The sequence below is a fragment of the Azohydromonas lata genome, from assembly GCF_034427735.1.
Taxonomy (GTDB): domain Bacteria; phylum Pseudomonadota; class Gammaproteobacteria; order Burkholderiales; family Burkholderiaceae_C; genus Azohydromonas; species Azohydromonas lata.
This window is the reverse complement of sequence record NZ_JAXOJX010000021.1, coordinates 1-55,781: the sequence shown is the minus strand read 5'-3', so window position 1 is coordinate 55,781 and position 55,781 is coordinate 1. Positions and strand designations below refer to the sequence as shown.

Here is a 55,781-nt window from a genome sequence, read left to right as displayed (position 1 = left end):
GGCTGTACGCGATGGAGCTGCTCATCAACGAGCTGATGAAGTGCGGTGCCTCGCGCGGCTCGATGGAGGCCAAGGTCTTCGGCGGCGGCGCGGTGCTGGGCAACATGACCACGCTCAACGTCGGCGAGCGCAACACGCGCTTCGTCCTGGACTATCTCAAGACCGAGCGCATTCCCGTGATCAGCCAGGACGTGCTGGACGTGTACCCGCGCAAGGTCTGCTTCGAGCCCGACAGCGGGCGCGCCATGGTCAAGCGCCTGGCGAGCAACGCGGTGGGCGAGCAGGTGCTGGCGCAGGAGCGCGCCGCGGCGGCCAAGGCGGTGCCCAGCGACGCCGGCTCCATAGAACTCTTCTGACAGGGACGAAACAACATGGCAGCAATTCGCGTGGTGGTGGTGGACGACTCGGCGCTGGTGCGCTCGCTGCTCAAGGCCGTCATCGACCGCCAACCCGACATGCAGTGCGTGGGCGCCGCGGCGGACCCCTTCGCTGCACGCGAGCTCATACGCGAGGTGTCGCCGGACGTGGTGACGCTGGACATCGAGATGCCGCGCATGGACGGGCTGGAGTTCCTGTCGCGGCTGATGAAGCTGCGGCCCACGCCGGTGGTGATGGTGTCCACGCTGACCGAGCGTGGCGCCGAGGCGACGATGCGCGCGCTGGAGCTGGGCGCGGTGGACTTCGTGAGCAAGCCGCGCTTGGGCGTGGCCGAGGGCCTGAGCCAGCTCTCCGACGAGATCTGCGACAAGATCCGCGCCGCCGCGCGCTCGCGCATCCACCGCCGGCTGCAGCCCGCGGTGCAGGCGGCGCCCGGTGCCGCCGCGGCGCCCGCTCCGAGCGCGGCGCCGTCGCGCCCGCTGGGCCGGCTGTCCACGGAAAAGCTCATTTTCATCGGCGCCTCCACCGGCGGCACCGAGGCCACGCGCGAGGTGCTGGTGAGCCTGCCGCCGGACTCGCCGGCGGTGCTGATCACGCAGCACATGCCGCCGGGCTTCACCAAGAGCTACGCGGCGCGGCTGAACACGCTGTGCCGGCTGACGGTGCGCGAAGCCACCGACGGCGAACGCCTGCTGCCCGGCCACGCCTACCTGGCGCCGGGCGGGCTGCACCTGAGCGTGGAGCGCAGCGGCGCCAACTACGTGGCGCGCGTGCGAGACGGCGAGCCGGTGAACCGCCACAAGCCCTCGGTGGAGGTGCTGTTCGAATCCGCCGCGCGCGTGGCCGGGCCCAACGCCTTCGGCGTGATGCTCACCGGCATGGGCGCCGACGGCGCGCGCGCCATGAAGCTCATGCGCGACGCGGGCGCCTACAACATCTGCCAGGACGAGGCGACCTGCGTCGTCTTCGGCATGCCGCGCGAGGCCATTGCCGCCGGCGCGGCCAACGAGGTGCTGCCGCTGCCGCGCATCGGCACGCGGCTGATGGAGCAGCTCGCCGCCACCTCCAGCGGGCCGACGCACCGGGTTTAAAAGGCGAGCCGCGGGGAAGCGGCAGCGCCGGGCCGGGAGGCCACTCCCGTGCGTCCAGGCGCCTGCCCCGCGTCCAACGGCAGGCGTTAGACGGTCTAACACCGTGTTCAGGGGGCCAGTGCCGCGCCGGCGGCGTTCGCACCGGCGGGCAGGCCCAAGCGGCCCAGCCAGCCGGCTCAAGCCGCCGGCAAGAACAGCCCCTGCAGATCGCTCAGGAAGTCGAAGCCGCGCGCCGTGGGGCGCACCACGTCGCCGTCGCGCTCCAGCAGGCCGCGGCGCTCGCCCTCGGACAGCGCCCGCTGCAGGGACTGCAGCGGCTGCCCGGTGCGCTCGCTGTAGCGCGTCAGCTCGAAGCCCTCTTTCAGCCGCAGCGCGTTGAGCACGTACTCGAAAGGCAGCTCCTTGGGCGTGACGGTGTGCTCGTTGGAGACGGCCTGCCCCTCGCGCGCCTTGGCCATGTAGCTGGCCGGCTCGCGCCAGCGCTGCTGGCGCAGGATGCGGTCGGGAAAGCTGATCTTCCCGTGCGCCCCTGCGCCAATGCCCAGGTAGTCGCCGAACTCCCAGTAGTTCAGGTTGTGCACGCAGCGGTGGCCGGGGCGCGCGAAGGCCGAGACCTCGTAGCGCTGCAGCCCGGCCTCGGCCGTGCGCTCGGCCAGCAGGTCCAGCATGTCGGCGGCCAGGTCGTCGTCGGGCAAGCCTTCAGGCGGCCTGGTCGCGAAGCGCGTGTTGGGCTCCATCGTGAGGTGGTAGATGGAGAGGTGCGGCGGGGCAAACGACAGCGCCGTGTCCAGATCCGTGCGCAGCATGTCCAGGCTCTGGCCGGGCAGCGCGTACATCAGGTCGATGTTGAAGGTGTCGAAGGCGGCAGCCGCCTCCGCCACCGCCGCGCGCGCCTGCGCGGCGTCGTGCACCCGGCCCACGGCCTGGAGCATGGCATCGCTGAAACTCTGCACGCCCACGGACAGCCGCGTCACGCCGGCGGCGCGGTAACCGCGGAAGCGGTCCTTCTCGAAGGTGCCGGGGTTGGCCTCCAGCGTGACTTCGCAGCCGGGCTCCAGCGGCAGCCGGGCGCGGATGTCGGCCAGCAGCCGGTCTATGGACGCGGGCTCGAACAGGCTGGGCGTGCCGCCGCCAATGAAGATGCTGAAGACGCGCCGGCCCCAGATCAGCGGCAGCGAGGCCTCCAGGTCGGCCATCAGCGCGTCGAGGTAGGCGGACTGCGTGTCCTGCGACAGGCCCTCGCCCGCGCGCACCTCGTGCGAGTTGAAGTCGCAGTAGGGGCACTTGCGCAGGCACCAGGGCAGGTGCACGTACAGCGACAGCGGCGGCAGCGCCTGCAGCGCGATGGCGCCGGGGCGCAGCAGCCGCACGGGCACGGCCACAGGCGCCGGAGCGCCGGGGCCGCCGGGAGAAGGGGACTGCTGGTCAGCCAAGGTGCCAGGCCTCCCGCATGAGCGCGGCCATCTGGCGCGCGGCCAGGGCGCGGTGGCTGTGCGCGTTCTTCACGTCGGCGCCGAGCTGGGCCACGGCCTGGCCCAGCCCGGGGATGAAGAGCAGCGGGTCGTAGCCGAAGCCGCCCTCGCCCGCGGGCTGCTCCAGGATGCGGCCTTCCCAGCGGCCGAAGGCGATCAGCGGCTCCGGGTCCTGCGCGTGGCGCAGCGCCACCAGCGTGCAGACGAAGCGGGCGCGGCGGTTGGCTTCATCTTGCAGCCTGGCCAGCAGCAGCGCGTTGTTGGCGGCGTCCTGTTGGGCGCGCTGCTCCTCGCGCGGCAGGCCGGCGGGGAATTGCAGCGGCGCGAAGTGCGCGGAGATCACGCCGGGCGCGCCGCCCAGGGCGTCCACGCACAGGCCGGAGTCGTCGGCGATGGCCGGGCCGCCGGCGGCCAGCGCGGCGTGGCGCGCCTTGGCCAGCGCGTTCTCCACGAAGCTCACATGCGGCTCCTCGGCCTCGGCAATGCCCAGCGAGCCCTGCGTGACCAGTGCCACCGGCAGCCCGGTGAAGAGCGTGCCCAGCTCGGCGAGCTTCTTGGCGTTGTTGGAGGCGAGGACGAGCTTCATGCCGCGCCTTCCGTGATGTCCGCCAGCGCGCGGCGCTGCAGCGCCACCAGCTCGGCGATGCCCTTGGCGCCCAGGGCCAGCAGCGCGTCGAGCTGCTCGCGGCTGAAGGGCGCGCCCTCGGCCGTGCCCTGCACTTCCACGATGCCGCCGCTGGCGGTCATGACGATGTTCATGTCGGTGTCGCAGGCGGCGTCCTCGACGTACTCCAGGTCCAGCAGCGGCGTGCCTTCGACCAGGCCCACGGAGATGGCGGCCACGGCGTCGCGCAGCGGCGAGCGGGTGATGAGGCCCTTGCCCAGCAGCCAGCTCACGGCGTCGGCGGCGGCCACATAGGCGCCGGTGATGGCGGCGGTGCGGGTGCCGCCGTCGGCCTGCAGCACGTCGCAGTCGATGAGGATGCTGCGCTCGCCCAGGGCGCCCAGGTCGAACACCGCGCGCAGCGAGCGGCCGATGAGGCGCTGGATCTCCTGCGTGCGGCCGCTTTGCTTGCCCTTGGCCGCCTCGCGGGCGCCGCGGGTGTGGGTGGCGCGCGGCAGCATGCCGTACTCGGCCGTCACCCAGCCCTCGCCGCTGCCCTTCTTGTGCGGCGGCACGCGCTCCTCGACGGAGGCGGTGCACAGCACCTGCGTGTCGCCAAAGGCGACGAGCACGCTGCCCTCGGCGTGGCGGGTGTAGCGGCGGGTGATGCGCACGGGGCGCAGGGCGTCGGCGGCACGGCCTTGCGTGCGTTCAAAAGCGGTCATGGGGGTCCGGAAAAAGGTTGGGTTACTTGGTGCGGCGCTGCGTGGAGCGCCGTATGGCTTCGTTGATTTCGCGGATGGAGCGCTCGATGTCCTCGTCGTCGAAGCCGTCGTCCGCGCTTGGGCTGAAGTCCGGTGGCTGGAAGGTGGAGGCGAAGGGCACGGGAGCGGCGGTTTCGGCCACGGCCAGGTGCAGCGGGTCCTCCTCGGCATCCCACTGCAGTGCCAGCGCGGTGACGTTGTCGGCGCGGGCACCGGCCACGGCCAGGGCACGCTCCACCAGGGCGGGCACGGCCTCGGACAGCGGCTGCGAGGGCTGCAGCGCCTGGGCGATGTCGGCGTCGTCCACGCAGCCCCACAGGCCGTCGGAGCACAGCAGCACGCGGTCGCCGCGCTGCAGCCGCTGCGGGCCGCCGCCGTCGACCACGGGCTTGCCGGGGCTGCCCAGGCAGGTGAAGAGCACGTTGCGGTTGCGCCGCGGCTCGCGCGCGGGCTCCAGGGTGCGCGCGAGCTCGGCGTAGGAGTGGTCGCGGGTGCGCGAGAGCAGCCGGCCCTCGCGCAGCAGGTACAGCCGGGAGTCGCCGCTGTGCGCCCAGTACGCATGCCGGCCCTGCAGCACGCAGGCCACCATGGTGGTGCGCGGGGTGTCGGCCAGCGCGCGTTCGCCGGCGTAGCGCAGCAGTTGCCGGTGGGCCGCGAGCAGCGACTCCTGCAGGAAGCGCTGCGGGTCGGCCAGGCAGGGCTGGGCCTCGCGCTGGAACAGGCCGGCCAGGGTCTGCAGCGAGAGCTGCGCGGCGACCTCGCCCTCGGGGTGGCCACCCATGCCGTCGGCCAGGGCGAAGAGGCCGGCCTCGCGCGTGTAGCAGTAGCCCATGCGGTCCTCGTTGCGCGCGCGGCCGCCCTGGCGGCTGAGCTGGTAGACGCTGAACTTCATGGGCGCTAGGCGGGCAAGGCGGCGGGCGCGGCGCCCCTTACACCTTGCTCCCGGTCTTGAGGTTCTCGATCTGCAGCTTCAGCCGCTCGCTGAAGGAGAGCTTGGTGTAGCGGCGCTCGGTCTCGCGGCCAAGCTCCTTTTGCAGCGCGAAAACGCTTTGCGGGCGCGACAGCGGGTCCAGCGACATGCACCATTCCGTGACCTCGATGAGGTTGTCGGAGTAGATGTTGCGCAGCCGCGAAAGGCTCAGGGCAAGGCGGTCCTTCTCGATGCGCTGCGGCGCGTCGTTGGGCGGGTAGCCCTGCATGCAGGCGTAGATGCAGGCGCCTATGGCGTAGATGTCGGTCCAGGGGCCCAGGGTGCCGTCGCGGCGGTACATCTCCGGCGCGGCGAAGCCGGGGGTGTACATGGGGCGGATGAAGTCGCCCTCCTTGGCCAGCACCTCGCGCGCGGCGCCGAAGTCCAGCAGCACGGCGCGGTTGTCGTCGGTGATGAAGATGTTGGCCGGCTTGATGTCCAGGTGCAGCATCTTGTGCTGGTGGACGATGCGCAGGCCGCGCAGCACCTCGTCGAAGAGGCTGCGGATGGTGGATTCGCGAAAGACCTTGTCGCGCTTCAGGTCGCGCGCGGTGACGATGAAGTCCTGCAGCGTGTCGCCCTGCAGGTAGTTCATCACCATGTACACGGTCTCGTTTTCCCGGAAGAAATTGAGTACCGAGACCACGCTGGGGTGGCTGATCTGGGCGAGCGAGCGCCCTTCCTCGAAGAAACTCTTGAGGCCAAGTCGATAGAGGGCCTGCTTGTCCACACGCACGCGCGGGGCGAGCTCTCCGGGGGCGCGCTCGGCCAGGGAAGATGGCAAATATTCTTTCAGCGCAACAAGATGGCGCTGGGCATCCTCGGCGAGGTACACCACCCCGAAGCCCCCGGCAGCCAGCCTCTTGACGATCTGGTAGCCGCCCACCACGGTGCCGGCTGGCAGCGGTGCCGGCTTGGGCTTTGACATAATCGAATTTTGCAATGCGATAAACGCCATGCCAGTTTACAGCATGACCGGTTACGCCAGCGCCAGCGCCGGCGGGGCCACGAATCCGGAATCGGGCGCCGTCAGCGGCAGCGTCAGCGTGGAGCTGCGCTCGGTCAACGGCCGTTTCCTGGACCTGAGCCTGCGCCTGCCCGACGAGCTGCGCTCGCTGGAGCCGGCCCTGCGCGAGCTGGTCAGCGGCACGTTCAAGCGCGGCAAGATCGAGTTGCGTGTCTCCACCGGGCGCGACGGTGAAGGCGCCTGGCCGCAGCCCACGCCGCAGCAGCTGCACCTGCTGTCGCGGCTGGAGAGCACCGTGCAGGGCTGGATGTCCAAGGCGCCGCCGCTGTCGGTGCACGAGGTGCTGCAGTGGTGCCGCAGCGGCGGGACGAGCGAGCAGCCCGACGAGATCGCCATGGAGGCGGCCCGCGCCGCCGTGGAAGGCCTGCGCGAGGCGCGCGAGCGCGAGGGTGGGCGCCTCGTGGCCATCCTGATGGAGCGCGTGCAGCGGCTGCGCGAGCTGGCCGCGCAGGCCGAGCCGCTGGTGCCGCAGGTGGTGCAGCGCCAGCAGCAGCGCTTCCTGGAGCGCTGGCGCGAGGCGCTGGCCACGGCCGGCGCGGGCGCATCCGTCAGCGCCGAGGCGCAGGCCGAGCGGGCGCTGTCGGAAGCCGCGGCCTACGCCATACGCATCGACGTGGCCGAGGAGCTGTCGCGCCTCAAAGCCCACCTCGACGAGATCGAGCGGCTGCTGGCCAAGGGCGGCGAGCTGGGCAAGCGGCTGGACTTCCTCATCCAGGAGCTGCACCGCGAGGCCAACACGCTGGGCTCGAAGTCCGCGGCGCTGGAGCTGACCTCGGTGTCGGTGGAGATGAAGGTCGCCATCGAGCAGATGCGCGAGCAGGTGCAGAACATCGAGTGATACCGGCCGAAGCAGCCGCAGTACAGGGACCTCAAACCATGGAAACCCCGGGCAATCTTTTCGTCGTCGCAGCGCCCAGCGGCGCTGGTAAATCCAGCCTCGTCAAGGCGCTGCTGGAGCTGGACTCGCACCTGGCCGTCTCGGTCTCGCACACCACGCGCGCGCCGCGCGGGCAGGAGCAGGACGGGCGCGAGTACCACTTCATCAGCAACGCCCAGTTCGACGCCATGATCGAGCACGGCGACTTCTTCGAATGGGCCGAGGTGCACGGCAACCGCTACGGCACCTCGCGCAACGCCATCGAGACGCGGCTGCAGGCCGGCGAGGACGTGGTGCTGGAGATCGACTACCAGGGCGCGCTGCAGATCAAGCAGCTCTTTGCGCACGCGGTGCTGATCTTCATCCTGCCGCCGAGCTGGGAGGAGCTGCGCCAGCGGCTGCAGCGCCGCGGCGAGGACCAGCCGGACGTGATCGCGCAGCGCATGGTCAACGCCCGGCACGAGGTCGCCCAGGCCCGGCACTTCGACTACGTTATAATCAACGCCCTCTTCGAGACGGCGCTTTTCGACCTGAAGACCGTCGTCCACTCCCAGCGCCTGAAGTACGCGTCACAGCAGCGCAGCAAGTCGCAGGTGTTCGCCGCGCTGGACCTCATCTGAACAGCCCACGAGCCTTATTCCGAAGGTTCTGAAGGAGAAGCCCGCATGGCCCGCATCACCGTCGAAGACTGCCTCCACAGGATCCCCAACCGCTTCCAGCTCGTTCTGGCCGCCACCTACCGTGCGCGCATGCTCAGCCAGGGCCACGCGCCCCGCATCGAGAGCAAGAACAAGCCGGGCGTGACGGCGCTGCGTGAAATCGCCGCCGGCGAAGTCGGCCTGGAGATGCTGCGCAAGGTGCCGGTCTGACGACCGGCCCCGGGGCTTAGCCACCCATGGCCTGACACGGGCGCCTGCTATAGGCGCCCGTTTTCATTGGGCGCACGTTTTCATTTGGGCCTGCCGCGAATGCGGGGGGCGCCGACAAGCTAAATTCGCCTCATGGGCATCCGTTCCTTCGCCGCCGATCTCTTGCCGTCCGCGCTGCACCTGGGCACGCGCGCTCCGTCGACCCCGTCTCAGGCCGCCGCGCGGCCGGCGGAGGTGGCGTCGTTCGCCGCCCTCACCGACAAGCTGGGCTACCTCGCCAAGGCCGACGTCAAGAAGGTGCGCGAGGCCTACAAGTTCGCCGACGAGGCCCACTTGGGCCAGTACCGCGCCAGCGGCGAGCCCTACATCACCCACCCCATCGCCGTCGCGGGCCTGTGCGCCGACTGGAAGCTCGATGCCCAAGCCATCATGGCCGCGCTCATGCACGACGCCATGGAGGACTGCGGCATCACCAAGCCGGAGCTCATCGAGCGCTTCGGCGCCGCCACGGCCGACCTGGTGGACGGGCTGACCAAGCTCGACAAGCTGCAGTTCAACACGCGCGAGGAATCGCAGGCCGAGTCCTTCCGCAAGATGCTGCTGGCCATGGCGCGCGACGTGCGCGTCATCCTCATCAAGCTCGCCGACCGGCTGCACAACATGCGCACCATGGGGGCCATGGCCGCGCACAAGCGCGGGCGCATCGCGCGCGAGACGCTGGACATCTACGCCCCCATCGCCCACCGCCTGGGCCTGAACCAGACCTACCGCGAGCTGCAGGAGCTCAGCTTCCAGTACCTGCACCCCTGGCGCCACGCCGCGCTGTCCAAGGCCGTGCAGCGCGCGCGCGGCTACCGGCGCGACCTCGTGGAGCGCATCCGTGGCGACGTCGAAAAGGCCTTCGCCGCGGCCAAGCTCAAGGTGCTGATCACCGGGCGCGAGAAGACCGTCTATTCCATCTACGTGAAGATGCGCGAGAAGCACACCGGCTTCGCGCAGGTCAACGACATCTTCGGCTTCCGCGTCGTGGTGCCCGAGCTCTACGACTGCTACCACGCGCTGGGCGTGCTGCACCAGCTCTACAAGCCGGTGCCCGGGCGCTTCAAGGACTACATCGCCATCCCCAAGGCCAACGGCTACCAGTCGCTGCACACCACGCTGGTCAATCCGCTGGGCACGGCGGTGGAGTTCCAGATCCGCACCGAGCCCATGCACGCCGTGGCCGAGGCCGGCATCGCCGCGCACTGGATGTACAAGGTCAAGGACGACAACGGCCTGGGCGAGGCGCAGCGCCTGGGAGCCCTGTGGCTGCAGTCGCTGGTGGACATCCAGGACGAGACGCGCGACGCCAGCGAGTTCCTGGAGCACGTCAAGATCGACCTGTTCCCCGACGCCGTCTACGTCTTCACGCCCAAGAGCAAGATCCTGGCGCTGCCGCGCGGCGCCACCCCGGTGGACTTCGCCTACACCATCCACACCAACGTCGGCGACCACACGGTGGCCGCCACCGTCAACGGCGAGCCCGTGGCGCTGCGCACCGAGCTCAAGAGCGGCGACGTGGTGGAGATCGTCACCGCGCCGGGCGCGCGCCCCAATCCGGCCTGGCTGAACTTCGTGCGCACCGGCCGCGCGCGCTCCAAGATACGCCACTACCTCAAGAACATGGAGCTGGAGGAGTCGCGTGCCCTGGGCGAAAAGCTGCTGGCGCAGGCGCTGCGCGCCGAAGGCCTGCAGCTGCCGCAGATCGAGGACGCCGACATACAGACCGCCGCGCTGTGGCAGGCGCTCACGCGCTGGAGCGGCAACCGCGGCCCGGCCGAGCTGCTCACCGACATCGGCTTGGGCAAGAAGATCGCCACCATCGTGGCCAAGCGGCTGGCGCAGCTCATGGCCGAGCAAGGCCAGCGCCCCGACGCCGTGACGCTGACCATGGGCCGCTTCGCCGCCCGCGAGGAGGCCGGCGGCCAACACGGCACCGTGACCATCGACGGCAACGAGGGCACCTCGGTGCAGCTCGCGCGCTGCTGCCGCCCCATCCCGGGCGACTCCATCGTCGGCTACCTGGGCCGCGGCGAGGGGCTGACCGTGCACACCGCCGAATGCGCCGTGGCGCGGCGGCTGCACGAGCGCGACGCCGAGCACTGGCTGCCGGTGGAGTGGGCCGAGGACATCTCGCGGCCCTTCGAGGCCGCGGTGCTCGTGCTGGTGCGCAACGGCAAGGGCGTGCTGGCCCGCGTGGCCGCCGCGGTGAGCGCGGCCGAGGCCGACATCACCCACATCGACATGGGCGAGGAACACGGCGGTGACAGCGCCGAAATGCGGCTGCTGCTGAGCGTGCGCGACCGGCTGCACCTGGCCGACGTGCTGCGCACGCTCAAGCGCGCGCCCTCGGTGCTGCGCGCCTACCGCGTCAAGCCCTGAGCGGCGCGGCCGGCGGGCCGCCGGCTTGCGCCCTCAACAGAGGCGCCCTGCCCCGCGGCGCTCCTCGCTCACCAACGCTGCACCGTGCCGCCCTGCGCGGCCCCCGTGCCTCAGGACGCCGCGGCCTCGCCCGGCCTCGGGTAGCGCACCTCCAGCACCTCCAGCACCTGCAGCCCGCCGGGGGACACGAACTGCACCTCGTCGCCCTCGTGGGCCTTGAGCAGCGCGCGGGCGATGGGGGCGATCCAGCTCACCTCGCCCTTGAGGTTGTCCACCTCGTCTATGCCCTTGATGGTGATGGTGTGCTCGGCGCCCTGCGCGTCGGCGTAGGTGACGGTGGCGCCGAAGAACACCTGGTCGCTGCCGTGGTGCGCGGACGGGTCGGCCACCTCGGCCACGTCCAGCCGCTTGGTCAGGAAGCGGATGCGGCGGTCGATCTCGCGCAGCCGCTTCTTGCCGTAGAGGTAGTCGCCGTTCTCGGAGCGGTCGCCGTTCTTGGCGGCCCAGGAGACGACTTCCACCGTCTTGGGCCGCTCCTCGTCTATGAGCTGCAGCAACTCGGCGCGCAGCCGCGCGTAGCCCTGCGGCGTCATGTAGTTGCGCCCGCCTGCGGGCAGCGGCGGCAGCGCCAGGTCGTCGTCCTCGTCGGCGCTGCTGTCGCTCTCTTTCGTGAATGCCTTGCTCATGGCGCGATTTTGCGTCCCTTGCCCGGTACTCCCGAGCGCGCGGCGGCTGCCGGCACGCGCTCGGCGGGGCCGGGACTTCAGTGCTTGACGTTGGCCTTGTTGAAGCCGGGGTTGGGGGCGAGGTGGTGCAGGCCCTCGGGGCTGGTGTCGGAGCTGGTGCCGCATGGCGCCTGCCATTCGCGCAACTCCTGCTCCAGCACCTGCTGGCCGTCGCGCGAGGCCAGCTCTATGAGCGCGAACACGTTGTCGTCGTTGACCAGCTCGCGTCCAAGGCCCTTTTTCAATTGCCGGTAGATGCCGTCGATGTCCGACCCGGCTTTGCCGTCCTGTTGAACCTGTTTCATCGCCATTACTCCTGCAGTTGAGCGTTCAACGCAAGTCAGCAAGGGCGATGCCCGAGTGGCGAGCTTCATCGTCCCGCGCCATCCGCCATCGGGAGGACATGGCAAAAGAAGCGGCCATGAAAAAAGCGGACAACCCGTAAAGGTTGTCCGCTTTCTTACGTTTTGGTGCGGCTGGCAGGATTCGAACCCACGACCCCTTGGTTCGTAGCCAAGTACTCTATCCAACTGAGCTACAGCCGCTTCAAGCCCGCCAGTATAACCTGCTTTTTAGTATTTACAACACTTAAAGCCGATCTTTTTAGTCAACTTACTAAGCTTACCGGAGAGCTTTTGCAAGCGACGACACCCGGCGGGGCATCTGGAAAACGCCGGTCATCACTGACTGACGTTGAATCACGTTTTTACGTGCGTCCCGCTGCTTGACTTGTTTGCCGGCCCTTTTGAGGGCTTGGGCAGCTCGTTCAAGCAACGGGCTTCTTGTTATTGGTGCGGCTGGCAGGATTCGAACCCACGACCCCTTGGTTCGTAGCCAAGTACTCTATCCAACTGAGCTACAGCCGCGCTGAGCCTTGAATTCTATACTGACTTTTGCGCGTCAATCAAGAGCCGCTGCAAATTCATTGCAATCGTGTGCGCGCGGCAAGTCGCCCTCCTCGCGCGCGAGCTGCGCCAGGGTGCGCCAGGCGCGGCGGCGGGCGGCCGGGGCCAGGCGGGCATCGCGGGCCGACTGCTCGAGCGGGCGGCGCGCCTTGCCCCAGAGCTGGCGCTCGGCGAAGGCCGCGCCGGCGGCCACGACCATGGCGGGCTCCTGCGGGTAGGCCTGCAGCGCCGACTCCAGCCGCGGCAGCCAGTCCGCACCCACGCCCGGCAGCGCCGGCAGCAGCGCCAGGGCGATCTGCTCGCGCTCGTCGGTGGAGAGCTCTTCCAGCCTGTCCCACAGCGGGCGCAGCCAGCCGCGGGCGTCGCCGTGGCCGCCCAACGCGGCGGCGTGTTGGGCCGCGCGCGCGGCGACGAAGGGGTCGCGGCGGTCGGCCGGGTCCAGGCCCTGCCAGACCTGGGAGAGCTGGTCCAGGTCGTGCGCCTGCTCCAGCGCCTGGAAGGCCAGCGAGCGCAGCAGCCCCTGGGCCGCCACGGATGAAAAACCCTGGTGCTTGGCCAGCAGCCGTGCCGTGGGCAGCGCCTGCAGCGGCTGCTGCGCCAGGCGCTGGGCCTGCAGGCGCAGCCGCAGCGCCTGGGTGCGTCGCGCCACGCCCGGGGGCAGCTCGGACAGCAGCGCCTGCGCCTGCGTGGCGTCGCGGTCGTCCAGCGCCCATTCGGCGGCCAGCAGCAGTGCGGCGTCGTCGCCCGCGCGCGGCACGCCCACACGGCGCGTGGCCAGGGCCTGGCGCAACTGCTCGTCGCGCTCGGCGCGGTTTTGCAGCCGGTGCGCGCTGGCCGCGGCCAGCAGGTGCGACAACTGCGCCATCTCCTGCTCGCCGCCGTCCGGCGTGAACTCGCGCAGCGCCAGCGCCCGCTGCGCGGCCTTTTGCGCGCGGGTGTAGCGCGCGGCCAGGAACTCGGCCAGCGCCTGGCGCAGCGCGGCCTGCACGGCGCGCTCGCGGCGCAGCGCGCGCCACTCGCGCGCGCGCTGCGGCAGCCCGGTGAGCGCGCGCAGCGCCTGCAGCGCCGACACCAGCACCGCCCCGCCGCCCAGGAGCACCAGCAGGAAGAGGTTGAGCGAGAGGTCCATGCGCCAGCCCCGCCAGTACAGCGAGACCAGCCCGTCGTTGGCGCCCAAGGTGATGGCCGCCACCACCGCCGCCACGAAGAGCAGCACCAGCCAGATGACGCTGCGCATGCTCAGCGCCCCGCCGCCGCGGCGGCCAGCGCCGCCAGCGTCTCGTCCGGCCGCGGCAGCGACACCTGCTTGGTCTGCCCCGCCACCTGCTTGAGCAAGTCGGAGGCGACCTGCACGCGGCGCGAGCCGGGGTCGAAGTAGCGCTCCAGCGCGCCTTGCGCGTCGCGCATGTCCGACTGCGCGGTGGCGTACTGGCGCGACAGCAGCGCCAGCCGCGCGTTGAGCAGCCGCAGCTTGAGGTTCTCGCGCAGGAAGTACATCTGCTCCGGCGCCAGCAGCAGGGCTTCGGGCTGCTGCACGCGCGCCACGCGCACGAGGGAGCGCACCTCGTCCCACGCGCGGGCGGGCCAGGCGTCCCACCAGGCGCTCAGGTGATCGTTCCAGGACGCGGCGGAGGCGCCCGCCTCGGAGGCGGAGGCGCTGCGCGGCGCGGCGGCCGGGGCGCGGCGCGACTCGGTGGCGGCCAGCAGCGGCAGCTCGTCCACCAGGCGCACCAGCTCGTCGAGCTTGAGCGTGAGCGTGGAGAGGTCGCTCACGCCCACGGCCTTGACGCGGTCCAGGTCGCGCGCCAGGGCGCGGCGCACGCGCTCCAGGCGCGGCTGGTTGTAGCGCTGCAGCCGCTCGTCGGCCTGCTGCAGGGCGTGCAGCAGCGGCTCGGTGCTGCCGGTGATGGTGCTTTGCTGCAGGGCCACGCGCAGCGCGGCGTCCACGTCGGCCACGACGTTCTCGTCGCGCGAGCGGGAGAGGGACTGGATCAGGTCCTCGATCTGCGTGCGCTGCAGGGCGGCTTCGGAGACGCGCGCGTCCAGCAGCGCGACGCGGGCGCCGGCTTCGCGCGAGGCGTCCTGCGCCTGCTTGGCCAGCAGCAGCGCCTGCGCGGACTCGCCCTGGCTGTCGTCCTGGCGCTTGATCAGCTCCTTTTCCAGCACGCGCAGGCGCTGCTGGGTGCTCCAGCCCACGCCCAGCGCCCCCACGGCCACGGCACAGGCCACGATGAGGGCCCAGTCGCGCGTCGCGAGGCGGCGGGAGGTCACGGGCGCCGCGGGCGGCGGCGGTACGGCGGCGGCGTCGGTAGAGGCAGCTTGGTTCACGGTCGCGGGGGATGTTGTAGTGGGCGTTCAGCGTCGCGCAGCGCGGCGCACACGGCATCGAAAGCGGGAGGGACGCCGGCCACCTGCGCGAAGCCCACGTCGCGCGCGGCCTGCGCAATGCGCGGGTGCGAGGCCAGCGCGCGTGCGCCGGACCAGTCCGCGCCCGCGGGCGCCAGTGCCGGCAGGTAGCCGACCGCCTCGGAGCTGCTGAACAGCCAGATGAAGTTGTCAGGATGCGCCAGCGCGTCGGCGATGAGCGCGGCCTGGGCGGCGTGCGGTGCGGGGGCGCCGCGGCCGTAGGCCTGCAGGAAGCCCACCTGCGCGCCGGCCTCCTGCAGCCGCTGCGCCAGCCAGTCGCGCCCGCCTTCGCCGCGCACCACGCGCACGCGGCGGCCGCTCCAGGGCAGCGCGCCCATGCGTTGCCACAGCGATTCGGAGTCGAAGCTTTGCGAATCGGCCGCGGGCTGCAGGACGCTGGCTGCCGGCACGCCGGCGTCCATGAGCGCCTGCGCCGTGCCCGGCCCCGGCGCGGCGGCCCACACCTGGGCCGGCCAGTGGGTGCCGGGCGGCCGCGCGGCAAAGAAGCGGCTCACGGCATTTGGGCTGACGAAGACGAGCGCATGCACTGCCGCGGCGGCGATGTCGGCCCAAGCCGCGCGCAGCGGCGGCTGCGGCGCCTCGGCGATGTGCAGCAGCGGCAGCGCCACGGCGTCGAAGCCGGCCGCGCGCAGCCGCGCCACCCACTCGTCGGCCTGCGGCTGCGGCCGCGTCACCAGCACGCGCAAGGCCGGCATGGCGGACACCGCGGCGCTCAGTGCGCCGCTCCGAGGTAACCGGCCGCGCCCTGCTGTTGCAGCGCCTGCGCGGCCTGCGTGCCCAGGGCCTCGGCCTGCGCCTCGTCGGCGACGGCGGCCTGCAGTTGCGCGCGCAGCGGCGCGCGGGCGCCTTCGGCCACGTCCTCGCCGATGAGCACGTCCAGGTGCATCTCGCCGCCCGCCCAGGTCGCGTGCGCGGCCAGCGGCATGCTGCAGCTGCCGCCCAGGGCGCGGGAGACGGCGCGCTCGGCGATGGTCGCCAGCCAGGTGGGCCGGTCGATGAAGCCGGCGAGCTGGGCGATGAGCGCGGCGTTGTCGCTGCGCACCTCGATGCCCAGGGCGCCCTGGCCGGCGGCGGGGATCATCTGCTGCTCGTCGAAGACGCTGCGGATGCGCTGGGCCAGGCCCAGGCGCTTCAAGCCCGCGGCGGCCAGGACGATGGCGTCGAACTGGCCCTCGTCGAGCTTGCGCAGCCGCGTGTCGAGGTTGCCGCGCAGGGGCTCGATGCGCAGGTCCGGCCGCAGCGCGCGCAACTGCACCACGCGGCGCAGGCTGGAGGTGCCCACGCGCGCGCCCTGCGGCAGCGCGGCCAGGTCGTCGTACTGGTTGGAGACGAAGGCGTCGCGCGGGTCCTCGCGCTCCAGGATGGCGGCCAGCGTGAACCCTTCAGGCAGCACCATGGGCACGTCCTTGAGCGAATGCACCGCCAGGTGCGCGCGCCCTTCCTCCAGTGCCGTTTCCAGCTCCTTGACGAACAGGCCCTTGCCGCCGACCTTGGACAGGGTGCGGTCCAGGATCTGGTCGCCGCGGGTGGTCATGCCCAGCAGGGTGACGGTGGCGCCCAGCCGCTGCTGCAGCAGCGCGCGCACGTGCTCGGCCTGCCACAGGGCCAGGCGGCTTTCGCGCGTGGCGATGATCAGTGAATTGCTCATGGGGCGGAATTATCGGCGCGCGCCCGGCCCCCTTTCGGCGCCCCCACGCCTGACGTGAAAAGGGCACGACAGCCACGCAATAACGCGGCCCGGGGGCGCGACCCCTTAGGATGCGCGCTTTTGTTTTTTTGCGAGACACCCCCATGCCCCGCCGCCCTGCTCCCGCTGACGACGCCGCTGAGAAGAACCGCCCGCTGGTCGAAGACATTCGACTGCTTGGTCGGTTGTTGGGCGAGGTGATTCGCGAACACGAGGGCGCCGCCGCCTACGAGTTGGTCGAACGCGTGCGCCAGCTCTCCGTGGCCTACCGGCTCAAGAACGACGCCAATGCCGGCAAGAGCCTGGACAAGTTGCTCAAGAACCTGTCCTCGGACCAGACGGTGAGCGTCATCCGCGCCTTCAGCTATTTCAGCCACCTGGCCAACATCGCCGAGGACCGCCACCACGTGCGCCGGCGCGAGTTCCACGAGCGCCAGGCCGCGCACGACGGGCACCCGCCGCACGAAGGCTCGCTGGCCGCCAGCTTCGAGAAGCTCACGGCCGCCGACGTGCGCGCGCAGGACATCGCCCGCATGCTGGAGCAGGCCTACGTCTCGCCCGTGCTCACGGCGCACCCGACCGAGGTGCAGCGCAAGAGCATCCTGGACGCCGAGCGCGCCATCGCCGAGCTGGTGGCGCAGCGCGACCAGCCGCTGTCGCCCCGCGAGCGCGAGGACAACGAGGCGCTGCTGCGCGGGCGCATCACGCAGCTTTGGCAGACGCGCATGCTGCGCTACACCAAGCTCACGGTGGCCGACGAGATCGACAACGCCCTGTCCTACTACCGCACCACCTTCCTGCGCCAGATTCCGCGCCTGTACCGCGAGATCGAGCACATGCTCCCCGGCTACGCCGTGGGCAACTTCCTGCGCATGGGCAACTGGATCGGGGGCGACCGCGACGGCAACCCCAACGTGACGGCCGAGACGCTCAAGCTGGCGCTCTCGCGCCAGTCGGAAGTGGCGCTGCGCCACTACCTGATCGAAGCGCACGAGCTGGGCGCGGAGCTGTCCATGTCGCAAATGCTCGCGCCCGTGACAGCCGACATGCGCGAGCTGGCCGAGCGCTCGCCCGACCACAACCCGCACCGCGAGGACGAGCCCTACCGCCGTGCGCTCACGGGCATGTACGCGCGGCTGGCCGCCACGCTGTTCGAGCTCACCGGCACCGAGGCGCTGCGCCATGCCGTGGCGCCGCAAAGCCCCTACCCGAACGCCGAGGAATTCCTGCGCGACCTGGGCGTGATCGAGGACTCGCTCAAGAGCCACCACGCCCACGCCCTCATCACGCCGCGCCTGGCGCCGCTGATGCGCGCGGTGCAGGTGTTCGGCTTCCACCTGGCCACGGTGGACCTGCGCCAGAGCTCGGACCAGCACGAGGCCGTGATCTCCGAGCTGCTGCAGGTGGCGCGGCTGGAGAGCAACTACGCCGGCCTGGACGAGGCCGCGCGCCGCGAGCTGCTGCTGAAGCTTTTGAACGACGCGCGCCCGCTGCGCGTGATGGGCCACGAGTACTCGCCCTGGACGCAAAGCGAGCTGGCGGTGTTCGAGACCGCGCGCGCCATGCGCCAGTCCTTCGGCGCGCAGGCGCTGCGCCACTACATCATCAGCCACACCGAGGAGGTCAGCGACCTGCTGGAAGTGCTGCTGCTGCAGAAGGAGACGGGCCTGCTGCGCGGGCTGCTGGCCGAGGACGACGCGGTGGCCGACCTCATCGTCAGCCCGCTGTTCGAGACCATCGGCGACCTGCGCCGCGCCGCGCCCATCATGGGCGAGTACCTGGCGCTGCCGGGCGTGCTGGAGATGATCAAGCGCTCCGGTGCCGAGCAGGACGTGATGCTGGGCTACAGCGACTCCAACAAGGACGGCGGCTTCTTCACCAGCAACTGGGAGCTGTACCAGGCGGAAACGGCCCTCGTGGCGCTGTTCGAGCCGCTGCGCGAGCAGCACGGCCTGACGCTGCGCCTCTTCCACGGCCGCGGCGGCACGGTGGGGCGTGGGGGCGGCCCCAGCTACCAGGCCATCCTGGCGCAGCCCCCGGGCACGGTGAACGGGCAGATCCGGCTGACGGAGCAAGGCGAAGTGATCGCCTCCAAGTACGCCAACCCCGAGATCGGCCGGCGCAACCTGGAGACGCTCGTCGCCGCCACTTTGGAAGCGACCTTGTTGCACCCGACCAAAGGGGCGAGTAAAGCCTTCCTTCAGGCCGCGGCCGAGCTGAGCCAGGCCAGCTTCGAGGCCTACCGGCACATGGTCTACGACACGCCGGGCTTCGCGGATTACTTCTTCGCCGCCACGCCCATCCGCGAGATCGCCGAACTCAACATCGGCTCGCGCCCGGCCTCGCGCAAGGCCACGCGCGCCATCGAGGACCTGCGCGCCATCCCCTGGGGCTTCAGCTGGGGCCAGTGCCGCGTGGCGCTGCCGGGCTGGGCGGGCTTCGGCTCCGCCGTGGAAACCTTCCTGGGCACGGACGAGGCCGAACGCGCCAAGCGGCTCACGCTGCTGCGGCGCATGCACAAGCAGTGGCCCTTCTTCAGCACGCTGCTGTCCAACCTGGACATGGTGATGGCCAAGTCGGACCTGAACATCGCGCGCCGCTACGTGGAGCTGGTGGAGGACAAGCGGCTGGGCAAGAAGATCTTTGCCGCCATCGAGGCCGAGTGGCAGCGCACCTGCGAGGCGCTGAACCTCATCACCGGCGTTGGGCAGCGGCTGGCGTCCAACCCGGCGCTGGCGCGCTCCATCGAGCACCGCTTCCCGTACCTGGACCCGCTCAACCACCTGCAGGTGGAGCTGATGCGGCGCTGGCGCCGGGAGAAGGAGCACAACGACGAGCGCCTGAAGCGCGGCATCCACCTGTCCATCAACGGCGTGGCGGCGGGCTTGCGCAACACGGGTTGAGCGTGGGCGGGAGCGGCCCGGCCGCTCCCCTGGCGCCCGGCCCGGGCCCCTTGCGGGCTTGGCCGGGCCGTGCACCCCCTCACTTAAAATCGCGGATTCGCCTCCCGAATCCCGACGTTCTTCTTTTTCATCACAGCCATGTCCTCGAACCAACTCGACAAGAAGGCGCAAGCCTGGTCCGCCCTCTTTTCCGAGCCCATGAGCGAGCTGGTCAAGCGCTACACGGCCAGCGTGGACTTCGACAAGCGGCTGTGGGCGGCCGACATCGAGGGCAGCCTCGCGCACGCGGCCATGCTGCAGGCGCAGGGCATCATCGGCGCGCAGGACCTGGCCGACATCCAGCGCGGCATGGCGCAGATCCGCGGCGAGATCGAGGCCGGCAGCTTCGAGTGGAAGCTGGACCTGGAGGACGTGCACCTCAACATCGAGGCGCGCCTCACGCAGCTCGTGGGCGACGCCGGCAAGCGGCTGCACACCGGCCGCAGCCGCAACGACCAGGTCGCCACCGACGTGCGGCTGTGGCTGCGCGGCGAGATCGACCAGCTCCAGCCGCTGCTGGCCGCCATGCAGCGCGCGCTGGTGAGCGTGGCCGAGAAGAACGTCGAGACCATCCTGCCCGGCTTCACGCACATGCAGGTCGCCCAGCCGGTGAGCTTTGCCCACCACATGCTGGCCTACGTGGAGATGTTCGCCCGCGACGCCGAGCGCCTCACGGACCTGCGCAAGCGCGTCAACCGCCTGCCGCTGGGCTCGGCCGCGCTGGCCGGGACGAGCTACCCGCTGGACCGCGAGATGGTGGCCAAGCTGCTGGGCTTCGACGCCGTCACGCAGAACAGCCTGGACGCCGTGAGCGACCGCGACTTCGCCATCGAGTTCACGGCCTTCGCGTCCATCGCGATGATGCACGTCTCGCGCCTGGCCGAGGAAATCGTGCTGTGGATGAGCCAGAACTTCGCGTTCATCGACCTGGCCGACCGCTACTGCACGGGCTCGTCGATCATGCCGCAGAAGCGCAACCCGGACGTGGCCGAGCTGGCGCGCGGCAAGACGGGCCGCGTCTACGGCCACCTCACGGCGCTGCTGACGCTGATGAAGGGCCAGCCCCTCACCTACAACAAGGACAACCAGGAAGACAAGGAGCCGCTGTTCGACGCCGTGGACACGCTGCGCGACACGCTGCGCATCATGGCCGAGATGGTGGAAGGCATCATCGTCAAGCCCGCCGCGATGGAGAGCGCCGCGCGCCGCGGCTACGCCACCGCGACGGACCTGGCCGACTACCTGGTGAAGAAGGGCCTGCCCTTCCGCGACGCGCACGAGGTCGTGGCGCACGCGGTGAAGGTGGGCCTGCAGCGCGGCGTGGACCTGTCAGAGCTGCCGCTGGACGTGCTGCAGCAGTTCCACGCCAGCATCGGCGAGGACGTCTACGAAGTGCTGACCCTGCGCGGCTCGCTGCAGGCGCGCCAGGTGCTCGGCGGCACGGCGCCGGTGCAGGTGAGCGCGCAGATAGCGCGGCACAAGGGGCGGCTGGCTTAAAGAAGCGCTTCACGCCGCCTGCAGGCGGCTGCGCACCACACCCATGAAAAAGCCCGGCAGTGCCGGGCTTTTTCATTTGCGAGGGACCGTTGCGCCCTCTCAGATCGACCGCACCACGCGCGCCACCGGTGGCGCGGGCTCGGGCTCCGCATCAAACCGCTCGAAGCCGCAGTAGCAAAGGAAGTGGCGGTTGGCCGCGCGGCCGAAGAGCGTCATGCCCAGCTTCACGGCCAGCTCGTGGCCCATCTGCGTCACGCCGTTGCGGCTGACCACGATGGGCACGCCCATCTGCGCCGCCTTCATGACCATCTCGCTGGTCAGGCGGCCGGTCGTGTAGAACACCTTGTCGGCGCCGTCCACGCCGTTCATCCACATCCAGCCGGCGATGGAATCGATGGCGTTGTGGCGGCCCACGTCCTCGACGAAATACAGCATCTCGCTGCCGCGGAACACGGCGCAGCCGTGCACCGAGCCGGCCTTGCGGTGGATGCTGTCCATCTGGATCTGGCGCATGCGCTCCAGTTGCGCGGCCAGCGTGGACTGGCGCAGCCGCGCCTGCGTGGCCGAGGGCAGCCGCACGTCGTCGAGCTGCGTGAGCACGTCGCCGAACAGCGTGCCCTGGCCGCAGCCGGTGGTGACGATGCGCCGCGCGGTGCGGTGCTCGATGTCGTGCACGCCGTGGCGCGTCTTCACGGCCGCGGCGTTCACTTCCCAGTCCACCGTGACCGACTCCACCGCCTCCACCGAGCCCACCAGGCGCTGGTTGCGCAGGTAACCCAATACCAGCAGCTCCGGCGCCGCGCCCAGCGTCATGAGCGTGACCAGCTCGCGCTTGTCCACGAACACCGTCAGCGGCCGCTCGTTGGGCATGTGGATCACGCGGCGCTGGCCGTATTCGTCCAGCACCTCGACTTCGCGCGTGAGCGCCGCGCCGGCATCGGTCAGGCGCGGCAGCAGAGGCAGTTGGCAGGCGGGTTGCATGGCAGCCATGCTAGGGCCCTTCGAGCGTCAGGGCTTTTTCGCAGCCGCCACGGATGCGGCGGCAGCCGTCGTGGCGGCCGGGGTGGACGCCGCTGCAGCGGCACCCGCCGGGGCAGCGGCTTCAGGCGGCGTGTACGCGAAGGGGCCGGGGTCGGCGCAAGCCGGGGTGGCGACGACCTCGCCCACCGGCTTGCTGGCCTTCTTCGCCTCGGCCAGCGTGCGCGCGGCCACGCGGTCATTGGCCTTGCAGAGTTGATACGCGGCGACCTTGTCGCTCCACGCCGCCTTGGCCTTGGCCTCGTCGGCCTTGGCCTTGGCCTCGTCGGACGGCGGCGGCAGTTTGGCCAGCGCCGCGCCGGCGCCCAGCAGCGCGGCGGCGGCCAGGACGAAAGAACGGGAAAGCTTCTTCATGATGTTCGGGTCTCCTGCCCGGCTCAGGCGCGGGGCGTGGCCATGGGCGCGCTCGGCGCGGCGGTGGCCGAGCGCTGCGCGGGGATCTTGCCGGCCTTGACGTCGTCGTACCAAAGCTCGTGGTGCTCGCGCGCCCAGTCCTCGCTGACGTAGCCGGTGCGCATGGCGCGGTACGCGCCCTTCACGCCCACGGAGCCCATGTAGATGTGGCCCATGAACAGGCACATGATCAGCACGGTGGAGACGGCGTGGACCATGTGCGCCCACTGCATCTGGCCGCGCAGGTAGCCCAGCTCCGGGACGAGCTTGTCCAGCACCAGCCCCGAGCCCACCACCAGGGTGCCCAGCCAGAACATGCCGACCCAGAACAGCGTCTTCTCGCCCGCGTTGAAGCGGTGCGAAGGCACGTGCTCGCCGGTGAACAGGCCGCCGCCCTTGAGCGCCCACTTCCAGTCCCAGGCCCTGGGCAGGTTGTCGCGGGCGAACGTCAGCATCATCACCACCATGGACACGGCAAACGCCGGCCCGGCGAAGTTGTGCGCCGTCTTCAGCGCGTAGGTCAGCCAGCCGAAGAGATGCGTGCCGATGAGGGGGAGCAGGAAGAACTTGCCGAAGGCGATGACGATGCCCGACACCGCCAGCAGCACGAAGGCACCCGCGTTGACCCAGTGCGTGGCGCGCTCCAGGGGCGTGAAGCGCTCTATGGTTGCGGGCGCATGGTCGTCGTGGCCCATGGGGCCGCGCTTCCAGTAGAACAGGCCGATGGCCACCACCACGATGAGCAGCAGCGAGCCGCCGACGGGGATGAGCCAGCGGTTGCGCACCTGGCGCCAGGCCTCGCCCGCGTTGGTCACGGCCGAGCCCGGGTACTGCGTGAAGCGCTGGATGAGCACGCCCTTCTCCGCGCCGGGCAGCGAGGCGTAGCCCTCCACGTTGCCGCTCTCGCGCACGGCGCGCCACAGCGGCGCGTTGTTGCCGGGCTGGCTTTTCGCGCGCTCGGCGTTGGTCTCGTCCGCGCGCGGCTCGGCCGGTGTGACGGTGGCCGGCGCGGTGACGGCCGGCTTGGCGTCCGGCAGCGCCGGGGCCGTCTGCGCCAGCGACGCGCCGGCCCCGCCGGCCAGCAGCGCCGCGGCCAGCAGCAGTTTGTGCATCAAGGCTTGCATGGCCTCTCCTTGTGGCGTGCCGTCAGGGCTGCGGCGCCGTGGGGGCCGAGCGCGAGTACTCGTTCTGGCCCTGGCCGCGGGTGCGGATCTGCTGCTCCCAGGCCGCGCGGTCGCCGGCGTTCCAGCCGGCGGCGGTGAATTGGGCGTCTCCGCCGCTGAAGGCCGGCTTGTCGGACTTCACGTGCTTGGCGCCCAGCTCCTGCGAGCGCTCGCCGCAGGCCGACAAGGCCATGGCCGCAGCGGCCAGGGCGAGCATGAAACGCAGCCTGCTCACGACTTCACCTCCGCCTTCGCCTCGGCCTTGACCGCGCCGCCATGGCCGCCCTGGGGCTGCGCGGGCTTGCCGTAGGCCGTGCCCCAGCCCCACACCTCGCTGCCCTTGCCGCGCTGCACCACGCGCTGGCGGAAGATGTCCGCCACCACGTCGCCGTCGCCGCCCAGCAGCGCCTTGGTCGAGCACATCTCGGCGCAGATCGGGAGCTTCCCTTCGGAGAGACGGTTGCGGCCGTACTTTTCGAGCTCGGCCTCGGAGCCGTTGGCCTCGGGGCCGCCGGCGCAGAAGGTGCACTTGTCCATCTTGCCGCGCAGGCCGAAGGTGCCGTTGGTGGGGAACTGCGGCGCGCCGAAGGGGCAGGCGTAAGAGCAGTAGCCGCAGCCTATGCACACGTCCTTGTCGTGCAGCACCACGCCCTCGTCGGTGCGGTAGAAGCAATCCACCGGGCACACGGCCATGCAGGGCGCGTCCGAGCAGTGCATGCAGGCCACGGAAATGCTCTTCTCGCCGGGCACGCCGTCGTTGAGCGTGACCACGCGGCGGCGGTTCACGCCCCAGGGGACGTCGTGCTCGGCCTTGCAGGCGGTGGCGCAGCTGTTGCACTCGATGCAACGCTCGGCGTCGCACAAAAACTTCATACGGGCCATGTCAGGTCCTTGTCTCGTTCGGCTGCTGCAGACGTCAGGCGCGCTCGATCTGGCAGATCGTCGTCTTGGTCTCTTGCATCATGGTCACGCTGTCGTAGCCGTAGGTCGTGGCCGTGTTGATGGCCTCGCCGCGCACCACGGGCATGGCGCCCTGCGGGTAGTACGGCGCCATGTCCATGCCGCCCCAGCGGCCGGAGAAGTGGAACGGCAGGAACACGGTTTCCGCGTTCACGCGCTCGGTCACCAGCGCCTTGACGCGGATGCCCTTGAAGCCCTCCACGGCCTCCATGGGCGGCGTCCTCACCCACACGTACTCGCCGTTGCGGATGCCGCGGTCGTTGGCCGCCTTGGGGTTGAGCTCGACGAACATGTCCTGCTGCAGCTCGGCCAGCCAGGGGTTGGAGCGCGTCTCCTCGCCGCCGCCCTCGTACTCCACCAGGCGGCCGCTGGTCATGATCAGCGGGAAGCGCTGGCCGATGTCCTTGTTCTTCTCCTGCACGCTCTTGTAGAGCGTGGGCAGGCGCCAGAAGGCCTTCTTGTCGTCGTGCGTGGGGTACTTGGCGATGAGGTCCGGGCGGTTGGAGTAGATGGGCTCGCGGTGCTTGGGGATGGGATCGGGGAAGTTCCACACCACGGCGCGCGCCTTGGCGTTGCCGAAGGGGTGGCAGCCGTGGTTCTTCATGACCACGCGCTGGATGCCGCCGGAGAGGTCCGTCTTCCAGTTCTTGCCCTCGGCCGCCCTTTGCTCGGCCTCGGTCAGCTCGCCCCACCAGCCCAGTTTCTTGAGCAGCACGTGGTCGAACTCGGGGTAGCCGGTGGTGATGTCGGCACCCAGGGAGTGCGAGCCGTCCTCGGCCAGCAGGCTCACGCCCTCGCGTTCCACGCCGAAGTTCGCGCGGAAGTTGCCGCCGCCCTCCATGACGTGCTTGGAGGTGTCGTAGAGGTTGGGCGAGCCCGGGTGCTTGAGCTCCGGCGTGCCGTAGCAGGGCCAGGGCAGGCCGAAGAAGTCGCCGTCCAGGCTGTAGCCGCTGGCCTTGTCGATGCCGCCCTTGGCGCGCAGCGTCTTGACGTCGAAGACGTGCATGTTGCGCATGTGGGCCTTCAGGCGCTCGGGGCTCTGGCCGGTGTAGCCGATGGTCCACAGCGCGCGGTTGATCTCGCGAAGGATGGACTCGGTCTCCGGCTCCTGCATGCCGCCCTTGCCCGGGACCATCTTGTAGCCCTGGACCAGTTCCTTGCCGAAGCCCAGCTTGTCGGCGAGCTGGGTCATGATCATGTGGTCGGTGCGGCTCTCCCACAGCGGCTCGATCACCTTCTCGCGCCACTGGATGGAGCGGTTGGAGGCGGTGCAGGAGCCGCTGGTCTCGAACTGCGTGGTGGCCGGCAGCAGGTAGACGCCGCGGTTGGGGTTGGCGTCCTCGGCCCGCCCCGGCATGGCGGCCATGGCGGCGGTGGCGCTGGGGAAGGGATCGATCACGACCAGCAGGTCGAGCTTGTCCATCGCCTTCTTCATCTCCAGGCCGCGGGTCTGGGAGTTGGGGGCATGGCCCCAGAACAGCAGGCCGCGCAGGTTGGAGTCCTGGTCGATGAGCTCGTTCTTCTCCAGCACGCCGTCGATCCAGCGCGAGACGGTCATGCCGGGCTTGGTCATCATGCCCGGGGCGTAGCGCTTCTTGAGGTCCTCGAAGTCCAGGCCCCAGACCTTGGCGAAGTGCTTCCACGAGCCCTCGGCCAGGCCGTAGTAGCCGGGCAGCGAGTCGGGGTTGGGGCCGACGTCGGTGGCGCCCTGCACGTTGTCGTGGCCGCGGAAGATGTTGGTGCCGCCGCCGCTCTTGCCCACGTTGCCCAGGGCGAGCTGCAGCAGGCACGACGCGCGCACGATGGCGTTGCCGATGCTGTGCTGCGTCTGGCCCATGCACCACACGATGGTGCCGGGGCGGTTGTCGGCGAGAAGCTTGGCGACCTTGTAGGTGGTTTCGCCGTCAACGCCGCAGACCTCCTGCACCTTGTCCGGCGTCCACTGCGTGAGCACCTCCTCGCGCACCTTGTCCATGCCGTAGACGCGGTCCTGGAGGTACTGCTTGTCCTCCCAGCCGTTCTTGAAGATGTGGTGCATCACGCCGAACAGGAAGGCGATGTCCGTGCCGGAGCGTATGCGCACGTACTCGTCGGCCTTGGCCGCGGTGCGGGTGAAGCGCGGGTCCACCACGATGACCTTGCAGCCGTTCTCCTTGGCATGCAGCAGGTGCAGCATCGACACCGGGTGCGCTTCCGCCGCATTGGAGCCGATGTACAGCGCCGCCTTGGCGTTCTGCATGTCGTTGTAGGAGTTGGTCATCGCGCCGTAGCCCCACGTGTTCGCGACGCCGGCGACGGTGGTGGAGTGGCAGATGCGGGCCTGGTGGTCGCAGTTGTTGCTGCCCCACAGGCTCATCCACTTGCGCAGCAGGTAGGCCTGCTCGTTGTTGTGCTTGGACGAGCCGACCACAAAGATGGAATCCGGCCCGCTTTGCTTGCGCAGCTCCAGCATGCGGGCGCTGATCTCGCTGAGGGCCTGGTCCCAGCCGATGCGCTGGTACTTGCCGTCCACGAGCTTCATGGGGTACTTCAGGCGGTACTCGCCGTGGCCGTGCTCGCGCAGCGCGGCGCCCTTGGCGCAATGCGCACCCAAGTTGATGGGCGAGTCGAACACCGGTTCCTGGCGCACCCACACGCCGTTCTCGACCACCGCGTCCACGGCGCAGCCCACCGAGCAGTGGCCGCACACGGTGCGTTTCACTTCCACCTTGCGGCTGCCGTCGGCGGCAGCGGCGGGCTTGTCGGAGGCCTGGGCCTTTTGCACCAGGCTCAATTGCGAGGCAGCGATGCCCACGCCCACCCCCAGTCCGGAGCGGCGCAGGAAGGCGCGGCGGTCCAGCGTCGGGATGGCGCGGCGGTTGAAGCTGTCTATGCCGCGGGTGAGGCTGGAGACCAGGCCCGCGGTCGGTTGGCCGGCGGCGGCCGGCGTGGCGCTCTTGCGCGTGAGCAACATGGCAAAAAAACCTTCTCTAGGGCCTGGCCCCTCCCGCGCGGGCAGGTGTTCGCGCCCAGCGGATGGAAAGCCGTTGGGCGTGGCGGCCCGCTTCAGGCGGGCCAGGCAAGGCGTGTTGGCGGCTGTGGGGACGGCGCGTCAGCTCAGATGCGCGTGGTCTGGTAGTAGCGCAGCACGTGGGGCGTGACCTGGTAGCCGTCGCCCTTGGGCGGCTCGGCGGCAGGCTGCGCGGCGGCGGCCACAGCGGGCGCGGGATCGCCCTTGGGCAGCACGGCCACGGCGCCGGCCAGCGCGCGGCGGCGCGACAGTTTGTTGGGGGTCTCGCTCATGGCGTCTCCTCAGCAGCGGTTTTTTTGGGGATGCGGCCGGCAGCACATGGATGGGCTTGGGCCGTCTCGGTCTCGGACACCGCGCGGCCACGCCTGGCGCGGCGGTGTCGGTCCAACGGGGCTATGCAACGCTTTGCCTAGGAATGGGACAAACCGCCGCAGGCCTCTCCATTGCACAGCCCGTACCAGGGCCGGCGGCGACGGCCGGGCCTTGAACATCAAGCACTTGCGTCAGGTCAAGCCCTGCGCGGCGGCGCGGGCGCGACAAGCTGTCGCGGCATCGCACGACAAGTTGTCGCGGCGCCTGCCGGGGGCGTTGCGGCGCCGCCCCCCGCGTGGCGGGGGGCCTTCCTACAATCCAGCCCCGCCGCCGCCCCAGGCCCACACCGCAGTCCCCGCCGTGACACCACACACCGCCCCCTCCTCTCCCGCCGAGCGCTGGCCGCTGGCCAGCGTGCTGGTCGTGGACGACGAGGAGGGCATGCGCAACTTCCTCACCAAGACGCTGGCCACGCGCTGCGGCCAGGTGCTGGCCGCGGGCAGCGCGGAAGAGGCGGCGCAGCTCTGTGCGCAGCACCGCTTCGACCTGCTCATCCTGGACATCGCGCTGCCGGGCAAGAGCGGGCTGGAGCTGCTGCGCGAGCTGCGCGAACAGGGCCACTCGGGCGAGGTCATCCTCATCACCGCCTTTGCGGACCTGGACACGGCCATCGAAGCGCTGCGTGCCGGTGCGTCGGACTTCATCCTCAAGCCGTTTCGCATCGCCCAGATCCTCAACGCCATGGCGCAGTGCCTGGAGCGCTCGCGGCTGGCGCGCGAGAACTTCATCTTGCGCCGCACCCTGTCGGAGAAGACGCCGCCCTCGCCGCTGGACGGCTTCGTCGGCGGCTCGGCCGTGATGGCGCAGTTGCAGCACGCCCTGCAGCGCGCCGCCGCGGTGCCCAGCACGGTGCTGCTGGCCGGCGAGTCCGGCACGGGCAAGGAGCTGGCGGCGCTGGCGCTGCATGCGCGCAGCCCGCGCGCGGCGGGGCCCTTCGTCCCGGTGAACTGCGCCACGCTCTCGCCGGACCTCATAGACAGCGAGCTGTTCGGCCACGCGCGCGGGGCCTTCACGGGGGCGGCACGCAGCCGCGACGGGCTCTTCTACTACGCGCAGGGCGGCACCCTCTTCCTGGACGAGATCGGCGAGTTGCCGCTGCCGCAGCAGGCCACGCTCTTGCGCGTGCTGGAGGAGCGGCGCATACGCCCCGTGGGCAGCGAGCAGCAGATCCCGGTGGACGTGCGCATCGTCGCGGCCACCAACCGCGCGCTGGCCGAGGAGGCCAAGGCCGGGCGCTTCCGCAAGGACCTGTATTACCGGCTGCAGGTGGTGGAGATCACGCTGCCGCCGCTGCGCGCGCACAAGGAGGATCTGCCCGCGCTGGTGGCGCACTTCATCGCGACGCTGGCGCCGCAGTTGGGGCTGGAGCCCATCAGCGTCAGCGACGAGCAGATGGCCTACCTGCAGCAGTACGACTGGCCGGGCAACGTGCGCGAGCTGCGCAACCTGGTGGAGCGCTCGCTCATCCTGGGCGCGCTCAACGTGCAGGCGCTCTACCCCGGGCTGGAGCCGGCGCCGGGGCCTGTTCCCGCGGGCGCGGCGGGCGCCGCAGTTCGCGCGCCGGAGCCGACGGGCACTGCCGCGCCCACCGACCTGCAGACGCTGGAAAAGCGCCACATCCTGTCGGTGCTGGAGTCCGTGGGCGGCGACAAGACGCGCGCCGCGGCGCTGCTGGGCATCTCGCGCCGCACGCTGGAGCGGCGCTGCGCGGAGTGGCAGCTCGGGGCGTGAGGCGCGCCGCCTGGCCATGACCCGCGCCCCCGGCTCCATCCGCCGCCAGCTCCTGACGCTGTCGCTGCTGCCCGCGGGCGTGGCCTTGCCGCTGTTGGGCGTGGCGCTGGCCTGGTGGGGCTCCAGCGCGCTGGATGCGCTGCTGGTGACCAAGGTGCGCGCCGACCTGGCCGTGGCGCACGGCTACTTCGAGCGCGTGCGCTCCGAGATGGGCGCCAGCGCCGCCGCGCTGGCCGACTCGCAGGCGCTGCAATCCGCCCTGGCCCGCGGCACGGCCCCAGCGGAGCTGGGCGCGCTGCTGCAGCGCTTCAAGGAGCGCGAGGGCGTGGACTTCGTCAACCTGCGCGACGCCGAGGGCCGCTTGCTGGCCACCGACTTCGGCCCGCCGCCGCAGGCCACGCGCGCGGGCTGGTTCAACGGCCCGGCCTCGCGCTCGGCCGTGGAAGTGCTGGCGCCGCAGGACTTCGCGCTGCTGGCGCCCGCGCTGCAGTCGCGCGTGGCCGTGCCGCTGCTGCCCACGCCCTACGCCGCGCCCACCGAGCGCAGCACCGAGGAGCGCGCCCTGGTGCTGCTGGCGCGCGCGCCGGTGGCCGATGCGCGCGGGCACATCACCCACTACCTGCAGGCCGGCACGCTGCTCAACCGCAACCTGGCCTTCATCGACCACATCAACGAGATCGTGTACCCGCCGGGCACCCTGCCGTTCGGCAGCCGCGGCACGGCCACGCTCTTCCTGGACGACCTGCGCATCACCACCAACGTGCGCCTGTTCGAAGGCGGCGCCGCGCACCGCGCCATAGGCACGCGCGTCTCCCAGCAAGTGCGCGAAGCCGTGCTGGGCCGCGGCAGCACCTGGCTGGACCGCGCCTTCGTGGTGGGCGACTGGTACGTCTCCGCCTACGCCCCGCTGGCCGACGGCGAGGGCCGCCGCGTGGGCATGCTCTACGTGGGCTTCCTGGAGCAGCCTTTCACCTTGCTGAAGTACGGCGTGCTGCTGGGCATAGGCGCGCTCTTCTTCGCGGTGATGGGCGCGGCGGCCTGGCTGTCGCTGCGCCGCGCGCGCGCCCTGTACCAGCCGCTGGAGCGCATGGCGCACACCATGCGCGAGGTGCAGTCCGGCCAGCGCGCGCGGGTCGGCCCGCTGCAGGGCAGCCCGGAGCTGGGCGCCCTGGGCGCACACCTGGACGGGCTGCTGGACACCGTGGACGAGCAGACCCGCGCCCTGCGCTGGGCCAACGCCGAGCTCGACGCCAAGGTGGAGGAGCGCACCCGCGAGCTGCAGGCCGCGCAGCGCCAGTTGCTGCGCAGCGAGAAGATGGCCGCCATAGGCCAGCTCACGGCCAGCATCGCCCACGAGGTCAACAACCCCATCGCGGTGCTGCAGGGCAACCTGGACCTGATGCGCGAGCTGCTGGGCGAGCACGTCAACAGCGTGCGCGACGAGCTGAAACTGGCCGACGAGCAGGTCGAGCGCATGCGGCTCATCGTGGCGCAACTGCTGCAGTTCTCGCGGCCCACCGAATACGCCGGCTACGTGCAGGCCGTGGACCCGGCGCAGGCGCTGCAAGACTGCCTGCGCCTGGTGGGCCCGCAGCTCGCCCGCAGCCGCGTGCAGGTGAAGCAGCAGTTCGCGCACACGCGCACGGCCGCCATCAACCGCCAAGAGCTGCAGCAGGTGCTGGTGAACCTGCTGCTCAACGCGCTGCAGGCCATGGGCAACGGCGGCGTACTGCGGCTGTCCACCCGCGATGAGGCCGAGGGCGTGCTGATCTCGGTGGCGGACAGCGGCCCCGGCCTGGCGCCGGAGGTGCTGCGCGACCTCTTTCAGCCCTTCATGACCACCAAGCACGACGGCACGGGTTTAGGGCTGTGGATCAGCCACGGGCTGATAGAGCGATACGGCGGGGCGCTGCGGGCGCGCAACCGCGACGACGGCGAGAGCGGCGCGGTGTTCGAGGTGTGGGTGCCGGGGGAGACGGTGGCGTGAAATGCCGCCGGGCTGGCTTTGTTTCATCGCTCCCGCCGCCCATAAAACACAAACTCCGCCTGATACCCCACCGCCATTTCCCGCCCAACCCGCCGCGCATCGCAAGGCTGATTGGGCGCCGCACCGCCGCGGGTATTGAGCCGCTGGATGTAGCTCACGCCTTGCATCGTCCCCTGCCCTGACGTGCCCGCGGCGCGCAGCAGTTGCAGCGGCAGGTGGCCCTCGCCGGCCGGCGCGGCGGCCAGGGGAAGGCCCACCACCTTGGAGCCGTCCACCGACTTCCACGTCGGCCCGCCATAGCTCCAGCCGATCTCGCGCAGGTACAGGTCGTACAGACGCCCCGCCGATTCGCCTGCCACCCACGCGTAGCCGCCGCCCGCGCCGGCTTGCCGGCGGCAGGCATAGCGCACCTCGCCTTTGCCCAGCGACCACAGGCGCAGCTCATGCCCCGGCGGCACGCGCAGCGCGGTGGGCAGCGCAGCGTTGTCCACGGCCGCACGCGCAACAGCCACCGTCGCCAGCAGCGCAGCGGACACGAGAACGGGCGCAAGCGTCGTCACGGCGGTTCTCCTTCGGGAAATTCGCGGCAAGCACCGTCACGGCAGCACGCACGCTGCCCACCGCCACCCGGGAAAACACCCGCGCCCGCGCTGAGTAGTTCCCACATGCCCACCCGTATCGACAGCGGCACACTTCAACTCCTCTATAGGACTAGATCAATTACCAGATGGAGCCCCTGCGCCTGGTTCAGCCTGAAGTCGGACAAAGCCGCTACGCCGCGTTGGCCGCCGCGCTGCGCGCGCGCATCGTGGCGGGTGAGTGGCCGCCCGGCACGGCCTTGCCGGCGGAACAGACGCTGGCCGCCGAGCACGGCGTGGCGCTGGGCACCATGCGCCGCGCGCTGGAGCTGCTCACCGAGCAGGGCTTCATCGAGCGCCGGCACGGGCGCGGGACCTTCGTGAAGCCGTCGCTCAGCGGCGCGTCGCTGCTGCGCTTCTTCCGCTTCGGCGACGGCAGCGGGCAGGCGCCGGCTTCGCGCATCCTCTCGCGCGAGCCGCTGCCCGCGCCCGCCGACGTGGCCCGCACCCTGGGCCTGGGCCCCGGCGAGCCGGCCTTGCGGCTGCTGCGGCTGCGGCTGGTCGCGCACCAGCCCTGCCTGCACGAGGAAATCTGGCTGCCGCTGCCCCTCTTCGCCGCGCTGGCCGAGGGCGACCCGGCCGACTGGGGCGACCTGCTCTACCCGCTGTTCGCCCAACGCTGCGGCGTGCACGTGCACCGCGCGGTGGACAGCATCGGCTTTTGCCGGCTGCCCGCCGAGCCGGCGCGCGCGCTGGCGCTGCCGGCCGACCACCCCTGCGCGCGCGTGCAGCGCCAGGCCTTCGACCTCAGCGGGCGCTGCATGGAGCTGCGCACCACGCTGGGCGACGCCAACGCCTTTCACTACACCGTGGCCATCACCTGACGGCCTGAGCCCTCTCCGGCCTGGCGGCTGGCCTGCGGGCCGGCGGCGCCCACGGGGCCAGGCCGGCCTCGCCACTCCAGCGCCGCCGCATCCCAAGCACACCGCAAGAGAGACAAGACATGACTGCTCCCGCCTCCTGGACGCGCCGCCGCCTGCTGGCCGCCTCCGCGCTGCTGGCCGCCCCGGGCCTGTCGCGCGCGGCCGGCGACATCGCCGGCGGCAAGCCGATTTCCCTGATCGTGAGCTACCCGCCCGGCGGCGGCGCCGACGTGATGGCCCGCCTCATCGCCCCGCGCCTGGGCCAGGTGCTGGGCCAGACCGTGGTGGTGGAGAACAAGCCCGGCGCCAGCGGCACCATCGCCGCCCAACAGGTCGCCCGCGCCGCGCCGGACGGCACCACGCTGCTGCTGGACGCCTCCAACTACGCCGTCAACCCGGCCCTCTTCGACCACAAGCTGCCCTACGACCCGGCCACCGCCTTCGCGCCGCTGGCCGTGCTGGCCACCTTCCCCAACGTGCTGGTGTGCACGCCGGGCTTCGAGGCGCAGTCGGTCGCCGACGTCATCCGCCTGGCCCGCAATAAACCCGGCCGCCTCACCTACGCCTCGTCGGGCAACGGCTCGGCCCAGCACCTGGCCGGTGCGCTGTTCGAGCAGATCGCCAAGGTGGAGCTGACGCATGTGCCCTACCGCGGCGGCGGCCCGGCCATGAGCGACGTGATGGGCGGCCAGGTGCCCCTGTTCTTCGCCAACGTGGCCTCGTCGCTGGGCCACATCCAGTCCAAGCGGCTGCGCCCGCTGGCGGTGACGTCCAGGCTGCGCACCCGCGCCCTGCCGGACGTGCCCACGCTGGAGGAGTCCGGCCTCAAGGGCTACGAGGTGCTGGAGTGGAACCCGGTGCTGGCCCCCGCCGCCACGCCGGCACCCGTGCGCATGAAGCTGGCCGCGGCGCTGCGCACCGTCATGGCCGACGCCGAGGTGCTGGGCCGCGTGCGTGCCCTGGGCGGCGAAGTGTTTGCCGGCGACGAGAAGGCCGCCACCACCTTCCTGCAACAGCAGCAGGCGCAGTGGACCCGCGTGGTGCGCGAGCACCGCATCACGCGGGAGTGAGCCGCATGACGGATCAACACCCCCCCGGCGGCTGGGACTGCCACGTCCACGTCTTCGACGCCGACGCCCCCGTGCAGCCCGGCCACTACCGCCCCGTGCACCGGCCGCTGGCCGACATCGAGGCGCTGGCCGCCGCCCACGGCGTGCGCCACCTCGTGCTGGTGCAGCCCAGCGTCTACGGCACGGACAACGGCGTGATGCTGCGCGCGCTGCAGGCCGCCAAGGGCCGCCACCGCGGCGTGGCCGTGGTGGACGCCGGCGTGGCCGACGCCGAGTTGGACGCGCTGCACGCCGCCGGCGTGCGCGGCATCCGCTTCAACCTCGTGTCGCCCGTGGGCCACCAGGCCCGGCACGGCGACCCGGCCGACGCGCTGCGCGCCTTGGCCCCCCGGCTGCGCGCGCGCGGCTGGCACGTGCAGTGGTACGCGCGCTGTGAACACCTGCCCGCGCTGGCCGTGCTGCAGGAGGAAGCCGGGCTGCCCTTCGTCCTGGACCACCTGGCCGGCCTGCACGCCGAGCTGCCCGCCGCCGACCCGGCCTGGCGCGCGGCGGCCGCGCTGGCCGCGGGCGGCGCCTGGATCAAACTCTCCGGCTGGTACCGGCTGCGGGACGCGGAACCCTATGCCGCGCTGCGGCCGGCCATCGCCCGCGCCTTCGAGCTCTTCGGCGAGCGCGCCCTCTGGGGCTCGGACTGGCCGCACACCAGCTTTGCCCCCGAAGCCCTGCCTGCCTACGGCTCCACGCTGGCGCCGCTGCGCCAGGCCCTGGGCGACGACGCCACCCGCCGCGTGCTCGACGTGCACGCCCCTTTGCTCTACCAACACGAGACCCGCTGACATGAACCGCAACACCGCATCCCGCCGCACCGTGCTGGCGCTGGCCGCCACTGCCGCCACCGTCGCCCTGCTGCCCGCCGCCGCCCAGGCGCAGGCGCCGGCCTGGCCCGTGAAGCCGATCCGCTTCGTCGTCCCCTTCGGCCCGGGCGGCGCCAACGACATCGTGGCCCGCGCGGTGGCCGAGGCCACGGCCAAGCAGTTGGGCCAGCCCATCATCATCGAGAACAAGCCCGGTGCCGGCTCCATGCTGGGGGCGGACTTGGTCGCCAAGTCGGCGCCGGACGGCTACACCTTCCTGGCGCCGGCGGCTGGCGTGATCACCAACGCGATGATCAAGTCGCGCATGCCCTACAAGGAGGACGACCTCGTCCCCGTGGTCATGATGGCCGTGAGCCCCTCGGTGATCGTGGTGCCCGCCGGTTCGCCCATTAAGGACTTGAAGGGGCTGATCGCCGCCTCCAAGAACGGCCCCGGCCTGAACTTCTCCACCGCCGGCACCGGCAGCACGCCGCACTTCGTGGCCGAGATGCTCAAGCTCAAGGCGGGCGCCAAGCTGCAGATCATCCCGTTCAAGAGCGGCTCCGAGGGCATGGCCGCCGTGGCCGGCGCGCAGGTGGACGCCACCTCCGAGGCCAGCCCCGTGGTGCTGCCCATGATCAAGGGCGGCAAGCTCATCCCCGTGGCCTCGACCTGGAACCGCCGCATCGCCGCACTGCCGGACCTGCCCACCGCCGAGGAACAGGGCTTCAAGGACATCGTGATCGGCCACTGGTCCGGCGTGTTCGCGCCCAAGGGGACGCCGGACGCCATCCTCGACAAGCTCAACGCCGCGGTGAACGTGGCGCTCAAGAGCAGCGAGCTGCGCGCCAAGCTCATCCCCATGGCGATCGACCCCACGGGCGGCAGCCGCGAGGACTTCAGGAAGTTCCTGGCCGCCGAGAAGGCCCGGCTGGCGCCGCTGGCCAAGGCGGCGCAGATGAAGGAGGACTGAGGCCCTCCCCGCCGCCGCGCCGCGCGGGCGGCGCGGGCGAGAGCTCAAGGCCCGCAGGACGCCCCCAGCAGCACCGCGTCCACCCGCAGCCGCGCCAGCGCCTGCGGGTCGGCGCACAGGCCCAGCGCCACGGCCGGCACCAGCGCCAGGCCCCAAGCCAGCGCCGCGCGCCGCGTGCGGCTGCGCCGCAATGCCCCCAGGAAAGGCAGGGCCAGCGCCGCGGCCACCGGCAGTTTCAACAACAGCTCAAACGGCAGCTCCGGCACGGCGGTGCGGCGTTCAGGATGCGCCCGTGGCCCGGCCGGCTGCCGGCGCAAGCGCGGGCGCCGGATCGGCCCCGGGCGCGGGCGGGCGCTCCCCGTCGCGCAAGCCGAAAAAGCTCGCCACGCCGCCCAGCGCCGTGAGCGCGGCCAGCGCCACGGCCAGGCTGCGGCCGCTGCCCGTGAGGTCGAAGCTCCAGGCGCCCAACTGCACCGCGGCGAAGGCGCCGCACTGGTGCATGAGGAACAGCAGGCCGAACACCCGTCCCTTGATGGCCGTGCCGTAGCGCTCGAAGCAGTACATCGAGGTCAGCACCACCGTGCCCAGGTAGCTCGCGCCGAACACCGCGGCAAAGCCCAGGGTCTGCACGTCCGGCCCGCCCGCCAGCAGCAGCGCCATGGCCAGCGAGCGCAGCGCATAGAACACCGCCAGCAGCGCGTGCTTGCGCCAGCGCAGGGCCAGCCAGCCCGTGGCCAGCCCGCTCACCAGCTCCAGCACGCCCAACAGGCTCAGGCTCAAGCCCATGCGCTCGCGCGGAGCCCCCGCGTCCTGCCAGAAGGCCACCAGGTGCACGTCCACGAAGGCCATGGTGGCGCCGCAGCCCATGAAGCCCAGCGCCAGCACGTAAAAGCCCGGGTCGCTTCGCACCTGGCGCCACACCGCCACCGCCGGCCCGGGCTCGGCCGCCGGCTGCGCCAGCCCCGCGCGCCGCAGCGCGCGCGCTCCCCAGGCGGCGGCCAGCGCCACCGGACCCGCCAGCAGCAGCCCAACGGCGGCAAACGCCTGCGTCCACGGCAGGCGCGGCTGCAGCGCAATCCACAGCGGCGACAGCACGATGAAGCCGATGGCCGTGCCGTTGCCCACCAGCGCCAATGCAAAACCCTTATTTCGTTGCTGAAAAAGCCGATCCACCAGTACGCCCATGGGCACGTAGGTCATGGCAGCCAGCGCGAAAGCCCCGCCCAGGCCGTAAGCCGCAACGAAAACCCACAAGGAGCCGGAGAACACCGTGGCCCCCCACAGCGACACGCCCTCCGCCACCGCCCCCAGCACCACCGTGCGCAAGGGGCCGACGCGATCGCTCAACGCTCCCACCAGCGGCGACACCAGCCCCGTCACCAGCATGAATACCGAGCCCGACCACGCAAACCCCGTGCGGCCCTGGCCAAAATGCACCGCCAACTCCGCAAAATAAACCTGGTAGACGCCTTTGACCGTGGTGGACAAAAACATCACCATGAATCCCAGCGCCACCAGCCGGTGAATGAGATACCGTTTTTCGTTTTTCATGAAAACTTGAAAATCACGCCAGACGCCAGCGCAGCTTCAAACTGACGCTTCAGGCAAGCAAACGGCTGAAAGCCCCCTGCAAGGAAATTCCGGCTGTACGCAGGGCCGAATTTTCAATGACCCTTCCGGCTGAAAATCCAGCCGGCGATCCCAACCACTGCAATTTCCAGCCCCGATAAACTTAAGATGGTAGGCATGCCCTCGGATAATCGCGAGCAATCCCGTCGTCGCCAGCAGCAAAAAAACGGACATTTCCTTCCGTGTCTTGGAAAAGCCTAGATACTGTGCGAAAATGAGTTACTTTTCATTACAAGCACCCGTAAATAACACTTTCATGCGGCCCCATCGCACCCCGGGCCGCCAGCAGAGCGAGCAATGATCAACAGGGCATTTTTCCTGGTGCTGCCACGCGTCCACATGCTGGACCTGGCAGGGCCGCTGCAAATCATGGCCACGCTGGACGAATTGGGCATTGCGGGGGTGGGCATCCAGTGCATCGGCCCGGATTCCCAGGTCAGTGCCTTCCAGAAAGTCATGCTGGGCCAGGTGGCTCCGCTGCCTGAAAAACTGGAAGCCGACGACGTGCTTTTTGTTGTCGGCAGCAAACTCGACGACGCGCTGCAAAGCTCACCGGCCTGGAAAACCGCGGTCCAGTGGCTGAGAAAACAATTCCTGGAATACCGTATTCCCGCCCACGTGGCGGCCATTTGCACCGGCACTTTCTTGTTGGGCGACGCCGGCCTGCTCGACGGGCGGCTGTGCACCACGCACCATCATTTTGTCCAGCAACTGCGGCGCAATTTTCCCTTGGCGCAAGTGGTGGACAACAGGGTTTGTGTCCAGGACGGCAAAATATGGACGTCGGCCGGCGTGGCGTCGGGTATCGACCTGGCCCTGCAATTGATCGCCAATGCCTTCGGCGACCACATTGCCATTCAGGTCGCGCGTGAAAACGTGGTCCATTTCCGGCGTTTCGGCAACGACCCGGACCTGGCCGTCAAATTCCGCTACCGCACCCACGGCAATCAGCTCGTCCACACCATGCAGGACGAAATTGCCAACAACCTCTCCCGTGCCTGGACCTGCGAGACGCTGGCGCGCAAGTCCGGCTTCAGCAGCCGCCATCTGGCGCGCATCTTCAAGGCCGAGACCGGCATCACCATGAAGCGCTACCAGATGGAGCTGCGCATGGACCTGGCGCGGCGGCTGATCACCGGCTCCACGCTCACGCTGGAGCGCATCGCCGAGCGCTGCGGCTTCAGCAGCATGCAGGCCTTCCGTTCCAACTGGAACAAGGTCGAGAGCGTCCCGCCCTCGCAATTGCGCCACCAGCAAAGGCAAGCCGAAATGAGCTGAGCACGGGAAGAGCCCTACCCCGGCTCCTCCCCACGAGACGGCGCCCCCGGGCTGGACGGGAGCGGCAACAAGGCGTGTCCAGGGTGACCAAACAATGCGTCATCGCCTTGACCGCCGCGCCCACCTGCCGCCATGTCTACCCCCAGCGCTTTCGAAGATGCCGTCCGCCGCGGCGCCAGGTTGCGCCGCCACGAGCGCGAATACTTCGCCAGCACGGTGCAGTTGCTCACGCCGGGGCGCCGCATCGTGGAGGCGCGCACGCTGGACATCAGCTTGGGCGGCTTGAAGCTGGTGCTGCCGGCCAACCTGGCGATGGGCTCGCGCTGCGGGCTGCGCCTGGTGATCCCGGTGGTGCCCTTCGGGGCCTGCACCCTCGTGGCGGAGGCGGAAGTGGCCAGCATCGTGTTCAGCGGCCGCGAGAACGGCTTCCTGGCCGGGCTGCGCTTCACCACGCTGACGCAGGCGCCGCTCGCCGCGCTGCAGGCCTACCTGCGCGAGCGCTGCGCGCACCGTGCGTACCGGGTGCGCGCGCGGCAACTGGCCGACTCCGCGGGCAGCGCCGTTCCCCTGGCCCTGCCCTTCGCACAAGACAGCGCCGGCAAGCCCAGTTGAGCAAGGCTTGCGCGGCTTTCGCCGCGGATTAAGGCCCGCCGGGGGCCTTTTCTCCAGCCTTCTGGCGGGTGACGCCGCCATATAACCGGGCAGAGGTCCCCGCTCCAGCCGGGGACGGTTGTCCGTCGCACCCGCGCCGCCAGCTCAAGAGCCGCCCGCGCCGGGCTGAACGCAGTACGCATGCGGGCTTATCCCGCTGGCCCAGCCTTCAAGCCATGTGTGCCTTCCGCAGCTTCGCCGACAACACGCCGTCCCACCCCGAGTTCCGCCGCCACGAGCGCGGACGCCTGGCCTGCACCGTGCACCTGCTGTTGCCCGACCGCCGCATCCTGGAGGCACGCACGATGGACATCAGCGTGGGCGGCCTGCGGCTGGTGACGCCGGTGAACCTGCCGCTGCAGACGATGTGCGGCGTCAAGCTGGTGATTCCCGGCATCCCGTCGGGAACGCACACGGTGATGGCGCAGGCGCAGGTGACCAACATCGTGTTCAGCGGCCGGGAGAACGGCTTCCTAGTCGGCCTGCGCTTCACCAGCCTGCCCGCCGGCGGGCTCCAGGCCGTCTCGGACTACCTGAACGAGAAGTTCAAGCACACGACCCACCGGGGCCGCATGGCACGCCCGCAGCACATCCCGGGCAACGACGGCCAGGGCAGCAAGCCGGGCAAGGCCTGAGCCGCCGGCGCCCGCGCGGCGGGCTTCACTCGATCAGGTCAAAACCCTGGGTTTCAACCTGCATGAAGGCCGCCGTGAAGCCGGCCAGCGCCGCATAGAGCCGCGCGCGCGGATGGGCCTGCACGGCCTCGCACAGCCGCTCCACCCAGGGCTGCACGTGGGCGCGGAAGAAGCGCCGCTGCTGCTCCAGGTTGCACAGGGCCACGTCGTCCCCGGCGATGAGCCAGCGCATGACCTCGAACACGCAGGCCACGTGGTCCTCGGTCTCGCCGCGCGCGGGGTCGCGCTCCAGACCCAGCCGCGCCAAGTCCGCGCGCAGCACGGCCAGCGGGCGCTCGTTGAGGAAGCCGGCCAGGTAGTAGGAGCCGTAGACGAACACCTCCGGCTTGCCCAGGCCCTCGAACAGCGCGGCGTACTCGGCCGCCGCGGCCGCCGGGTCGCTCTCGCGCATGGCGCCCACCAGCGCCTGCCAGGGCGCCTCCAGGAAGGCGCCGGGCTGCGGCGCCTGCGTCACGGCCACGGCGAACTGGCGGAACAGCTCTGCGTCCGGCGGCGCCCACCACAGCCGCGCCAGCAGCCCGTAGGCTTCGGCGCGGGCCAGTTCCTCGGCGTCGTCCATGGTGGCCAGGCTCAAGGCCTGCACATCGTCTTGCTTGCTCACAGGTCCGTGATCCGCGTCTCGTTGGGGTTGGAATAGATGTCGATGACGCGGCAGTCGCCGCACATCTTCAGCCGCTGCAGCGCCTCGCCCTGGAACATCGGGTGCCCGGCCAAGCGGCCCAGCATGGCCTCCACCGCCTGCAGCGTGCCGAAAGGCTTGCCGCAGCGTATGCAGCCGTAGGGCTGTGCCTCGTGCAGCACGCGCGGCTGCTTGCGGGCCTTGCCCTCGTCGGCCAGCAGCAGGCGCGGGACGAGCGAGATCGCGTCCTCGGGGCAGGTGCTGGCGCACAGGCCGCACTGCACGCAGTTCTTCTCGATGAAGCGCAGCTGCGGCTTGTCGGGGTTGTCGGCCAGCGCCGCGGCCGGGCAGGCGCCCACGCAGCTCAGGCACAGGGTGCAGCGGCCGGTGTCCACCACCACGGCACCCAAGGGGCTGGCCGCGGGCAGCGCCACGGCGTCCGGCAGCGCCTGCGGCGCCTGCGGCGCCTGCGCCATCAGGTGCTCCAGCGCCAGCTCCAGCGTCACGCGCTTGTCACTTTGCGCCGCGAAGGCCGCGGGCAGGCGCACGGTGGCGGCGGGCGCGGCGCCGCGCAGCGCGGCGTCCAGGGGGGCCAGGTCGCGTGCGTCGCGGGTTTCAAAAACCTGCACGTGCGCGCCGGCGTAGCCCAGGCCCGCCAGCAGCGCGTTGGCCACTGCGGCCTGCTCCCTCAACGCCTCGCGGTACTCGGGAGCCTCTTCCTCGGTCAGCAGGATGAAGATTTGAGAGGCGCCCTGCGCCTTGGCCGTGAGCCACAGCTCCAGGCCGACGCTGGCCGTGTGCCACAGGCCCACGGGCAGCACGCGCGCGGGCAGGCCGTGGATGTCGGCATCGGTGCGCGCGGCCCGGCCCAGGTCGCCCAGCAGGCGCGATCCGGCCCCTTCGCTGTGCAGCAGCAGCGCCGTGTCGCGGCCGCCGGCGCGGGCGTAGGTGGCGAGCAGCGTGCGCAGCCGTTTGCCGGTGGTGGGCGCGTCCGGATAGGCGTAGGCCAGCGCGCCGGTCGGACACACGGTGGTGCAGGCGCCGCAGCCCACGCACAGGTGCGGCTCCACGCGGATGCCGCCGGTGGTGGTGGCCTCGCTGGCGATAGCGCGGGCCGAGCAGATCTGCACGCAGGCGTCGCAGCCCACGCGCTCGTTGCGGCTGTGGGCGCAGAGCTTCTGCTTGTATTGGAAGAACTTGGGCTTCTCGAACTCGCCGGTCAGCTCGCGCAGCTTCAGCACGGCGTCGAACAGGCGGGCGCTGTCGGAGGCGACGTGGAAGTAGCCCTGCGGCAGCGCGTGCTGGCTGAAGGCGGGTGCGGCGCGCAGGTCCAGGACGAGATCAAACGTCTCTGCCATGGACTCCGGCGTGCGGCCGAAATCGATGGCGCCGGCCACGCCGCAGGCCTTCACGCAGGCGCGGTGCGAGGTGCAGCGCGAGAGGTCCACCTGGTAGTCGAAGCCGATGGCGCCCTCGGGGCAGGCGTCCACGCAGGCGTTGCAGCGGGTGCAGAGGTCCAGGTCGATGGGGTTGCCGCTGTCCCAGCGCACCTGGAAGGCGCCCAGCCAGCCGGTGACGGCCGTGACGCGCCCGGCGAACACGGCGCGCTCGCGCCCCTGGGGCAGCGCGCTGCCGGCCTCGCTGAGCAGCAGGGTCACGTCCAGCTTGTCGGCCAGCATGGCGGCGGCGCGCTCGGCGGCTTCGGCCGCGCCGATGACCAGGAGCCGCCCGGCGCTGCGGTAGCTCACCGTGGGCACGGGCTCGGCTTCGGGCAACTGCGCGGCGGCAATCAGCGCGGCGAGCTTGGGCGTGGCGCCGCGCGCGTCCTTGGACCAGCCGCCCGTCTCGCGCAGGTTGACGAAGCGGATGGGTTGTTCCTCGGCCGGCAGCGCCCCTTCGGTCTGCGCGTTGAGCTCCAGGAAGAGGCGTTTTTCCTGCGTGCAGGCCACGAGCAGCTGCTCGCCCGCGGCGGCGGCCGACTTGGCCGCACGCTGGAACTGCACCGCCTCGTGGCGGCACAGCAGCGTGTGCACCGTCTGCAGCCCTTCAGCCTGCGGCAGGGCCCGGGCCAGGCCCGCGCCGTCCAGCGGCATGGTGCGGTTGCAGTTGCAGATCAGGGTCTTCATCGGTGGCGGTGTTCGTCGTGAGCGGCGGCGGCGCCGGGTCGTCGGCCGGCAGCGCGCCGGGGGCGGCGGGCGCGGCGTCGGCCACCGGCGCATCGGGTGCGGGTTCGGCGGCGGATTCGGCGAGCCCGGCAGCCGTGCCGGCCGGCGTGTCCTGGGGGGGCTTCTGGTCCTGGCCCTGGTCCTCCTCCTCGTCGTCGAAGAGGCCCAGCATCTTGGATTGCGCCAACTGGCGCAGCATGCCGGGGGGCAGCGGGTCAGGCTTGTTGTAGTCGTCGATGTAGATGTCGAGACCGTCCATCACGTTGAAGTGTGGATCGGAAAAGAGCTTGCGCAGCGCGGCGTTCTTCACGTCCGGCGCCACGTCGCGGGCGACGAAGCGGGAGTAGTCCGATTCGCGGCCGAGGTTAGAAACGTCCTCCAGCGTGGGCGGCGGCGCGGCGGGCTTTACATCGACCGGCGGCTGGACCTCGGCCGCGGGTTGCGCCGGGACGGTAGCCACCGGCGCTACGGGCGGCGCTGCCAGCGGCGCGGGCTCGGCGGGCGGCTCGCCGCGCGTGACCTGCGCCTTGCGCCGCGACCAGCGGGAGAAGAAGCCGTCGTCGGCCATGCCGTGAAACTCCTGCGTGGACGAAAAGGGAGCGGAAAGAGTAGCGGTCTCGTCAGCCGCCGCGCCCGCGGTCCTCGGGGCGCTGGAAGGAGGCCGGGCGTTGGCGCTTCTTGGGCTCGGGGCGGTAGTGCTCGTCCACGAAGGCCTGCAGCCACTCGCGCACGCCCGCGTGCAGCGGCACGTTGTCCACGCGCTCCTGCGCGTCCAGCCAGCGGCCGGCCTCGTTGTAGGAGAGGCTCACGATCTCGGGGCGGGCGCGGGAGGGGTCTTCGTCATCGACGCGCCACATCACGAACCACACCGGCGAGCCGGCGGAGAGGTTGAGGTAGTAGCCCTCGGCCTCGTCCTTGAACAGCTCCAGCTCGAAGCCGGGGAAGAGGAAGCTGGCCGTCTTGCCGTCGTCGCGCAGCAGCCGCGGCTCGCTGCCGAAGCCGCCCTCGTCAGGCAGCACCTCGGCGATGCGGTGGCGCCAGTCCTCCCAGCGGTTGGGCTGGTGCTCGCGCTCCATCAGGACCGCGACGCGCACCGAGGGACGGCTGGCGGTCATCGACTTGGCTTCAGCTGTTCTTGGAGATGGAAATGGTGGGGAACTTGCTTGAAAAATCCTTGGCCTTGGCGGCGATCTTGATGGCCACCTGGCGCGCCACGGCCTTGTAGATGCCGGCGATCTCGCCGTCGGGGTCGCTCACCACGGTGGGCCGGCCGCTGTCGGCCTGCTCGCGGATGCCCAGGGACAGCGGCAGCGCGCCCAGGTAGTCCACGTTGTATTCGGCGGCCATCTTCTTGCCGCCCTCGGCGCCGAAGATGTGCTCGACGTGGCCGCAGTTGGTGCACACGTGCACGGCCATGTTCTCCACCACGCCCAGGATGGGCACGCCCACCTTCTCGAACATCTTCAGGCCCTTGCGCGCGTCCAGCAGCGCGATGTCCTGCGGGGTCGTCACGATGATGGCGCCGGTGAGCGGCACCTTCTGGCTGAGCGTGAGCTGGATGTCGCCGGTGCCCGGGGGCATGTCGACGATGAGGTAGTCCAGGTCGCCCCAGTTGGTCTGGCGCAGCAGCTGTTCCAGCGCCTGCGTGGCCATGGGGCCGCGCCACACCATGGGGTTGTCGGCCTCGATGAGGAAGCCGATGGACATGACCTGCACGCCGTAGTTCTCCAGCGGCTCCATGGTCTGGCCGTCGGCGCTCTCGGGGCGGCCCTCGATGCCCATCATCATGGGCTGGCTGGGGCCGTAGATGTCGGCGTCCAGGATGCCCACGCGCGCGCCCTCGGCGGCCAGCGCCAGCGCCAGGTTGGCGGTGGTGGTGCTCTTGCCCACGCCGCCCTTGCCGGAGGACACGGCGACGATGTTCTTCACCTTGGGCAGCAGCTGCACGCCGCGCTGCACGGCGTGGGCCGTGATGTCCACGCTCAGGTTGGCGCTGACGTTGCCCACGCCCGGCACGGTGCGCGCGGCGGCGATGAGGGCGCGGCGCAGGCCGGCGATCTGGCTCTTGGCCGGGTAGCCCAGGACGACGTCGAAGCTGACTTCGTCGCCCTCGATGCGCAAATTCTTGAGCTGGCGGGAGGAGACGAAGTCGCGGCCCGTGTTGGGGTCGATGACGGTCTTGAGCGCATCCAGCAGCGCGGCTTCGGTGACGGCCATGTGGTTTGTAGTGAGGCGGTTCTTGAGACGCCGGGCAGTCTATCCGAGGGGGGGTGACCTTGACCCGGAGCCTAGAATCCGGCTTTGCCCCGCGCGCCCAAGAGACCCTTGATGACACGCCAGCTTTTCGTCACCACCGCCCTGCCCTACGCCAATGGCGCGTTCCACATCGGCCACATCATGGAGTACATCCAGGCCGACATCTGGGTTCGCTACCAACGCATGCGCGGCAACCGGGTGCACTTCGTGGGCGCCGATGACGCCCACGGCGCGCCCATCATGATTGCCGCCGAGAAGGTCGGAAAAACCCCACAACAGTTCGTGGCCGAGATCGCCGCCGGGCGCAAGCAGTACCTGGACGGCTTCCACATCGCCTTCGACCACTGGCACTCCACCGACGCGCCCGAGAACCACGCGCTGGCCCAGGACATCTACCGGGCGCTGCGCAAGGAAGGCCTGATCGCCATCCGCAACATCGAGCAGTTCTTCGACCCGGTGAAGTCCATGTTCCTGCCGGACCGCTACATCAAGGGCGAATGCCCCAAGTGCGGCGCCAAGGACCAGTACGGCGACTCCTGCGAGGTCTGCGGCGCGGTGTACGCGCCCACCGAGCTGAAGAACCCCTACTCCACCCTCACCGGCGCCACGCCGGTGATGAAGACCTCCGAGCACCACTTCTTCCAGCTCTCCTCGCCGCGCTGCCTGGAGTTCCTGCAGCAGTGGACGCAGGCCTCCGGGCGGCTGCAGCCGGAAGTGCTCAACAAGATCAAGGAGTGGTTCGCCGCCGACGACGAGGGCCACGTGGGCCTGTCCGACTGGGACATCAGCCGCGACGCGCCTTACTTCGGCATCGAGATCCCCGACGCCCCGGGCAAGTACTTCTACGTCTGGCTTGACGCCCCCGTGGGCTACCTCGCCTCGCTCAAGGCCTGGTTCGACCTGGGCGGCCCCGCCAGGCGCGACGGCGAGACGCGCACGTTCGAGCAGTTCGTGGCCGACCCGGCGGTGGAGCAGTACCACTTCATCGGCAAGGACATCACCTACTTCCACACCCTGTTCTGGCCCGCGATGCTGCATTTCAGCGGCCGCAAGGTGCCGGACAACGTGTTCGTGCACGGCTTCATCACCGTCAGCGGCGAGAAGATGAGCAAGTCGCGCGGCACGGGCATCAGCCCGCTGAAGTACCTGGACATCGGCATGAACGCCGAGTGGCTGCGCTACTACATCGCCGCCAAGCTCAACGCCAAGGTCGAGGACGTGGACTTCAACCCCGACGACTTCGTCGCCCGCGTCAACTCGGACCTCGTCGGCAAGTACGTCAACATCGCCAGCCGCGCCGCCGGCTTCATCGCCAAGCGCTTCGACGGCGTGCTCAGCGCCGACCTGGGCGTGGAAGGCCGCGCCCTGCTGGACGGCCTGCGCGCCGCGCGCGAAGGCATCGAACAGCTCTACGAGGAGCGCGAGTTCGGCAAGGCCGTGCGCGAGGTCATGGCCCTGGCCGACCGCGTCAACGCCTACGTGGACCAGCACAAGCCCTGGGACCTGGCCAAGAAGCCGGAGCTTGCCGCCGCGCTGCACGACGTGTGCAGCACCTGCATCGAAGCTTTCAGATTGCTCACCATCTACCTGAAGCCGGTGCTGCCGTCCGTGGCGGCTCAAGTGGAGAAATTCCTGCAGGTGGAGCCCATGACGTTTGCCGACGCCTCGCGCGCCCTGGGCGCGCACCGCATCGGCCAATACCAGCACCTCATGCAGCGCGTGGACCCCAAGCTGCTGGACGCGCTGTTCGAGCCGCCCGCCGCCGCGGCCGCCCCCGCGGCGCCGGCGGCCGACGCGCCGGAGCTGCCCGGCGGCGAGGCCATCGCGCCCACCATCGGCATCGAGGACTTCACCAAGATCGACCTGCGCATCGCCCGCATCGTCGAGGCGCGCAAGGTCGAGGGCAGCACCAAGCTGCTGCAGCTCACGCTGGACGTGGGCGAAGGCCGCACGCGCAACGTCTTCAGCGGCATCCAGTCGGCCTACGCGCCGGAGCAGCTCGTGGGCAAGCTCACCGTGATGGTGGCCAACCTGGCGCCGCGCAAGATGAAGTTCGGCGTGAGCGAAGGCATGGTGCTGGCGGCCAGCCACGACGACGAGAAGGCGCACCCCGGCATCCACATCCTGGAGCCCTGGCCCGGCGCACAGCCCGGCATGCGGGTGCGCTGATGAACGGGTGCCGGACGCGACCGACCAGCCTCACGGCGGGTCCGTCGCGCCGGCGCCGCTTCATCGCCCTGCGCCACCACTGCGGGCCCCCTCCCGAGACACGCCCCATGGACGTGTCCGCTTGCACAGCATCGAGGAGGGAGTTTCATGCTCGCACTGCACCGCTTCCAGCCGCGCCTCATCCAGGCGCTGCGCGGCTACACCAAGGCCCAGCTCATAGGCGACCTGGGCGCCGGCCTGACCGTCGGCATCGTCGCCCTGCCCCTGGCCATGGCCTTTGCCATCGCCAGCGGGCTCAAGCCTGAACAAGGCATCTTCACCGCCGTCATCGCCGGCTTCCTGATCGCGGCGCTGGGCGGCTCCAACGTCCAGATCGGCGGGCCGGCCGGCGCCTTCATCGTCATCGTCTACGGCATCCAGGCGCAGTACGGCCTGGCCAACCTGATCATCGCCACCATGCTGGCCGGCGTGCTGCTGTTCGCGCTGGGGCTGCTGCGGCTGGGCGCGCTGGTGCGCTACATCCCGGTGGGCATCGTCATCGGCTTCACCAACGGCATCGCCGTGCTCATCGGCCTGTCGCAGCTCAAGGATTTACTCGGCTTGCGCATAGCCAAGATGCCGGCCGACTTCTTCGCGCAGATCCACGCGCTGTGGACGCACATCCACACCCTCAACCCCGCCGCCCTGGCCATGGGCTTGGGCAGCCTCGCGCTGGTGGTGGTGTGGCCCAAGTCCTATGCCATGCCCACCGCGCCCATTGGGCTGCTGCAGAAGCTGCGACGCCATGCGGCGCAGGTGCCGGGCACGGTGATCGCGCTGGTGCTGGCCACGGTCACGGCGCGCGTGGCGGGGCTGGACGTGGAGACCATCGGCTCGCGCTTCGGCGGCATTCCGCAGTCGCTGCCGGCCTTCGCGCTGCCAGCCTTTGAATGGACGAGCGTCAAGCAGCTGCTCATGCCCACGCTGACCATCGCGCTGCTGGGGGCCATCGAGTCGCTGCTGTGCGCGCGCGTGGCCGACAACATGAGCGACCTGCCCCGCCACGATCCCAATCAGGAGCTGATGGCGCAGGGCGTGGCCAATTTCGTGGCGCCGCTGTTCGGCGGCATGCCGGCCACCGGCACCATCGCCCGCACCTCCACCAACGTGCGCAGCGGCGCGCACACGCCCGTGGCGGGCATGGTGCACGCGCTGGTGCTGCTGGCCATCGTGCTGGTGGCGGCCCCCTTGGCGGCGCACGTGCCGCTGTCGGCGCTGGCGGGCATCCTGCTGTTCGTGGCCTGGAACATGGGCGAGTGGCACGAGTTCGCGCGGCTGCGCCAGTTCAAGCTGCCCTACCGCACGGTGATGGTGGGCAGCTTCGTGCTGACGGTGGTGTTCGACCTGACCGTGGCCGTCGAAGCCGGGCTGCTGATGGCCTGCGGCTTCTTCATCCTGCGCATGAGCGACCTCTTCCGCGTCGAGCCGCTGGAGGTGCCCAAGGCGCCGCCCGGCGTGCGGGTGATGCAGGTCTATGGCGCCCTGTTCTTCGGCGCCGTGGGCAAGCTGGAGCCGCTGGCGGCGCAACTGCCGCCGCACACGCGCGTGCTGGTGCTGGAGATGCACCGCCTGGTGGCCCTGGACACGACGGGCGTGGACGCCCTCACGCAACTGGCGCGCGACCTGCAGCGCCGCGGCGTGGGGTTGATATTGGCAGAGCTCAACGAGCAGCCGCTGTCGCTGCTCCAGCGCGCGGGGCTGGAGGACATCCTGGGCGCGCGCTGCCTGTTCCGCACGCTGCAGGAGGCGCTGGCGGTGCAGGCGGCGCAGGAGGACGAGGCGCGGACGGCGTAGCAGGCGGGCTCATCGTTCAGGAATCTGAACGATGGGGGCCATTCAATGGGGGCTCAGCGGGCACGGAAGTGAACGATGGCGGTGTCCCGCGGCGCTGGCTTGCGCGCCGCCACCTTGCCGTCACGCATCCAGCGCCGCCCCCAACCACTCCAGCACCAGCCGGTTGAACCCCGGCGAGCGCAGCAGCTCGCCCGCGGCGGCCAGCGCCTCGGCGTCCGGCCTGGCGGCCACCGCCTCCAGTTGCGCCTTGAACGCCTGCAGCGAGGCCGCCTCCGGCCGCAGCGCCGCCGCGCGCAGACCGTCTTCCACGGCTTCCAGGGCGGCTTGCAGGTGGTCAGGGCCGCCTGAACCGTCGGCCAGCTCAGCGGCGTTGGCCAGGAGCTGGCGCAGCGCGGTGGCCAGGGTGTCGGCCTCCAGCCGCAATGCGGGCACGTGCTGGATGCCGCGCGCCAGGCGCTCGCCGCGCTCGGCCTTGCTGCGCACGTCCAGCCACAGGCCGTGGCGCAGCACGCCTTCGCCGGCCAGGGCCAGCAGCGCGTCCACCGGGCCGCTCAGCAGCTCGTACTCCAGCTCGGACATGGGCGACTCGTCCGCTCCGGCGCGCAGCGCGCCTTCGTCCAGCGCCAGCTCGATCTCGGCGTCGGCCTGGCGCAGCCGCAGCACGGTGCGGTGCACGTCGGTCTCGAAGGTGGGGCGCAGCTCGCGGTCGGCCAGCGCCCGGCGCAGCGCGGCGCCGGCCGGGGTGCCGTCGTGCCGGGCGATGTCGAGCTGCACCGCCTCGCCCGCGCCCAGGCGGACTTCGTGCTCCAGGCGCTGCATCACGCCGTCGCCGCGGCCCTTGAGCGTCTGCACCCAGGCCTCGCCCTCGCGGCGCAGGCGCAGCGCCATGCCGGCGGCGGCCAGGGCGCGGTCGTCCGTGTCGAAGTAGCGCGCCTGCAGCCGCAGCGGCTGGCCGCCTGCGGCGTCCACCTCGGCACGCACGGCGGCGCGGGTGGCGCTCGGGATCTGGAATTTCAGTTCGGTTTCGGTGCTCATGGGGCTTTCGCAATGGGAGCCGGTGGACTGCGGCGGGCCGCAACGCCATCGGATTCATGGCCAACGGAGGCGGCGCCAACGGGTGCGGGGCAAGCACCGCGCTCAGGTTTGGGCTCTTGCCCGGGCTCAGTAGCGCTCGCCGGGGACTTCGTCGATGCGGGCCACGGATTTCACCTTGCCCTCGGCGTCGAAGGTGACGCTGAAGAGTTTTTCCTGCTGGCCGTCGAGGTAGCGCCAGTCCCAGACCTCGGTCTGGCTCAGGCGGTATGGCACGCGCTTGGCGGGGCGGCCGAGCAGGTCGCGCACCGCCTGCTGCGCCATGCCGGGCTGGACCATCTCGAAGTAGCGGGCGGAGAGCACCTGGCGCAGCGCGCTCATGCGCCCGTCCGGGCCGATGGTGATAAGGTAGTTCTGCCGCCCGGCGGGCTGGCGCGGGTACTCCAGCGTCCGGGAGCCGTCCGGCTCCTCGCGCACGCGGTCGGGCTCGCCGAACTGGCGGCGCACGTCGGCCTCGGTGGCCACGCCTTCTTCGAGCTTGTCGATGCGCTGCTCGTCGCAGCCGGCCAACAGCCAGCCCAGCGCCGCGAACAACGCCACTTTCCACCACCGCGTTTCGGGACTGCCCAAAGTTAAAATCCTCGTTTTCGTGCGACACGTGTCGCCGCGTGCCCTCCCTCTGGGGGGTGCTCCCTAGCTGTAGGGCAACACAGCAATAGGAATTCTGCTCTTAGGAGTGGTCTTCCTTGGAAACCTCGTAAGAGGTCACCAGGCCAATAACCTGGTGTTTCAGTTGGGCATTACCTGCTCAGGTAGGGCAATGTCCGCGACGGAAGAGTCTGCGCGAAAGCGTCAGGCAGGACCGTGGCGGAAGTGCGCCTATAGCACCTGAAAGGCAATGCTCCTCTACGCGGCAAAGCTTCGAATTGCCTTGTCACACTTGTCGGGAGACAAGGACGTGACCTGTTGTGCGACCAACAGTAGCCCAAGGTGGCATGCAAGGCTGGCAACGGTCTTGTGTGAAGCCCACCTGACAATGCACTCCCGCTCCGAGCGGTATGTCTCGTCCGTGAGGACAGATATAGAAACTGCCAGCAGAAGGCGGTGGAGAGGCTAGGCTTGTTCTGAACGGGCAACGTATGTGAACTGTCGTTCTAACCCGGGTTAGGATTGAATGGCCAAATCTGCTGTTAGGCCATAGCCAAAAGGCACGCTGCCAGGCTGCACCTGTGGAAACTAGGTGTACGTCGCTGACGCGCAGCCCCGGGAGAGACAGGCCCGTCCCAGACAGATGTTGCGGCTTCGGCCAAGACATCGGTAATTCGAGGAACGTGGTAAGCCCCACTGCTCGCCGATGTGCTTCGGCACGCCGGCAGGGAAGCCGCAAGGCGACCTGTCGAGTGAGGGGGTATGGGATCGTGGAAAAAGCGAACGCCTGGCTGTAATGGCTGGGATAGGGGCTCATGCCCTGCCGCAAAAGCGGGCTGACTTTCACGTGGTGCAGCCGTCGTATGTCGGCTGCTGAGTTCTTCACCGCCCCGAAGGGACGCACGAGCCCTTCGGGGCGGACGTGCGTCCTCAGGCGGGTTTAAACCTGATGAGGAATGCATGGAAGAGATCGTCAGCGATGACGGTTCTGCGTCCTCACACCTGCCCGATTCCTGGCATGCCATTGACTGGCGCCGGGTGGAACAGCAGGTGAGAACAACGCAGATGCGGATTGCGAAGGCAACGCAGACCAGCGATTGGCGCAGGGTGAAAGCCCTGCAACGGTCGCTAACCCGCTCGTTCACTGCCAGGGCACTGGCGGTCCGACGAGTGACTGAAAACCAAGGCAAGCGAACGGCAGGAATCGATCGCACGCTATGGGAAACGCCGACCAGCAAATGGACGGCTGTCAGTGAACTGAAGCAGCAACGGGGTTACAGGCCCTCGCCCTTGCGGCGGGTCTACATCCCGAAGGCCAATGGCAAGGAACGCCCTTTGGGCATTCCAACCATGAAAGACCGGGCGATGCAGGCACTCCACCTGTTGAGCCTGGAACCTGTCGTGGAGTCGCAAAGTGATCCGAACAGCTACGGCTTTCGTCGGAATCGCTGCACGGCTGACGCCATGAGCCAACTGTTCGTCTGCCTATCCAAGAAGGCTTCGGCCCAATGGGTACTGGAAGCGGACATTGAAGGCTGCTTCGACCACATCAACCACGAGTGGCTGGTGAACCACGTCCGCATGGACAGGAACATCGTGCGCAAATGGTTGAAGGCTGGGGTGGTCTACAAAGGCCAACTGACGCCGACAGATGCAGGCACGCCGCAAGGCGGCATCATTTCGCCAACTCTGGCGAACGTGGCACTGAACGGGCTGGAAACTGGTCTGACCGCGCATCTCACTGCACGGTTTGGCAAGTGGAACGGCTCGCTTCTCAAAGTCAATGTCATCCGGTACGCCGACGACTTTGTAATTACCGGAACGTCGAAAGACATTCTGGAAACCGAAGTCCGGCCTTGGGTAGAAACCTTCCTCTCACAAAGAGGATTGCGACTGTCACCGGCAAAGACTCGCGTCACGCACATTGACCAAGGGTTTGACTTCCTGGGCTGGAATTTCCGGAAATATTCTGGAACCCTGCTCATCAAACCAAGCAAGAAAAACGTGCAAGCGTTTTATAGCAAGGTAAAGGAAGCCATAAGAAGCCACCTCATGGTGCAACAGGCCGACCTTATAAAACTGCTAAACCCAATCCTCAAAGGTTGGGCGCAGTACCACCATCCGGTGGTTGCAAAAGCGACCTTCAGCCGCATCGACGCGTTACTTTGGTGGCGCCTGATGCGGTGGGCCATGCGCAGGCATCCAAATAAATCCCGTCAATGGATTGCCAATAAATATTGGCACTCCATAAGTGGGCGAACTGAGTTCGCACTACGGACAGGATTTGTTGAAGGAGAGCCTGTGTGGTTGCGTCTGTACCAACTTGCCGACACGAAAATCGTGCGGCATGTAAAGGTCAAAGGGGACTACAACCCCTTTGATCCCAAATGGGAAGCGTATGGCGAAGACCTGCGCGCGAAGCGTCTGCTGCAAAGCATGGCGTACCGCAAACAGTGGATTTCTCTGTACCTTTCCCAGCGGAAACGATGCGCCCTTTGCATGGAGCCCATCACGACGGAGTCGGGCTGGCACGACCATCACCTGATACCTCGGGTGGAGGGCGGGTCGGATTCCCTCTCCAACCGGGTGCTGCTGCACCCGGTCTGCCATTCGCGCCTACACGCCCTCGGGCTGTCGGTTGCGAAGCCGGCCTCAGCATGAGGCTTAGAGCGTTCGGTCGGATAAAATCGCAGGTTCCGTCCGAACGTTTTTGCTGTGCTTGAGCCGAATGCGGTGAAAGCCGCACGTTCGGTTCTTAGGGGGGGATAGGTCAGCAATGACCCGTCCCTACCCTCCCCACCATTGTCCCGCCGCGCGCCATGCCTCTCTTCTGGAAGCCCTACAAGTCGGAGTTCGGTCAGTTCCTGGACGAGCTGAAGAACAAGAACCCGGAAATGGAAGCGCAGCAGCGTGCCGGCCGCGCCCTGCTGTGGGACCGCCCGCAGGACCGCCAGGCCACCGCCGAATGGCGCGAGGCCCGCGTGCCCCAGCAGCCCTACGTCTACCAGACCAAGGCCGAGTGATCCCGGCGGCGACGGCCGCCCGCAGCACCCTCGATGGCCGTTTCCGCCTCGCTCCCCTTGCCCGCCGCCCAGGCCGACGCCCTGGCGGACGGGCCTGAACCCATCCATACCGTGACGCCGGCCGCGCCCAAGCTGGACGCCGCCGCGGCTGCGCATGCCCCTGTGGCCGCCAACGAGGCGGTGAACGCGGCCATGGACGCGGTCGAAACCGCCGTCGCGCGCCTCTACGGCGAGCCGCTGTTCAAGCTGCCGCAGGACCTCTACATCCCGCCGGACGCGCTGGAGGTCATCCTCGACGCCTTCGAAGGCCCGTTGGACCTGCTGCTCTACCTGATACGGCGGCAGAACTTCAATATCCTCGACATCCCGTTGGCCGAAGTGACGCGCCAGTACCTGGGCTACGTCGAGGAGATCCGCAAGCGCAACCTGGAGCTGGCCAGCGAGTACCTGCTCATGGCGGCCATGCTCATCGAGATCAAGAGCCGGCTGCTGCTGCCCCCGCCCAAGAGCGAGGACGGCGCCGAGCCGGAAGACCCGCGCGCGGAGCTGGTGCGCCGGCTGCTGGAGTACGAGCAGATGAAGCTCGCCGCGGCCCGCATCGACTCGCTGCCCACGCTGGGCCGCGACTTCATGGCCGCGCAGGTGGCCATTGAACAGGCGCTGGAGCCGCCGCTGCCGGAGGTGCGCCCCGACGACCTGCGCGACGCGTGGCTGGCCATCGTCCGCCGCGCCAAGCTCAACCAGAGCCACACCATCACGCGCGAGCAGCTCTCGGTGCGCGAGCACATGAGCATCGTGCTGCGCCGCCTCAAGGAGCGGCCCTACGTGGAGTTCGAAGCCCTCTTCGACGTGCGCCGCGGCCTGCCCGTGCTGGTGGTGACCTTCGTGGCCATGCTGGAGCTGGCGCGCGAGCGGCTGCTGGAGATCACCCAGGCCGAGGCCTTCGCGCCCATCTACGTGTGCCTGGCCTCGCCGGCCCAGGCGCCCGCGGACGAGGACGCCCAAGGCTGAGACCGGCCGTCCCGGGGCGTTCCCGGGCTGCCCGGCCCTGCCCTGGGGGCCGTGCGGGCCCGGTGCGCACCGGCCGGGCGGGGGGCGGCTTGTCCTCCCGGGCAGAGGCGAATCCGACTCCCCTGCAGGTAAGGGGGGGCGCGCCTGACCCCCTGTTCGCACGCATACGCTTCCCAAGCCGTGCGGCAAGGCGCATGGCAAGGGACGCCGACCGGCGGCGGGACGAGCCCGGACGTGCAGCCAGACGAGCCGGCCGGGCGGGATCACAAGCCATGCCCTCTGCACCATCCGCATCCTGGGTCACCGAATGCGCGGCCTGCCGCCACAGCAACCCGGCGCGCGCCCACTTCTGCAACGTCTGCGGCGCCCCGCTGCAATCGCCGGCCGCCGCGGCCGCCCGCGCGGCGCACGCCCCCAGCGCCGGCGCCGCCCCGCAAGCGGAGACCGACGTGGCCGAGCCCAAGGGCTTCATGCTGCATTTCAACGACGACAACACGCTGGCCATCGCGCCGCGCTACACGTCGCCCGACCCCGGCGGCGAGGCCGAGACGTCCAACCCCGCCGCGGCGCCTGGCGGCGAGGGGACGGCCTCGTCCACCATCCACGCCGCCGCGGCGCGGCTGGGCGGCATGCACTTCAGCCTGCCCGCGCCCACCCCCAAGGGGCCCGCTACGGCGCCCGCCTCCCGCGCCAACGCCACGTGGACCGGCCCCACCGTGGCCGCCGCCATGCTGGTCCTCACGGCCCTGGTGGGCACGGGCAGCTACCTCTTGGGCCGCGGCACCGCGCCCACGGCCACGGCCACGCCGGGCTACGACGCGATGCAACTGGCCACTCAAGCCACCGCCGCGACGGCCGCGCCCGCGCTGCAGGGCGCCGCGCCGCTGGCCGGGGCGCAGCCCCTGGGCATGGCGACGGCCGCGCTGCCGGCGGCCGGCGGCGGCAACGCCGTGGCCGACAGCCTGGCGCAGGCGCAGCAGGCGCTGGCCATGTCGAAGGCCAATGCGGCCGCCGGCGCCACCGTGGCGCCCGTGGCGCCGGCCCTGCCCGCGCACCAGACGGCC

The 55,781-nt window shown here is 70.1% G+C and carries 50 protein-coding genes, 2 tRNA genes and 1 pseudogene (1 of these 53 running past the window's edge); 23 read left to right on the top strand and 30 right to left on the bottom strand.

Annotated elements, in window-relative coordinates; all coding sequences use genetic code 11:
* Window positions 1-356: the 3' portion of a chemoreceptor glutamine deamidase CheD gene (cheD, locus tag SM757_RS14060; protein ID WP_066338222.1), read on the top strand. The gene continues 298 nt to the left of window position 1, outside the view; the window shows 356 of its 654 coding nt (coding positions 299-654); the start codon falls outside the window, past its left edge; the stop codon is at window positions 354-356.
* 15 nt (window positions 357-371) lie between these two features.
* Window positions 372-1,469 carry a protein-glutamate methylesterase/protein-glutamine glutaminase gene (locus SM757_RS14055; protein ID WP_084267638.1) on the top strand — a complete coding sequence of 366 codons (1,098 nt, stop codon included), beginning with the start codon at window positions 372-374 and terminating at the stop codon, window positions 1,467-1,469.
* Between the two features lie 176 nt (window positions 1,470-1,645).
* Here the strand turns inward: SM757_RS14055 and hemW are convergent, their stop codons facing one another.
* Genes hemW through SM757_RS14030 form a run of 5 tightly spaced genes read right to left on the bottom strand, consistent with a single transcriptional unit; the run spans window position 1,646 to window position 6,207 of the window.
* Complete coding sequence (gene hemW / locus SM757_RS14050) at window positions 1,646-2,851, bottom strand: radical SAM family heme chaperone HemW (protein ID WP_322465970.1); 1,206 nt, start codon at window positions 2,849-2,851, stop codon at window positions 1,646-1,648.
* A 43-nt stretch (window positions 2,852-2,894) separates the two neighbouring features.
* A complete protein-coding gene (locus SM757_RS14045) occupies window positions 2,895-3,527 on the bottom strand; it encodes a non-canonical purine NTP pyrophosphatase (protein ID WP_066338232.1) in 633 nt (210 codons plus the stop codon).
* Entirely contained in the window at window positions 3,524-4,270 is a 747-nt protein-coding gene (rph, locus tag SM757_RS14040) for a ribonuclease PH (protein ID WP_322465947.1), read from the bottom strand. Before rph ends, SM757_RS14045 begins: the two co-directional genes overlap by 4 nt.
* 22 nt (window positions 4,271-4,292) lie before the next feature.
* Window positions 4,293-5,201 (bottom strand): PP2C family protein-serine/threonine phosphatase, encoded by a 909-nt coding sequence (locus tag SM757_RS14035; protein WP_322465946.1) that lies wholly within the window; start codon window positions 5,199-5,201, stop codon window positions 4,293-4,295.
* 37 nt (window positions 5,202-5,238) lie between these two features.
* Entirely contained in the window at window positions 5,239-6,207 is a 969-nt protein-coding gene (locus tag SM757_RS14030) for a serine/threonine protein kinase (protein WP_322465945.1), read from the bottom strand.
* A gap of 28 nt (window positions 6,208-6,235) precedes the next feature.
* Between SM757_RS14030 and SM757_RS14025 the strand changes: the two genes are divergently transcribed.
* The 4 genes from SM757_RS14025 to SM757_RS14010 all read left to right on the top strand — a co-directional run bounded on the left by SM757_RS14025 (window position 6,236) and on the right by SM757_RS14010 (window position 10,473).
* Window positions 6,236-7,144: a YicC/YloC family endoribonuclease gene (locus SM757_RS14025; RefSeq protein ID WP_322465944.1), complete on the top strand. Its 909-nt coding sequence runs from the start codon at window positions 6,236-6,238 to the stop codon at window positions 7,142-7,144.
* 38 nt (window positions 7,145-7,182) lie between these two features.
* Window positions 7,183-7,803, top strand: a complete 621-nt coding sequence (gmk, locus tag SM757_RS14020; RefSeq protein WP_322465943.1) for a guanylate kinase — start codon at window positions 7,183-7,185, stop codon at window positions 7,801-7,803.
* A gap of 45 nt (window positions 7,804-7,848) precedes the next feature.
* On the top strand, window positions 7,849-8,052 hold the full coding sequence (gene rpoZ / locus SM757_RS14015) for a DNA-directed RNA polymerase subunit omega (protein WP_066338251.1): 204 nt from the start codon (window positions 7,849-7,851) through the stop codon (window positions 8,050-8,052).
* A gap of 132 nt (window positions 8,053-8,184) precedes the next feature.
* On the top strand, window positions 8,185-10,473 hold the full coding sequence (locus SM757_RS14010) for a RelA/SpoT family protein (protein ID WP_322465942.1): 2,289 nt from the start codon (window positions 8,185-8,187) through the stop codon (window positions 10,471-10,473).
* Window positions 10,474-10,583: 110 nt separating this feature from the next.
* Here SM757_RS14010 and greB read toward each other — a convergent pair whose 3' ends face one another.
* From greB to hemC, 8 genes are all read right to left on the bottom strand, one after another.
* Entirely contained in the window at window positions 10,584-11,159 is a 576-nt protein-coding gene (greB, locus tag SM757_RS14005) for a transcription elongation factor GreB (protein ID WP_066338262.1), read from the bottom strand.
* A 77-nt stretch (window positions 11,160-11,236) separates the two neighbouring features.
* Entirely contained in the window at window positions 11,237-11,503 is a 267-nt protein-coding gene (locus SM757_RS14000; protein WP_322465941.1) for a hypothetical protein, read from the bottom strand.
* Window positions 11,504-11,666: 163 nt separating this feature from the next.
* Window positions 11,667-11,743: transfer RNA gene (locus tag SM757_RS13995), tRNA-Arg, on the bottom strand.
* A gap of 244 nt (window positions 11,744-11,987) precedes the next feature.
* Window positions 11,988-12,064, bottom strand: a tRNA-Arg gene (locus SM757_RS13990).
* A gap of 34 nt (window positions 12,065-12,098) precedes the next feature.
* Entirely contained in the window at window positions 12,099-13,340 is a 1,242-nt protein-coding gene (locus tag SM757_RS13985) for a heme biosynthesis HemY N-terminal domain-containing protein (RefSeq protein WP_322465940.1), read from the bottom strand.
* Between the two features lie 2 nt (window positions 13,341-13,342).
* Window positions 13,343-14,431, bottom strand: coding sequence for a uroporphyrinogen-III C-methyltransferase (locus SM757_RS13980; protein ID WP_238455926.1), 1,089 nt, complete (start codon window positions 14,429-14,431; stop codon window positions 13,343-13,345).
* Window positions 14,428-15,225: a uroporphyrinogen-III synthase gene (locus SM757_RS13975; protein ID WP_322465939.1), complete on the bottom strand. Its 798-nt coding sequence runs from the start codon at window positions 15,223-15,225 to the stop codon at window positions 14,428-14,430. The genes SM757_RS13980 and SM757_RS13975 overlap by 4 nt, the downstream gene beginning before the upstream one ends.
* Window positions 15,226-15,242: 17 nt before the next feature.
* Window positions 15,243-16,178 (bottom strand): hydroxymethylbilane synthase, encoded by a 936-nt coding sequence (hemC, locus tag SM757_RS13970; protein WP_322465938.1) that lies wholly within the window; start codon window positions 16,176-16,178, stop codon window positions 15,243-15,245.
* A 143-nt stretch (window positions 16,179-16,321) separates the two neighbouring features.
* On the opposite strand from hemC, the gene ppc reads away from it, so the two are divergent.
* Both ppc and argH read left to right on the top strand, forming a co-directional pair.
* A complete protein-coding gene (ppc, locus tag SM757_RS13965) occupies window positions 16,322-19,120 on the top strand; it encodes a phosphoenolpyruvate carboxylase (protein WP_322465937.1) in 2,799 nt (932 codons plus the stop codon).
* 138 nt (window positions 19,121-19,258) lie between these two features.
* Window positions 19,259-20,656 carry an argininosuccinate lyase gene (argH, locus tag SM757_RS13960; protein WP_322465936.1) on the top strand — a complete coding sequence of 466 codons (1,398 nt, stop codon included), beginning with the start codon at window positions 19,259-19,261 and terminating at the stop codon, window positions 20,654-20,656.
* Between the two features lie 99 nt (window positions 20,657-20,755).
* Here the strand turns inward: argH and SM757_RS13955 are convergent, their stop codons facing one another.
* The 7 genes from SM757_RS13955 to SM757_RS13925 form a co-directional block, all read right to left on the bottom strand.
* Entirely contained in the window at window positions 20,756-21,637 is an 882-nt protein-coding gene (locus SM757_RS13955; protein WP_238455927.1) for a formate dehydrogenase accessory sulfurtransferase FdhD, read from the bottom strand.
* 27 nt (window positions 21,638-21,664) lie between these two features.
* Window positions 21,665-22,048, bottom strand: coding sequence for a hypothetical protein (locus tag SM757_RS13950; RefSeq protein ID WP_322465935.1), 384 nt, complete (start codon window positions 22,046-22,048; stop codon window positions 21,665-21,667).
* Between the two features lie 23 nt (window positions 22,049-22,071).
* Window positions 22,072-23,211: a formate dehydrogenase subunit gamma gene (locus SM757_RS13945; protein ID WP_066341884.1), complete on the bottom strand. Its 1,140-nt coding sequence runs from the start codon at window positions 23,209-23,211 to the stop codon at window positions 22,072-22,074.
* 22 nt (window positions 23,212-23,233) lie between these two features.
* A complete protein-coding gene (locus SM757_RS13940) occupies window positions 23,234-23,485 on the bottom strand; it encodes a hypothetical protein (protein WP_322465934.1) in 252 nt (83 codons plus the stop codon).
* The gene (gene fdh3B, locus SM757_RS13935) at window positions 23,482-24,132 is read right to left on the bottom strand and encodes a formate dehydrogenase FDH3 subunit beta (RefSeq protein ID WP_322465933.1); all 651 of its coding nucleotides are present in this window, start codon (window positions 24,130-24,132) and stop codon (window positions 23,482-23,484) included. Before fdh3B ends, SM757_RS13940 begins: the two co-directional genes overlap by 4 nt.
* 34 nt (window positions 24,133-24,166) lie before the next feature.
* Window positions 24,167-27,163, bottom strand: a complete 2,997-nt coding sequence (locus tag SM757_RS13930; protein ID WP_322465932.1) for a formate dehydrogenase subunit alpha — start codon at window positions 27,161-27,163, stop codon at window positions 24,167-24,169.
* Window positions 27,164-27,306: 143 nt separating this feature from the next.
* Window positions 27,307-27,492 carry a formate dehydrogenase gene (locus tag SM757_RS13925; protein ID WP_322465931.1) on the bottom strand — a complete coding sequence of 62 codons (186 nt, stop codon included), beginning with the start codon at window positions 27,490-27,492 and terminating at the stop codon, window positions 27,307-27,309.
* A gap of 400 nt (window positions 27,493-27,892) precedes the next feature.
* On the opposite strand from SM757_RS13925, the gene SM757_RS13920 reads away from it, so the two are divergent.
* Both SM757_RS13920 and SM757_RS13915 read left to right on the top strand, forming a co-directional pair.
* Window positions 27,893-29,323, top strand: coding sequence for a sigma-54-dependent transcriptional regulator (locus SM757_RS13920; RefSeq protein WP_322465930.1), 1,431 nt, complete (start codon window positions 27,893-27,895; stop codon window positions 29,321-29,323).
* Window positions 29,324-29,339: 16 nt separating this feature from the next.
* Window positions 29,340-31,310, top strand: coding sequence for a sensor histidine kinase (locus SM757_RS13915; RefSeq protein WP_322465929.1), 1,971 nt, complete (start codon window positions 29,340-29,342; stop codon window positions 31,308-31,310).
* Window positions 31,311-31,333: 23 nt separating this feature from the next.
* Here SM757_RS13915 and SM757_RS13910 read toward each other — a convergent pair whose 3' ends face one another.
* The gene (locus tag SM757_RS13910) at window positions 31,334-31,870 is read right to left on the bottom strand and encodes a DUF3455 domain-containing protein (RefSeq protein ID WP_322465928.1); all 537 of its coding nucleotides are present in this window, start codon (window positions 31,868-31,870) and stop codon (window positions 31,334-31,336) included.
* Window positions 31,871-32,037: 167 nt separating this feature from the next.
* On the opposite strand from SM757_RS13910, the gene SM757_RS13905 reads away from it, so the two are divergent.
* The 4 genes from SM757_RS13905 to SM757_RS13890 all read left to right on the top strand — a co-directional run bounded on the left by SM757_RS13905 (window position 32,038) and on the right by SM757_RS13890 (window position 35,708).
* Window positions 32,038-32,772, top strand: a complete 735-nt coding sequence (locus tag SM757_RS13905; protein ID WP_322465927.1) for a GntR family transcriptional regulator — start codon at window positions 32,038-32,040, stop codon at window positions 32,770-32,772.
* Window positions 32,773-32,891: 119 nt separating this feature from the next.
* Window positions 32,892-33,881, top strand: a complete 990-nt coding sequence (locus SM757_RS13900) for a tripartite tricarboxylate transporter substrate binding protein (protein ID WP_322465926.1) — start codon at window positions 32,892-32,894, stop codon at window positions 33,879-33,881.
* Window positions 33,882-33,886: 5 nt separating this feature from the next.
* Window positions 33,887-34,717 carry an amidohydrolase family protein gene (locus SM757_RS13895; protein WP_322465925.1) on the top strand — a complete coding sequence of 277 codons (831 nt, stop codon included), beginning with the start codon at window positions 33,887-33,889 and terminating at the stop codon, window positions 34,715-34,717.
* 1 nt (window position 34,718) lies between these two features.
* A complete protein-coding gene (locus SM757_RS13890) occupies window positions 34,719-35,708 on the top strand; it encodes a tripartite tricarboxylate transporter substrate binding protein (RefSeq protein WP_322465924.1) in 990 nt (329 codons plus the stop codon).
* Between the two features lie 44 nt (window positions 35,709-35,752).
* Here the strand turns inward: SM757_RS13890 and SM757_RS13885 are convergent, their stop codons facing one another.
* Complete coding sequence (locus SM757_RS13885) at window positions 35,753-35,947, bottom strand: hypothetical protein (RefSeq protein WP_322465923.1); 195 nt, start codon at window positions 35,945-35,947, stop codon at window positions 35,753-35,755.
* A 40-nt stretch (window positions 35,948-35,987) separates the two neighbouring features.
* Complete coding sequence (locus SM757_RS13880) at window positions 35,988-37,259, bottom strand: MFS transporter (RefSeq protein WP_322465922.1); 1,272 nt, start codon at window positions 37,257-37,259, stop codon at window positions 35,988-35,990.
* Window positions 37,260-37,634: 375 nt separating this feature from the next.
* Here SM757_RS13880 and SM757_RS13875 point away from each other — a divergent pair, with 375 nt between their 5' ends.
* The 3 genes from SM757_RS13875 (at window position 37,635) to SM757_RS13865 (ending at window position 39,901) form a co-directional block, all read left to right on the top strand.
* Complete coding sequence (locus SM757_RS13875) at window positions 37,635-38,615, top strand: GlxA family transcriptional regulator (protein ID WP_066339096.1); 981 nt, start codon at window positions 37,635-37,637, stop codon at window positions 38,613-38,615.
* 132 nt (window positions 38,616-38,747) lie between these two features.
* Entirely contained in the window at window positions 38,748-39,227 is a 480-nt protein-coding gene (locus SM757_RS13870) for a PilZ domain-containing protein (protein ID WP_066339098.1), read from the top strand.
* A gap of 215 nt (window positions 39,228-39,442) precedes the next feature.
* On the top strand, window positions 39,443-39,901 hold the full coding sequence (locus tag SM757_RS13865) for a PilZ domain-containing protein (protein ID WP_066339105.1): 459 nt from the start codon (window positions 39,443-39,445) through the stop codon (window positions 39,899-39,901).
* 25 nt (window positions 39,902-39,926) lie between these two features.
* Here SM757_RS13865 and SM757_RS13860 read toward each other — a convergent pair whose 3' ends face one another.
* Genes SM757_RS13860 through apbC form a run of 5 tightly spaced genes read right to left on the bottom strand, consistent with a single transcriptional unit; the run spans window position 39,927 to window position 44,962 of the window.
* Entirely contained in the window at window positions 39,927-40,520 is a 594-nt protein-coding gene (locus tag SM757_RS13860) for a TorD/DmsD family molecular chaperone (protein ID WP_322465969.1), read from the bottom strand.
* A gap of 38 nt (window positions 40,521-40,558) precedes the next feature.
* On the bottom strand, window positions 40,559-42,673 hold the full coding sequence (locus SM757_RS13855; RefSeq protein ID WP_322465968.1) for a 4Fe-4S binding protein: 2,115 nt from the start codon (window positions 42,671-42,673) through the stop codon (window positions 40,559-40,561).
* On the bottom strand, window positions 42,627-43,313 hold the full coding sequence (locus SM757_RS13850; protein WP_322465921.1) for a DUF3306 domain-containing protein: 687 nt from the start codon (window positions 43,311-43,313) through the stop codon (window positions 42,627-42,629). The genes SM757_RS13855 and SM757_RS13850 overlap by 47 nt, the downstream gene beginning before the upstream one ends.
* A gap of 52 nt (window positions 43,314-43,365) precedes the next feature.
* Window positions 43,366-43,860, bottom strand: coding sequence for a DUF3305 domain-containing protein (locus SM757_RS13845; protein ID WP_322465920.1), 495 nt, complete (start codon window positions 43,858-43,860; stop codon window positions 43,366-43,368).
* A 10-nt stretch (window positions 43,861-43,870) separates the two neighbouring features.
* Complete coding sequence (gene apbC, locus SM757_RS13840) at window positions 43,871-44,962, bottom strand: iron-sulfur cluster carrier protein ApbC (protein ID WP_066339125.1); 1,092 nt, start codon at window positions 44,960-44,962, stop codon at window positions 43,871-43,873.
* A gap of 111 nt (window positions 44,963-45,073) precedes the next feature.
* Here apbC and metG point away from each other — a divergent pair, with 111 nt between their 5' ends.
* Window positions 45,074-47,170 carry a methionine--tRNA ligase gene (metG, locus tag SM757_RS13835; RefSeq protein WP_322465919.1) on the top strand — a complete coding sequence of 699 codons (2,097 nt, stop codon included), beginning with the start codon at window positions 45,074-45,076 and terminating at the stop codon, window positions 47,168-47,170.
* Between the two features lie 147 nt (window positions 47,171-47,317).
* A complete protein-coding gene (locus tag SM757_RS13830; RefSeq protein WP_066339131.1) occupies window positions 47,318-49,003 on the top strand; it encodes a SulP family inorganic anion transporter in 1,686 nt (561 codons plus the stop codon).
* Between the two features lie 120 nt (window positions 49,004-49,123).
* Here SM757_RS13830 and SM757_RS13825 read toward each other — a convergent pair whose 3' ends face one another.
* Complete coding sequence (locus tag SM757_RS13825; protein ID WP_322465918.1) at window positions 49,124-50,038, bottom strand: CYTH domain-containing protein; 915 nt, start codon at window positions 50,036-50,038, stop codon at window positions 49,124-49,126.
* A gap of 126 nt (window positions 50,039-50,164) precedes the next feature.
* Window positions 50,165-50,665: an outer membrane protein assembly factor BamE domain-containing protein gene (gene bamE, locus SM757_RS13820; protein WP_322465917.1), complete on the bottom strand. Its 501-nt coding sequence runs from the start codon at window positions 50,663-50,665 to the stop codon at window positions 50,165-50,167.
* A 978-nt stretch (window positions 50,666-51,643) separates the two neighbouring features.
* Between bamE and ltrA the strand changes: the two genes are divergently transcribed.
* The 4 genes and pseudogenes from ltrA to SM757_RS13800 form a co-directional block, all read left to right on the top strand.
* Window positions 51,644-53,344: a group II intron reverse transcriptase/maturase gene (gene ltrA, locus SM757_RS13815; protein WP_322465916.1), complete on the top strand. Its 1,701-nt coding sequence runs from the start codon at window positions 51,644-51,646 to the stop codon at window positions 53,342-53,344.
* Between the two features lie 158 nt (window positions 53,345-53,502).
* Window positions 53,503-53,706: a DUF3460 family protein gene (locus SM757_RS13810; protein ID WP_066339141.1), complete on the top strand. Its 204-nt coding sequence runs from the start codon at window positions 53,503-53,505 to the stop codon at window positions 53,704-53,706.
* Between the two features lie 192 nt (window positions 53,707-53,898).
* Window positions 53,899-54,717 carry a segregation and condensation protein A gene (locus SM757_RS13805; RefSeq protein ID WP_238455849.1) on the top strand — a complete coding sequence of 273 codons (819 nt, stop codon included), beginning with the start codon at window positions 53,899-53,901 and terminating at the stop codon, window positions 54,715-54,717.
* A 272-nt stretch (window positions 54,718-54,989) separates the two neighbouring features.
* Window positions 54,990-55,781 (top strand): annotated as a pseudogene (locus SM757_RS13800) (zinc ribbon domain-containing protein); the annotation flags it as partial.

Bases quoted from the DNA above. Each gene is read 5' to 3' on its own strand.
- SM757_RS14025 (WP_322465944.1), top strand. From the start codon at position 6,236: ATGCCAGTTTACAGCATGACCGGTTACGCCAGCGCCAGCGCCGGCGGG.
- hemC (WP_322465938.1), bottom strand. From the start codon at position 16,178: ATGAGCAATTCACTGATCATCGCCACGCGCGAAAGCCGCCTGGCCCTG.
- SM757_RS13870 (WP_066339098.1), top strand. From the start codon at position 38,748: ATGTCTACCCCCAGCGCTTTCGAAGATGCCGTCCGCCGCGGCGCCAGG.
- SM757_RS13975 (WP_322465939.1), bottom strand. From the start codon at position 15,225: ATGCCGGCCTTGCGCGTGCTGGTGACGCGGCCGCAGCCGCAGGCCGAC.
- SM757_RS13865 (WP_066339105.1), top strand. From the start codon at position 39,443: ATGTGTGCCTTCCGCAGCTTCGCCGACAACACGCCGTCCCACCCCGAG.
- SM757_RS13845 (WP_322465920.1), bottom strand. From the start codon at position 43,860: ATGACCGCCAGCCGTCCCTCGGTGCGCGTCGCGGTCCTGATGGAGCGC.
- SM757_RS13830 (WP_066339131.1), top strand. From the start codon at position 47,318: ATGCTCGCACTGCACCGCTTCCAGCCGCGCCTCATCCAGGCGCTGCGC.
- SM757_RS13860 (WP_322465969.1), bottom strand. From the start codon at position 40,520: ATGGACGACGCCGAGGAACTGGCCCGCGCCGAAGCCTACGGGCTGCTG.
- SM757_RS13985 (WP_322465940.1), bottom strand. From the start codon at position 13,340: ATGCGCAGCGTCATCTGGCTGGTGCTGCTCTTCGTGGCGGCGGTGGTG.
- SM757_RS13810 (WP_066339141.1), top strand. From the start codon at position 53,503: ATGCCTCTCTTCTGGAAGCCCTACAAGTCGGAGTTCGGTCAGTTCCTG.
- SM757_RS14010 (WP_322465942.1), top strand. From the start codon at position 8,185: ATGGGCATCCGTTCCTTCGCCGCCGATCTCTTGCCGTCCGCGCTGCAC.
- SM757_RS13895 (WP_322465925.1), top strand. From the start codon at position 33,887: ATGACGGATCAACACCCCCCCGGCGGCTGGGACTGCCACGTCCACGTC.
- metG (WP_322465919.1), top strand. From the start codon at position 45,074: ATGACACGCCAGCTTTTCGTCACCACCGCCCTGCCCTACGCCAATGGC.
- SM757_RS14000 (WP_322465941.1), bottom strand. From the start codon at position 11,503: ATGAAACAGGTTCAACAGGACGGCAAAGCCGGGTCGGACATCGACGGC.
- rph (WP_322465947.1), bottom strand. From the start codon at position 4,270: ATGACCGCTTTTGAACGCACGCAAGGCCGTGCCGCCGACGCCCTGCGC.
- argH (WP_322465936.1), top strand. From the start codon at position 19,259: ATGTCCTCGAACCAACTCGACAAGAAGGCGCAAGCCTGGTCCGCCCTC.
- SM757_RS13875 (WP_066339096.1), top strand. From the start codon at position 37,635: ATGATCAACAGGGCATTTTTCCTGGTGCTGCCACGCGTCCACATGCTG.
- SM757_RS13880 (WP_322465922.1), bottom strand. From the start codon at position 37,259: ATGAAAAACGAAAAACGGTATCTCATTCACCGGCTGGTGGCGCTGGGA.
- SM757_RS13915 (WP_322465929.1), top strand. From the start codon at position 29,340: ATGACCCGCGCCCCCGGCTCCATCCGCCGCCAGCTCCTGACGCTGTCG.
- rpoZ (WP_066338251.1), top strand. From the start codon at position 7,849: ATGGCCCGCATCACCGTCGAAGACTGCCTCCACAGGATCCCCAACCGC.
- greB (WP_066338262.1), bottom strand. From the start codon at position 11,159: ATGAGCAAGGCATTCACGAAAGAGAGCGACAGCAGCGCCGACGAGGAC.
- SM757_RS13955 (WP_238455927.1), bottom strand. From the start codon at position 21,637: ATGCAACCCGCCTGCCAACTGCCTCTGCTGCCGCGCCTGACCGATGCC.
- SM757_RS13925 (WP_322465931.1), bottom strand. From the start codon at position 27,492: ATGAGCGAGACCCCCAACAAACTGTCGCGCCGCCGCGCGCTGGCCGGC.
- gmk (WP_322465943.1), top strand. From the start codon at position 7,183: ATGGAAACCCCGGGCAATCTTTTCGTCGTCGCAGCGCCCAGCGGCGCT.
- SM757_RS14035 (WP_322465946.1), bottom strand. From the start codon at position 5,201: ATGAAGTTCAGCGTCTACCAGCTCAGCCGCCAGGGCGGCCGCGCGCGC.
- SM757_RS13905 (WP_322465927.1), top strand. From the start codon at position 32,038: ATGGAGCCCCTGCGCCTGGTTCAGCCTGAAGTCGGACAAAGCCGCTAC.
- SM757_RS13890 (WP_322465924.1), top strand. From the start codon at position 34,719: ATGAACCGCAACACCGCATCCCGCCGCACCGTGCTGGCGCTGGCCGCC.
- SM757_RS13900 (WP_322465926.1), top strand. From the start codon at position 32,892: ATGACTGCTCCCGCCTCCTGGACGCGCCGCCGCCTGCTGGCCGCCTCC.
- fdh3B (WP_322465933.1), bottom strand. From the start codon at position 24,132: ATGGCCCGTATGAAGTTTTTGTGCGACGCCGAGCGTTGCATCGAGTGC.
- SM757_RS13825 (WP_322465918.1), bottom strand. From the start codon at position 50,038: ATGAGCACCGAAACCGAACTGAAATTCCAGATCCCGAGCGCCACCCGC.
- SM757_RS13945 (WP_066341884.1), bottom strand. From the start codon at position 23,211: ATGCAAGCCTTGATGCACAAACTGCTGCTGGCCGCGGCGCTGCTGGCC.
- ltrA (WP_322465916.1), top strand. From the start codon at position 51,644: ATGGAAGAGATCGTCAGCGATGACGGTTCTGCGTCCTCACACCTGCCC.
- SM757_RS13805 (WP_238455849.1), top strand. From the start codon at position 53,899: ATGGACGCGGTCGAAACCGCCGTCGCGCGCCTCTACGGCGAGCCGCTG.
- SM757_RS13950 (WP_322465935.1), bottom strand. From the start codon at position 22,048: ATGAAGAAGCTTTCCCGTTCTTTCGTCCTGGCCGCCGCCGCGCTGCTG.
- ppc (WP_322465937.1), top strand. From the start codon at position 16,322: ATGCCCCGCCGCCCTGCTCCCGCTGACGACGCCGCTGAGAAGAACCGC.
- SM757_RS14045 (WP_066338232.1), bottom strand. From the start codon at position 3,527: ATGAAGCTCGTCCTCGCCTCCAACAACGCCAAGAAGCTCGCCGAGCTG.
- SM757_RS13930 (WP_322465932.1), bottom strand. From the start codon at position 27,163: ATGTTGCTCACGCGCAAGAGCGCCACGCCGGCCGCCGCCGGCCAACCG.
- apbC (WP_066339125.1), bottom strand. From the start codon at position 44,962: ATGGCCGTCACCGAAGCCGCGCTGCTGGATGCGCTCAAGACCGTCATC.
- SM757_RS14030 (WP_322465945.1), bottom strand. From the start codon at position 6,207: ATGTCAAAGCCCAAGCCGGCACCGCTGCCAGCCGGCACCGTGGTGGGC.
- SM757_RS13855 (WP_322465968.1), bottom strand. From the start codon at position 42,673: ATGCCGCTGGACGGCGCGGGCCTGGCCCGGGCCCTGCCGCAGGCTGAA.
- SM757_RS13850 (WP_322465921.1), bottom strand. From the start codon at position 43,313: ATGGCCGACGACGGCTTCTTCTCCCGCTGGTCGCGGCGCAAGGCGCAG.
- SM757_RS14055 (WP_084267638.1), top strand. From the start codon at position 372: ATGGCAGCAATTCGCGTGGTGGTGGTGGACGACTCGGCGCTGGTGCGC.